The organism is Actinomadura latina NBRC 106108 (genome assembly GCF_001552195.1).
GTDB classification, from domain to species: Bacteria; Actinomycetota; Actinomycetes; order Streptosporangiales; family Streptosporangiaceae; genus Spirillospora; species Spirillospora latina.
This window is the reverse complement of the sequence record NZ_BCQS01000012.1, coordinates 335,178-380,047: the sequence shown is the minus strand read 5'-3', so window position 1 is coordinate 380,047 and position 44,870 is coordinate 335,178. Positions and strand designations below refer to the sequence as shown.

40 protein-coding genes and 1 pseudogene (1 of these 41 only partly in view) are annotated in these 44,870 nt (G+C 70.8%); 21 read left to right on the top strand and 20 right to left on the bottom strand.

All coding sequences use genetic code 11. The features are described 5' to 3' along the window. Nucleotides 1–147: 147 nt before the first annotated feature. The 8 genes and pseudogenes from AL2_RS19465 (at nucleotide 148) to AL2_RS39780 (ending at nucleotide 7,250) form a co-directional block, all read left to right on the top strand. The gene (locus AL2_RS19465; protein WP_067635322.1) at nucleotides 148–540 is read left to right on the top strand and encodes an ATP-binding protein; all 393 of its coding nucleotides are present in this window, start codon (nucleotides 148–150) and stop codon (nucleotides 538–540) included. Then, nucleotides 522–737 carry a hypothetical protein gene (locus AL2_RS19460; protein ID WP_067635321.1) on the top strand — a complete coding sequence of 72 codons (216 nt, stop codon included), beginning with the start codon at nucleotides 522–524 and terminating at the stop codon, nucleotides 735–737. Before AL2_RS19465 ends, AL2_RS19460 begins: the two co-directional genes overlap by 19 nt. A 66-nt stretch (nucleotides 738–803) precedes the next feature. Next, a complete protein-coding gene (locus tag AL2_RS19455; protein ID WP_067635319.1) occupies nucleotides 804–2,246 on the top strand; it encodes a hypothetical protein in 1,443 nt (480 codons plus the stop codon). Nucleotides 2,247–2,538: 292 nt separating this feature from the next. Beyond that, nucleotides 2,539–3,924 (top strand): cellulose binding domain-containing protein, encoded by a 1,386-nt coding sequence (locus tag AL2_RS19450; RefSeq protein WP_067635317.1) that lies wholly within the window; start codon nucleotides 2,539–2,541, stop codon nucleotides 3,922–3,924. 10 nt (nucleotides 3,925–3,934) lie between these two features. Beyond that, a complete protein-coding gene (locus tag AL2_RS19445; RefSeq protein ID WP_067635316.1) occupies nucleotides 3,935–5,716 on the top strand; it encodes a chitinase in 1,782 nt (593 codons plus the stop codon). A gap of 43 nt (nucleotides 5,717–5,759) precedes the next feature. Next, nucleotides 5,760–6,653, top strand: a complete 894-nt coding sequence (locus AL2_RS19440; RefSeq protein ID WP_067635315.1) for a lytic polysaccharide monooxygenase auxiliary activity family 9 protein — start codon at nucleotides 5,760–5,762, stop codon at nucleotides 6,651–6,653. A 260-nt stretch (nucleotides 6,654–6,913) separates the two neighbouring features. After that, nucleotides 6,914–7,003 (top strand): annotated as a pseudogene (locus AL2_RS39785) (hypothetical protein); the annotation flags it as partial. A 133-nt stretch (nucleotides 7,004–7,136) separates the two neighbouring features. After that, complete coding sequence (locus AL2_RS39780) at nucleotides 7,137–7,250, top strand: hypothetical protein (protein WP_369688514.1); 114 nt, start codon at nucleotides 7,137–7,139, stop codon at nucleotides 7,248–7,250. Nucleotides 7,251–7,317: 67 nt separating this feature from the next. Here the strand turns inward: AL2_RS39780 and AL2_RS19430 are convergent, their stop codons facing one another. From AL2_RS19430 to AL2_RS19380, 11 genes are all read right to left on the bottom strand, one after another. After that, nucleotides 7,318–8,046, bottom strand: a complete 729-nt coding sequence (locus tag AL2_RS19430; protein ID WP_067635312.1) for a hypothetical protein — start codon at nucleotides 8,044–8,046, stop codon at nucleotides 7,318–7,320. Nucleotides 8,047–8,060: 14 nt separating this feature from the next. Continuing rightward, nucleotides 8,061–9,332, bottom strand: a complete 1,272-nt coding sequence (locus tag AL2_RS19425) for an MCE family protein (RefSeq protein WP_067635310.1) — start codon at nucleotides 9,330–9,332, stop codon at nucleotides 8,061–8,063. Beyond that, nucleotides 9,329–10,342 carry an MlaD family protein gene (locus tag AL2_RS19420; RefSeq protein WP_067635308.1) on the bottom strand — a complete coding sequence of 338 codons (1,014 nt, stop codon included), beginning with the start codon at nucleotides 10,340–10,342 and terminating at the stop codon, nucleotides 9,329–9,331. The genes AL2_RS19425 and AL2_RS19420 overlap by 4 nt, the downstream gene beginning before the upstream one ends. Next, nucleotides 10,339–11,373, bottom strand: coding sequence for an MCE family protein (locus tag AL2_RS19415; RefSeq protein ID WP_067635306.1), 1,035 nt, complete (start codon nucleotides 11,371–11,373; stop codon nucleotides 10,339–10,341). The genes AL2_RS19420 and AL2_RS19415 overlap by 4 nt, the downstream gene beginning before the upstream one ends. After that, nucleotides 11,370–12,401 carry an MCE family protein gene (locus AL2_RS19410; RefSeq protein ID WP_067635304.1) on the bottom strand — a complete coding sequence of 344 codons (1,032 nt, stop codon included), beginning with the start codon at nucleotides 12,399–12,401 and terminating at the stop codon, nucleotides 11,370–11,372. The genes AL2_RS19415 and AL2_RS19410 overlap by 4 nt, the downstream gene beginning before the upstream one ends. Beyond that, entirely contained in the window at nucleotides 12,392–13,462 is a 1,071-nt protein-coding gene (locus AL2_RS19405; protein WP_067635302.1) for an MCE family protein, read from the bottom strand. The genes AL2_RS19410 and AL2_RS19405 overlap by 10 nt, the downstream gene beginning before the upstream one ends. 1 nt (nucleotide 13,463) lies before the next feature. Then, nucleotides 13,464–14,504 carry an MlaD family protein gene (locus tag AL2_RS19400; protein WP_067635297.1) on the bottom strand — a complete coding sequence of 347 codons (1,041 nt, stop codon included), beginning with the start codon at nucleotides 14,502–14,504 and terminating at the stop codon, nucleotides 13,464–13,466. Next, nucleotides 14,501–15,367 (bottom strand): ABC transporter permease, encoded by an 867-nt coding sequence (locus AL2_RS19395; protein WP_083946677.1) that lies wholly within the window; start codon nucleotides 15,365–15,367, stop codon nucleotides 14,501–14,503. The genes AL2_RS19400 and AL2_RS19395 overlap by 4 nt, the downstream gene beginning before the upstream one ends. After that, a complete protein-coding gene (locus tag AL2_RS19390) occupies nucleotides 15,367–16,152 on the bottom strand; it encodes an MlaE family ABC transporter permease (protein ID WP_089330653.1) in 786 nt (261 codons plus the stop codon). Before AL2_RS19390 ends, AL2_RS19395 begins: the two co-directional genes overlap by 1 nt. 220 nt (nucleotides 16,153–16,372) lie before the next feature. Next, complete coding sequence (locus tag AL2_RS19385) at nucleotides 16,373–17,023, bottom strand: nitroreductase family protein (RefSeq protein WP_067635296.1); 651 nt, start codon at nucleotides 17,021–17,023, stop codon at nucleotides 16,373–16,375. 20 nt (nucleotides 17,024–17,043) lie between these two features. Further along, nucleotides 17,044–17,571 (bottom strand): VOC family protein, encoded by a 528-nt coding sequence (locus tag AL2_RS19380; RefSeq protein WP_168444536.1) that lies wholly within the window; start codon nucleotides 17,569–17,571, stop codon nucleotides 17,044–17,046. Nucleotides 17,572–17,703: 132 nt separating this feature from the next. Here AL2_RS19380 and AL2_RS19375 point away from each other — a divergent pair, with 132 nt between their 5' ends. After that, on the top strand, nucleotides 17,704–18,975 hold the full coding sequence (locus AL2_RS19375; protein WP_067635294.1) for an acyltransferase family protein: 1,272 nt from the start codon (nucleotides 17,704–17,706) through the stop codon (nucleotides 18,973–18,975). After that, nucleotides 18,972–19,775, top strand: coding sequence for a DnaJ domain-containing protein (locus AL2_RS19370; protein WP_168444537.1), 804 nt, complete (start codon nucleotides 18,972–18,974; stop codon nucleotides 19,773–19,775). Before AL2_RS19375 ends, AL2_RS19370 begins: the two co-directional genes overlap by 4 nt. An 11-nt stretch (nucleotides 19,776–19,786) precedes the next feature. On the opposite strand, the gene AL2_RS19365 is transcribed toward AL2_RS19370, so the two are convergent. Further along, nucleotides 19,787–21,202, bottom strand: coding sequence for an MFS transporter (locus AL2_RS19365; protein WP_067635292.1), 1,416 nt, complete (start codon nucleotides 21,200–21,202; stop codon nucleotides 19,787–19,789). 235 nt (nucleotides 21,203–21,437) lie between these two features. Between AL2_RS19365 and AL2_RS19360 the strand changes: the two genes are divergently transcribed. After that, entirely contained in the window at nucleotides 21,438–23,408 is a 1,971-nt protein-coding gene (locus tag AL2_RS19360; protein WP_067635291.1) for a SpoIIE family protein phosphatase, read from the top strand. 129 nt (nucleotides 23,409–23,537) lie between these two features. On the opposite strand, the gene AL2_RS19355 is transcribed toward AL2_RS19360, so the two are convergent. From AL2_RS19355 to drmA, 5 genes are read right to left on the bottom strand one after another with little or no spacing between them, the layout of a single operon-like run. Then, nucleotides 23,538–25,085 carry a serine/threonine-protein kinase gene (locus AL2_RS19355; protein WP_067635290.1) on the bottom strand — a complete coding sequence of 516 codons (1,548 nt, stop codon included), beginning with the start codon at nucleotides 25,083–25,085 and terminating at the stop codon, nucleotides 23,538–23,540. Nucleotides 25,086–25,093: 8 nt separating this feature from the next. Next, nucleotides 25,094–27,109: an N-6 DNA methylase gene (locus tag AL2_RS19350; protein WP_245666729.1), complete on the bottom strand. Its 2,016-nt coding sequence runs from the start codon at nucleotides 27,107–27,109 to the stop codon at nucleotides 25,094–25,096. Continuing rightward, nucleotides 27,106–27,897 carry a DISARM system phospholipase D-like protein DrmC gene (gene drmC, locus AL2_RS19345; protein WP_245666728.1) on the bottom strand — a complete coding sequence of 264 codons (792 nt, stop codon included), beginning with the start codon at nucleotides 27,895–27,897 and terminating at the stop codon, nucleotides 27,106–27,108. Before drmC ends, AL2_RS19350 begins: the two co-directional genes overlap by 4 nt. Beyond that, nucleotides 27,894–29,792 (bottom strand): DUF1998 domain-containing protein, encoded by a 1,899-nt coding sequence (drmB, locus tag AL2_RS19340; RefSeq protein ID WP_067635289.1) that lies wholly within the window; start codon nucleotides 29,790–29,792, stop codon nucleotides 27,894–27,896. The genes drmC and drmB overlap by 4 nt, the downstream gene beginning before the upstream one ends. Then, nucleotides 29,789–33,619 carry a DISARM system helicase DrmA gene (gene drmA, locus AL2_RS19335; protein WP_067635288.1) on the bottom strand — a complete coding sequence of 1,277 codons (3,831 nt, stop codon included), beginning with the start codon at nucleotides 33,617–33,619 and terminating at the stop codon, nucleotides 29,789–29,791. Before drmA ends, drmB begins: the two co-directional genes overlap by 4 nt. A 477-nt stretch (nucleotides 33,620–34,096) precedes the next feature. On the opposite strand from drmA, the gene AL2_RS19330 reads away from it, so the two are divergent. Genes AL2_RS19330 through AL2_RS19315 form a run of 4 tightly spaced genes read left to right on the top strand, consistent with a single transcriptional unit; the run spans nucleotide 34,097 to nucleotide 37,171 of the window. After that, nucleotides 34,097–34,519, top strand: coding sequence for a hypothetical protein (locus AL2_RS19330; RefSeq protein ID WP_067635287.1), 423 nt, complete (start codon nucleotides 34,097–34,099; stop codon nucleotides 34,517–34,519). Beyond that, a complete protein-coding gene (locus tag AL2_RS19325) occupies nucleotides 34,512–35,702 on the top strand; it encodes a hypothetical protein (protein WP_067635286.1) in 1,191 nt (396 codons plus the stop codon). Before AL2_RS19330 ends, AL2_RS19325 begins: the two co-directional genes overlap by 8 nt. Beyond that, nucleotides 35,699–36,295 carry a hypothetical protein gene (locus tag AL2_RS19320; RefSeq protein WP_157438247.1) on the top strand — a complete coding sequence of 199 codons (597 nt, stop codon included), beginning with the start codon at nucleotides 35,699–35,701 and terminating at the stop codon, nucleotides 36,293–36,295. Before AL2_RS19325 ends, AL2_RS19320 begins: the two co-directional genes overlap by 4 nt. 3 nt (nucleotides 36,296–36,298) lie before the next feature. Next, nucleotides 36,299–37,171, top strand: coding sequence for a hypothetical protein (locus AL2_RS19315; protein ID WP_067635284.1), 873 nt, complete (start codon nucleotides 36,299–36,301; stop codon nucleotides 37,169–37,171). A gap of 1,198 nt (nucleotides 37,172–38,369) precedes the next feature. Here the strand turns inward: AL2_RS19315 and AL2_RS36500 are convergent. Together AL2_RS36500 and AL2_RS19305 are read right to left on the bottom strand one after the other, a co-directional pair. After that, nucleotides 38,370–38,564 (bottom strand): DUF397 domain-containing protein, encoded by a 195-nt coding sequence (locus tag AL2_RS36500; RefSeq protein WP_083946674.1) that lies wholly within the window; start codon nucleotides 38,562–38,564, stop codon nucleotides 38,370–38,372. Then, on the bottom strand, nucleotides 38,561–39,508 hold the full coding sequence (locus AL2_RS19305; protein WP_157438246.1) for a helix-turn-helix domain-containing protein: 948 nt from the start codon (nucleotides 39,506–39,508) through the stop codon (nucleotides 38,561–38,563). Before AL2_RS19305 ends, AL2_RS36500 begins: the two co-directional genes overlap by 4 nt. A 7-nt stretch (nucleotides 39,509–39,515) precedes the next feature. Between AL2_RS19305 and AL2_RS19300 the strand changes: the two genes are divergently transcribed. The 6 genes from AL2_RS19300 to AL2_RS19280 all read left to right on the top strand — a co-directional run bounded on the left by AL2_RS19300 (nucleotide 39,516) and on the right by AL2_RS19280 (nucleotide 44,482). Beyond that, nucleotides 39,516–39,905 carry an ATP-binding protein gene (locus tag AL2_RS19300; RefSeq protein ID WP_157438245.1) on the top strand — a complete coding sequence of 130 codons (390 nt, stop codon included), beginning with the start codon at nucleotides 39,516–39,518 and terminating at the stop codon, nucleotides 39,903–39,905. Between the two features lie 65 nt (nucleotides 39,906–39,970). Then, complete coding sequence (locus tag AL2_RS19295) at nucleotides 39,971–40,252, top strand: hypothetical protein (RefSeq protein WP_067635280.1); 282 nt, start codon at nucleotides 39,971–39,973, stop codon at nucleotides 40,250–40,252. Between the two features lie 363 nt (nucleotides 40,253–40,615). After that, a complete protein-coding gene (locus AL2_RS37550) occupies nucleotides 40,616–40,783 on the top strand; it encodes a hypothetical protein (protein WP_157438244.1) in 168 nt (55 codons plus the stop codon). Continuing rightward, nucleotides 40,780–41,859 carry a methyltransferase domain-containing protein gene (locus AL2_RS19290; protein ID WP_067635279.1) on the top strand — a complete coding sequence of 360 codons (1,080 nt, stop codon included), beginning with the start codon at nucleotides 40,780–40,782 and terminating at the stop codon, nucleotides 41,857–41,859. Before AL2_RS37550 ends, AL2_RS19290 begins: the two co-directional genes overlap by 4 nt. A gap of 244 nt (nucleotides 41,860–42,103) precedes the next feature. Further along, entirely contained in the window at nucleotides 42,104–43,417 is a 1,314-nt protein-coding gene (gene hisS / locus AL2_RS19285; protein WP_067635278.1) for a histidine--tRNA ligase, read from the top strand. A 288-nt stretch (nucleotides 43,418–43,705) separates the two neighbouring features. Further along, the gene (locus AL2_RS19280; protein WP_157438243.1) at nucleotides 43,706–44,482 is read left to right on the top strand and encodes an endonuclease domain-containing protein; all 777 of its coding nucleotides are present in this window, start codon (nucleotides 43,706–43,708) and stop codon (nucleotides 44,480–44,482) included. 70 nt (nucleotides 44,483–44,552) lie between these two features. Here the strand turns inward: AL2_RS19280 and AL2_RS19275 are convergent, their stop codons facing one another. Next, nucleotides 44,553–44,870, bottom strand: partial view of an Eco57I restriction-modification methylase domain-containing protein gene (locus AL2_RS19275; protein WP_067635274.1) — the 3' end only. 3,708 nt of this gene lie beyond the right edge of the window; 318 of the gene's 4,026 nt are visible here — the last part of the coding sequence; its start codon lies off the right edge, out of view; the stop codon is at nucleotides 44,553–44,555.

Here is a 44,870-nt window from a genome sequence, read left to right as displayed (position 1 = left end):
GAGTTCAACGACTTCACCGAACTTCGACAGCACGCCGGTCGAGTTCAGGACCATCCCAGAGTGTCACGAGTTTCCTACGGAACGTAGCCTTTTCGGTCCAGTCTGTGAACGCACGAGTTCGGGCGGTGTTTCAGGGAGGTCAGACACATGGCGACGGCAGCGCACGCACCCGAGGCTCCGACACTCGTCCTTGAGCCCGACGATCAGGCGCCTCGGCTGGCACGGCGGTTTCTCGCCGAGCGGTTCGCCGAGTGGGGGATCTCGGACGACTACGTGGGGCGGGTCGTGGTCAGCGAGCTCGTCACCAACGCCTACCTGCACGGGAAGGGGCAGATCGTCGTGCGAGTGTTTCGTGACGAGCGCGACGGCCTGGTGGTCGTGGAGGTGTGGGACGCCGGCGAAGAACGCCCGCGGGTCCGGCCGGAGGATCACGCGGCCACATCGGGGCGGGGGCTCCTGCTGATGGCGCAGATCGTCCACGGGTGGGGCGTCCGTCCGCTGAACGAGGGCGGCAAGGTCACGTGGGCGAAACTGCGCTGAACGAGCCGGTCGCCCTGCTGCTGCTTCAGCATCTCTTCCGGCCGGAGTGGACGATCACGCTCGACGGCGATGGCGTCTGGCATGCCGTTCGCCAGGTCTCGGTGTCCGCGTCCGACGTCGATGGGCTGCTGGACATGATCGGCGCCGCGGACGCCGCCGCTGTCGAGCGCGCCAGGTACGTGATGCGGGAGCGCTGACCGCTCACCACCTCGGCGGGATGAGGTCGCGATACGAACTGGCCGCTTGGTCGCAGGTAAGGGATCATGGTCGACATGGCCCGTTATCGGCGCGATGCCCAGCTTGAACCGTTTCCTCGTGATCTGCTGGACGAGGTCGTCCGCGCGATCCTCGATGCGGCGGACGAGGCGCCCATCAGCGAGCGCGGGTTCGAGTTCGGGGACGAGGTCATCGATGACGTGCGGCTGGTCGAGGGACGGCACCTCGCCGCGGGAGCGCGCTACCGGGTAGAGGAAGACGGGTTCGTGGCCGAGGCGCACGTCCCGGCCTGGAATCGGGCCGGGGAGTCGCGGATCGAGGTCACGACCGACGCCGGCGGTCATACGGTCAATGTGCAAGTGGATCTGCGCATGGCCGGGCGACGGCTCCATACCGTCCGCGTCACGGGCGACTACCAGGGGCCGAAGCCGTTTCGGGGACTGCGGCGCGCGAAATGGGTAGCCGAGTTCCGGGCCGAACAGTGGTGGTCCGCGCTCGGTTCGAAGGCGTCTCCCATCTCGCTGAGGGTCGTGCATCCGTTCGCATTCGCCGATCTGCGGATCTCGCGGGGCAAGGACAGGCGCGGGCGCTGGTCCGTCCGGACTGCCGCGCGCTTCGGTGGGCGTTCTCTCTTGCGTCCGGTGGCGGCGGTGGGGCTCGCCTACATGCGTGGCCGCATCCGTCGCACGCTGGACGAGGGCTTCACCAAGACCGTGGCCGCTTGGAATGCGGAAGTGCCCGGCATGGCGAAACGCGGTATGCAAGAGCGTCTCAGTTTCGAGCACCGGATAACCCTCAAAGCCGTGTCTCGCGAGTGGGTCGAAACGTATGTGGCGGCCCTTCATCGGGAGATTGAGGGGTTGCCTTTCCGCAGGCACCGGCTCGTCAAGGACACCGAGGGTGCTTTCAGTGTGCGGCTCCTCAGGGGTGAGCACATCAGGCCGGGTACGAGTTATCGCATCGCCTTCACGCCCGAGGACGAGGTCGAGCCGGTCGATGTGCACGTCGCCGCGTGGGAGTTCGACGGGCCGAACCGCATCGAGGTCAGCAGCCCGGACGACGTGCAGACGGGGTGGATCGAGATCGACAGCGCCCGGAAGGTCGGCACTGTCCGCGCCGGGTTCGCCGGCGAGTTCGAGGGCTTCACGTCCGTCACCGCCGCGGCCGAGGCGGATCTCGAGCGCTGGTGGAGTGCGGGCTCCCCGCTCACCGGAACCGCCGAGCACCCGGTGGGCGAAGCGGCCCTGACGGTCGAGCGGGTCGCGGACGACGGCGGGGAATGGACGGTGAACGTCGCCGCCACAGTCGAAGGCCATGCGTGGGCGCGTCACCTGGTAGCGCTCGCCGGGGTGCTGTCCGGCCCCGCCATGAGGCGATCGTTCCGCGAGAACGCGGACGCCTTCGCCGAGAAATGGAACGGCGCCGTTCCCGAGGCCGGACCCGCGGATCAGGCCGCCGAGTCCACGATCCGGGCCGTCATCGACCGCTAGTGCGGCGCCGGTCAACGTGGGTGGGGCCGGCGGTAGCGGGGCGCGCACCGGCTGACTGGCAACTCTTGCTGGAGAAGTCGCGTTTTCACGGCGTTTCATGCCGATTTTCGTCCCGGGCCCGTGCTGGTTCGGTGCCCAAGCTGCGGTGGTTGCCGGAGGCCCGCACACAGGGGGTTGCCCAGGTCACGGGCGCTGGTTATCTTGCTCGCAAATAGATAGGAAACTTTACTGTCAAATGCGGTCGATCGGGGTTCGGGGGAATCCGCCAGCTTCGAACCGAGGGAGTCAGCCCTTGCGCCCCCGCTCTGTTCTCAGCCTCCTCGCCGTCCTGCTCCTCGCCCTGCTCGTCCCGGCCACCGCGCATGCCGCCGCGGGCGCGTCCGCGGCGTTCACCAAGCCCTCCGACTGGGGCTCGGGCTGGGAGGGACGGTTCACCCTCACCAACGGGACCTCCACCGCGATCAACGGATGGCGGGTCGAGTTCGACCTCCCGGCCGGGACGTCCGTCGGGTCCTACTGGGACGCCCTGCTCACCAAGGACGGCCGGCACAACACGTTCGCCGACCGCGGCTACAACGCCGCCATCCCGGCGGGCGGCTCGGTCACGTTCGGCTTCCTCGGGAACGGTCCGGGAAGTCCGCAGAACTGCACGTTCAACGGTGAACCCTGCACCGGCGGCCCCACCGATCCGGGCGGGCTCGGCGCACCGGGCACCCCCACCGTCACCGGACGCACCGACACCTCGCTGACCCTGAAGTGGGAGCCCGCCGCCGGGACGCCGTCCGGATACCGCGTCTACGAGGGCTCGGCCGTCAAGGCGACCGTCACCGGCACCACGGCCACCATCGGCGGGCTCGCGAAGTGCGAGACGCACACCTACACGGTCAAGGCGTACGACGCCGACGGCGAGTCGGCCGCCAGCGACGCCGCCACCGCGACGACCAGCGGATGCGCGACCGGGCCGCTCCCCCGGCACTTCCTGACCGGCTACTGGCACGACTTCGTGAACCCGGCGCAGGAACTCAAGCTCTCCCAGGTGCCGGACGATTACGACCTCATCGCCGTCGCGTTCGGGGAGTCGACGACCCGTCCCGGCGAGGTCGCCTTCCGGGTCGACCCCGAACTGTCGACCGCGCTCGGCGGCTACACCGACGCCCAGTTCACGTCGGACATCGCGGCGCTCCAGGCCAGGGGCAAGAAGGTCATCCTGTCGGTCGGCGGTGAGAGGGGCGCCATCCGGGTCTCGGACGGAACCTCCGCGCAACTCTTCGCGGACTCCGTCTACGGGCTGATGACCGAGTACGGGTTCGACGGCGTCGACATGCAGTACTACAACTCGGGCGCGATGCTCGGCTGCGACCAGAAGGTGTACGGGCAGGGGACGGTCGACTTCATGACCGCGCTGGCCTGCATCCAACTGGAGGGCGGCCTGCGTCCCGACCAGGTGGCGCTGGGCCTGCCGGCCGGTCCGGGCGCGGCGGGCGGCGGCGTCGTGGCGCCGTCGGTGGTCGACAACGCGCTCGACTGCCTCGCGAAGGGCACCGGGTGCGGGACGTTTAAGCCGTCCCGCACGTATCCCGACATCCGCGGCGCGATGACGTGGTCCATCAACTGGGACGTCACCAACGGCGGCGGCTTCGCGAGCACCGTCGGCCCGCACCTCGACACGCTGCCGTAGGAGGACGGACATGAGGAAGATCTGGGTCCTGGCGGCGCTGGTCGCCGGGATGCTGGTCGGGGTCACCGCCCCGGCGCAGGCGGCGAACATCCTGGCCAACGCCGGTTTCGAGAGCGGTTCGCTGAGCCCGTGGGCCTGCGACGGCGGCTCGGTCGTGGCCGGCCCGGCGAGGACGGGGAGCCACGCGCTCGCGGGCGGTGTCACGGCGGGCAGCACCGGCCAGTGCACGCAGACCGTGACGGTGCAGCCGAACACCGCCTACACGCTCGAAGCCTGGGTGCGCGGCAACTACGTGTACCTCGGTGCGACCGGCGGATCGTCCACCTGGACGCCGTCCGCCACCGACTTCACCAAGCTGTCGGTCACGTTCACGACCGGCGCCGACCAGACGTCCGCGCAGATCTTCCTGCACGGCTGGTACGGCAACGGGACGTACTACGCGGACGACGTCGTCCTGGACGGCCCCGGCAGTCCCGGCGATCCCGGCGGCGACCCGGAGCCCGGAGTGCCCGGTACGCCCGCGGCACCCCGGCTCGGCGCCGTCACCGACACCTCGATCACCCTGAGCTGGGGCCAGCCATCGGGGACGGTCACCGGCTACCGCGTCTACGAGAACGACACCGTCAAGGCCACCGTGACCGGGACGAGCGCCACCGTTTCCAACCTCGCGAAGTGCAGCTCGCACACCTACACGGTCGCCGCCTACAACGACGCCGGCGAGTCGTCCAGGTCGTCGCCCGTCAGCGGACGGACGTCCGGCTGCGTCGACACCGGCCTCCCGAAGCACGCTCTCATCGGCTACCTGCACGCCAGCTTCGCCAACGGCTCCGGTTACGTGCGCATGGCGGACGTCCCCGACGCGTGGGACATCATCGACCTCGCGTTCGGCGAGCCGACGTCGCCCACGTCCGGTGACATCCGGTTCACCCGCTGCCCGGTCGCCGAATGCCCGAACGTGGAGAGCGACGACGAGTTCATCGCCGCGATCCGCGCGAAGCAGGCGCAGGGCAAGAAGGTGCTGATCTCGATCGGCGGTCAGAACGGGCAGGTGCAGCTCACGACGGCGGCCGCGCGGGACGCGTTCGTCCGCTCGGTCTCCGCGATCATCGACCGGTACGGGCTGGACGGCCTGGACGTCGACTTCGAGGGCCACTCCCTCTACCTCGACGCGGGTGACACCGACTTCCGCGACCCGACCACCCCGGTCATCGTGAACCTGATCTCGGCGCTGAAGTCGCTGAAGGCGAAGTACGGCGCGAAGTTCGTCCTGACGATGGCGCCGGAGACGTTCTTCGTGCAGGTCGGGCACCAGTTCTACGGCGGTTCGAGCGCCGGCGACAATCGGACCGGCGCCTACCTCCCCGTCATCGACGCGGTGCGGGACGACCTGACCGTCCTGCACGTCCAGGACTACAACTCCGGTCCCGTAATGGGCCTGGACGGCCAGTACCACACCATGGGCGGCGCCGATTTCCACATCGCGATGACCGACATGGTGAAGGCCGGGTTCCCGGTCGCGAACACCGGTCGCACGTTCCCCGGGCTGCGTCCCGACCAGATCGGCATCGGCGTGCCCGCGGCGGTCAGCGCGGGCAACGGGTACACGCCGCCCGCCCAGGTGCAGCAGGCGGTCACGTGCCTGGTGAAGGGCACCGGCTGCGGCGGTTACACGCTGCGCGGCGGGACGTCCCCGGACCTGCGCGGGCTCATGACGTGGTCGATCAACTGGGACCGCTACTACGGCTGGGAGTTCATGGACAGCCACGAGCCCTTCCTGAACGGCCTCCCCTAGCCGGCACGTCCCGGTACCCCCACCCCACCGGAGGAAGAGACACATGAGATCCATCCGCTCGAAGGCCGCCGCGGTGGCGGTGACCGTGCCGGCCGCGTCCGCGCTGGTTGTGCTCGGCACCGCGACCGCCGCCAGCGCGCACGGCACGATGTCCGACCCGCCGAGCCGCGTCTACACCTGCTTCGAGGAAGGCCCGGAGACCCCGCAGTCGGACGCCTGCAAGGCGGCGGTCGCGGCCAGCGGCACCCAGGCGTTCTACGACTGGAACGAGGTGTCGCTGCTCAACGCGGGCGGCCACAGCCGGGAGATCGTCCCGGACGGCCAGCTGTGCAGCGCCGGACGCGCCAAGTACCGGGGCCTGGACCTGCAGCGCGCCGACTGGCCCGCCACCCGCATGGAGCCCGGTCGGCAGACGATCATCTACCACGCGACCGCGCCGCACTCGAACAGCGACTTCGAGTTCTACATCACCCGCGAGGGCTGGGACCCGACGCAGCCGCTGCGCTGGTCCGACCTCGTCCCGCTGGCGTCGTTCACCCACCAGTACCCGACGACGTTCACCAAGTGGACGCTCGACATCCCGCCCCGGACGGGCCGCCACATCCTGTACTCGATCTGGCAGCGGGTCGTGGGCAGCGAGGAGGCGTTCTACACCTGCTCGGACATCGACTTCGGCGGCTCCGGCACCCCGACCCCGACACCCACGCCCACCCCGACCGACACCCCGACCCCGACGCCGACGCCCACCCCGACCGAGACTCCCACGCCGACCCCGACCCCGACCGAGCAGCCGAGCGGCACCTGGCAGGCCGGGACGGCCTACGCCACCGGCGACCGGGTCACCTACAACGGCACGACCTACACGTGCCGCCAGGCGCACACGGCGATCGCCGGCTGGGAACCCCCGAACACGCCCGCGCTCTGGCAACCGGCCTGATCGGGACACCATGAGGCGCAGCATGTCGGCGTACGGCGCGTTGGTGCTGCTCGCGGCGTGCGGGCTGCTGCTGGTCGTGCAGTGCGGGGCCACGGGCGGATCCTCGCCCGGTGGCCCCGCCCCCGCCGCGGCCCGCGGCGGAGCCGGGTTCAACGGCACCGACGTGATGTTCCTGCAGATTCCACGGCGCGGGCAGCGACAACTCCTGGGAGCCCAACCGGACGGGCCACCAGGGCAACCTCTACGCCGACGCCGACGACCCGTACTCGTTCCACTTCAGCGTGGAGAACGCCGTCCAGCCGTATCTCGACGCCGGGGTCCACCCGCGCAAGCTGACCATCGGCCTCGCCTACTACGGGCGCGGGTGGCAGAACGTGGCGGACGGCGGCAAGGGCGGCGAATGGCAGTCCGCGAACGGCGGTCGCGACGTCCTGCTACACCAGCGGCAACGGCCAGTGGTGGAGTTTCGACGACGCCTGGTCCATCCAGAAGAAGACCGCATGGCTGCGGAGCAAGAACCTGCTCGGCGCCATGATCTGGGAGATGTCCGGCGACCCGGGCGTCCCGACGAAGGCCCTCGACGACGGCCTGAACTGAGTTCCCTGATCCCGGGGCCGGCGCTGCTCCCCCGCTCGCGGCGCCGGCCCCGTCCCATCCCCGCGGATCAAGGGCTCTTCTCGGGGGCCGGGACGTCCTCCCCGGGCTTCTGCTGCTTGCCCTCCGGGTCGGTCATGCTCTCGTTCGCCGCGCCGACCGACGTCACGTCGGTGACCTTCCACGCGCCGCCCCGCCGGACGAGCCTCATGTCGAGGTACGACCCGCGCACCCGCCGGGTTCCGGCCGTGCTGTGCACCTCGGAGTCCATGACGACGACGGCCTTCGCCGTCCCGTCCTCGACCTTCTCCAGGTACACGGCCTGGACGTCCGCCGTCGCGTCCGCCTTCAGCTTGGTGATGACCCCCTCAAGCCCGCCGGTGAACGCCTCGTCGTAGGTCTTGGCGAAGTCGTCGGACGCCAGCGCGAGGACGCGGTGCCGGGCGTCCTGCAGCTTGGTGTGGTCGTAGCTGAGCAGCGCCCGCCCGAACTCGGCGGCACTGGCCCTGACCTCCTGCCGTTCCCGGTCGCGCTGCCCGGCCTGGCCGGCCTGGTGCCACTGGAGCCCCGCCGTGACCGCCGACCCGACGAGCGCCACCGCCACCGTGGCTCGGACGAGCCACGTCTTGACCGGCACCCCCCGCCAAGCCCGCCCCTCGGCCTCGTCGGCCTTCGGCTTGTCATCGGCCTTCGGCTCCGCCTCTGCCGTTGGGTCTTCCGGAGCAGTCGTGGCCGGGTCGTCGTCCGTGGGGGCTTCGGCCTTGGGGGCGTCCTTCGCGGGGGCGTCGGTCTTGCTCACTGGGTCTCCAAGGGCTATCGGGAACGGCGGCGCAGGGCGACGCGGAGGGAGTTGAGGACGGCGAGGACGACGATGAGGCCGCCGAGAACGGGTGGCAGGAGGGGCAGCCAGCGGGAGACCGGACGTTCCCCATCGGCCTTCACCGGACGCAGGTCGCCGTCCGGTGACGTGCCGGCGGGTGAGTCGGCGCCGGGCGGCGGCGTGGGCTTCACCTTTGTGGCGGCCTTCGCGGCCTGCTGGTTGCCGGAGACCTTGCAGAACGAGAGGTTCGGGGTCTCGGGCTTCGGCACCGGGGACGTGTACTCGGTCGCCGCCTTGGCGCCCGAGAGCGTGATGACCGGGGTGACGCGCAGGTACTTGCCGCTCGCGTCCGTCGCGGTGACGTCCGCGACGAGCGCCTGGAGGGTCGGGACGAGCCGCAGGACGTGGTTGATCTTCTTCAGGTTGGCCGGCGTCATCAGCGGGTCGGTGGGCGTCGCGGCGGCGGCGAGGAGGCAGTCGAGGCCGGGGCGCGCGTCCTGGAGGAGGCCGTGCAGGTTCTCCATGGCGCCGGGGCCGGAGGCCAGGACGCTGTCGAGGTCGCGGTTCGACTGCCGCAGCGACGCGGTGAGCAGCGCGAGGTCGTTGACGCCGGACCTGATGTCGCCGCGGTGGGCGGTGAGCGTCGCGGTGAGGCGGGTCAGTTCTCGGGACAGCGCGTCCAGGGTCCCCGCGTCGGCGGCGAGGGTGCCGGTCAGCCGGTGGGCGTCGGAGATCATGTCGTGCAGGTCGTCGCCGCGCCCTGCGAGGCCGGTGGCCAGCTCGTGGACGAGGGTCCGGGTGTCGCGCGGGTCGACGGCGTCGAGGGTGCGGCTGAGGCCGTCGAACAGCTGCTTGTAGTCGGTCGTCCCGGCGGTGCGGGCGAGCGGGATGTGGTCGCCGGCCTCCAGCGTCCGGGACGTGCTGGACGCCGCCGGCGTCAGGTCGATGTACGGCTCGCCGATCGCCGACTTGCGCAGCACGCGCGCCCCCACGTCGGCCGGGATGCGCGCGTCCCGGTCGAGGTTGAGGCTGACGGCGACGTGGTCGCCGCGCAGCCTCACCGTGCCGACCTCGCCGACGCGGACGCCCCGGTGGGTGACCTCCAGGTCGCCGTGCAGGCCGGGCGAGGACGCGAAGTCGGCGGTGACGGTGAAAGGCCGTTCGAGCGCCTCGATGTGGATGACGCTGCGGACCGCCCAGATCGCGAGGACGACGCCGAGCACGGCGAAGAACACGAGGTTGACGGCGACGCGGGAATACCTCATGGGCGCGGCCCCAGCAGTCCTTGGAGGTTCGCTCGCTTGCCGGTCGCGCCGGTCGCGGCGGTCGCGGCGGCGCCGGGATGCGGGAGGAAGCCCTTGATCCAGAGGAACAGGAGGGCCTGCCCGCTGGACGACACCGAGGGGCCGTTCAGGAAGTTCAGGACCGTCCCGGCGAGGGTCTTCAGCTCGTCCCGCCCGCGCAGCGCGGCGGCGAGGAGTTCGTCCGCGCGTTTCAGCAGGACGGCGAGCCGCTTGGCGTGGCGTTGCTGCACCTTGGCGTTGACCGAGGAGGCGAGCTTGAGCAGCGCCTGGATGGTGCGCTTGAGTTCGTCCCGGTCGTCCTGGAGCCGCCGGGTGGCGAGTTCCACGGTGCCGGGCAGCCGGTCGAGGTCCTCGGAGCCCTTGCTCAGCGAGCGTCCGAGCCGCCCGAGGGAGTCGAGGGCGCGGCCCAGGTCGGTGCTGGCGGCGGCGTACTGGTCGCCGACGTCCGCGGCGCGGGCGATCAGCGTGTTGAGCTGCCGCCCCTTGCCGCCGAGCGCGGTCGCGGACTCGGCGCCGATGGTGGCGACGTCCTGCCCGCCGAGGGCGGCGAGCAGCGGGCCGGCCTTCTCGCTGATCTGCTCGAGGTCGGGCTGCACGGACGTCCGTCCGATGGTGGCGCCGGACGCCAGGAACGGGCCGCTGTCGAGGCGGGCGCCGGCGGGCAGGTCGAGCCGCACGTAGTTCTCGCCGAGCAGCGACGACTTCGCGATCGTCGCCGTGGTCCCGGTGGGGACGCGTTCGCGGAGCGACATGGTGACGCGGGCGCGGTAGCCGTCCAGCCTGATGCCGGTGACGGTGCCGACGCGGATGTCGGCGACCTGGACGCTGTGCCCGACGACGAGGCTCTGCACGTCGTCGAACACGGCGTGCAGGGTCGTGTCGCCGCGCGGGGCGCCGACCGTCTGCAGCGAGCAGCCCCCGGCCGCCACGCCCAGGACGCAGACGAGGGCGAGGGTCACGAACGGTCTCATCCTCGTCCTCCCGGTGGTGGCTGGCAGTCGGCGAGCGCCGGGGCGTCCTTGACGCACGGGACGGTCCCCCAGCCCATCGCGGTGAACAGCGGCTGGAGCCAGGCCCGCACGGTGGTGTGGACGACGATGCGGATGGTGGCGACGTGGTTGCGGCGGTCCCACGCCTGGACGGCGACGTCCGCGAACCGGCCGAGGCTGTCGATGGCCTGGGTGAGCCCGGCGACGTTCCCCTTGAGGCTCAGCACGATGTTGGACAGGTCCGCGACCGTGGACGGCAACTGCTCCCGGTAGGCGGTGATCAGCACGTCGCTCTTGCGGATCGCCGCCGCGAGCCCGGCGACGAAGTCGCGCAGCTTCGTGCGCTCCTCGGCGAGGGTCCGGCTGGTCGTGGCGAAGGAGTCCAGCAGGCCGGACAGCTGCCGGTCGCGCCCGTTGAGGTCGGCGGCCAGGCTGTGCAGGCCCTTCGCCAGCGACGCGATCTTCCGGTCCTGCGCGGCGAGGTCGCCGGTCAGCTCGGACGTGTTGCGCAGGGCGTCGTTGACGCCCGTGCCGCGTCCGCGGACGGACTCGGCGGCGCGGTGGATCGCGGGCCCGAGCGCGCCCGCGTCGATCGAGTCGTTGAGCCGCGCGAACGCGGCGAGCGCGTCGTCGATCTCCACCGGCAGCTCGGTCCGCTCCGGCGGGACGACGGCGCCGGCCGCGGCCTTCGGCATCCCGGGCCTCCACACCGGGTGCAGGCTGACGAACCGTTCGCCGAGCGCGTCGGACGAGTCGATGGCCGCGTGCACCCCCGCCGGGACGGGAATGGACCGTTTGACCTCGATGTCCACCCGGACGCGGTTCCTCTCGTCCTTGATGGACGTGATCGTCCCCGCGTCGGCGCCCATCACCTTCACCCGCGACTGCTCGTAGAGCGACGGCGCCTTCGCGAAGTACACGGTCATCGGGTAGGTGGGCTCGGCGGCGATGCCGCAGCCGCCGAGCGTCGCGGTCAGCGCGAGCACGGTGACCGCCGCGGCCGGACGTCTCATCGGCGGGCCTCCTCCGGTGCGACGCGGGCGAGTTCGGCGAGGTCCTTCGGCGACAGCGGGCCGAGCCCGGTGGCGACGACCTCCAGCCACGGCCCCTTCCCGCCCGTCCCGGAGAGGCCGGAGAGCGTGGGCCCGGCCCAGGCGAGCAGGGAGTTGAAGTCGCCGGTCGCCGGCCGGAGGGTGCCGAGGGTGCCGCGCAGGTCGGCGACGAGCGTCAGCAGCTTCGCCTGCCGGTCGTCGATGAGCTGGGTGAGGCTCTCCACCGCCCGGTTGCCGCTGCCGAGGAACGCGGCCAGCTCGGTGCGGCGCGTGCGCAGCTCGTCCAGCATGGCCTGGACGTTGGTGAGCAGCCGGGACAGTTCCGCGTCCTTGGCGTGCGCGAGCTTGAGGACGCGGTCGCCGCCGTCGAGCAGCTTCCTGATCTGCGGGTCCGCCTCGTCGGCCGTCTCGGCGAGGCCCGCCAGGTTGGTGAGCGCGCGGCCGAGCCGGCCCCGGTCGTCCGCGCCGATGCCGTTCAGCTCGGACACGATCTTGTTGATGGCCCTGGTGTCGAGCTTGGACACCGTGCGGGTGGACGCGTCCAGCACGTCGTTGATCGTCGTCGGCACCTGGGTGCGGTCGAGCGGGATGCGGCGCCGGTCCGCGGGCAGGCCGGCCAGGTGCGGGGCGGCGACCGGGCCGGACAGCCGCAGGTAGCGCCCGCCCAGCACGTTCGCGACCTTGATCTCGGCGCGGGTGTCCGGGCCGAGGTCCACCCCGCCGTCGACCTTCCAGGTGACGACCACGTACCCGTGCCGGTGGTCGGGCCGGACGGAGGCGACGTCCCCGACCCGCACCCCGGCGACCCGCACCTCGTCGCCCGCCCGCAGCCCGCCGGTCGCGGCGAAGGTGCCGGTGACGGTGTAGCGGTCCTTGAGCAGCCCGCGCGTCCCGACCAGGTACACCGACAGGACCAGCGCGGCGAGGGTGCCCGCCGACACCAGCCCGACCGCGATCTTGTTGCGGTCGCGGAAGGATCTCATCCCCATCGCGTGCCCCCGACCATCAGGTTCTCCAGCTCTTTGGGCGTGTCGACGCCGCCGGCGCCCTCGCGGGGGCCGGGCAGCCGCGTCGGGTACGGGCAAGGCGGCGCGGCGAGCGTGATGCACGGCATCGCGGCCTCCACGAACTGCCCGTTGTCGACGGCGGCGAAAATGTGCTGGAGCTTCGGCGTCACCGACCGCAGGACGTCCAGGAGCGCGCCGCTGTTGCGGCCCACCCCGCCCGCGAACGCGGACAGCCTGTCGACGACCTGGCTCAGCTCGCGCTCGTTGCCCGCGAGGAGCGAGTCCGAGGTGCGGGCGAGGGCCGCGAGCTGGACGAGCGTGCCGTCGATCAGCCTCCGGTTGCCGGTGAACGCGTCGCTGAGGCTGACGAGGTCGTCCACGGCGGAGCCGATCTGCTTGTCGCGGCGGGCGATGATGCCGGTGACGGTCGCGTAGTCGGCCAGCATCTGCCGCAGCATCGTGCGCCGCTTCGCGATCGTGGCGGACAGCGTGTCGATGTCGGCGATCAGCCGGTCGAGGTTGCCGGCGTTGCCGTCGAGCGCCTGCGAGAGTGACACGAGCACGGTGTTGACCTGCCTGGGGTCCAGGCTGCGGACGAGCGGCCCGAGCTGGTCGAGCAGCGCGCTGCCGTCGACGGCCGAACGGGTCTTCGTGATGTGCGCGCCGTCCTTCATCTTCGCCGTGCTCCTGCCGGGCAGCAGGTAGACGACGCGGCGGCCCATGGCGTCGCGCCAGCGGATCGCGGCCTCGCTGTCGGCGGGGACGGTCACCGCGCGGCGGACGGTGAAGTCGACGCGGGCCCTGCCGTCCACGACCCTCACCTCGTCCACGCGGCCGACGGGCGCCCCGGCGATCTTCACCTGGTCGCCCTTCCGCAGGCCGCTGGCGTCGTCGAAGGTGGCCGACACGTGCCGGCCGCCCGAGGTGTCGACGCGGGCGATCTGCATCCCGATGACCGTCGTGAGGACGCCGGTGACGGTCACGAACGTGGCGAGCCGGACGACGAGGCCGATGCGGGCTTGCCGCGAAAGGGTGGACGCCATGTCACCGTCCTCCCTGCTGAGGAGCGCCCGGGGTGCCGCCGGGACCGCACAGCCCGATCAGCAGCCCGCACGGATCGGTCGGCAGGTAGCCCTGGGAGCGGAGGTAGTTCTTTCCGCCCGGCCCCTTCAGCGAGGTCAGCTCCCCGTAGAGGGGCAGCAGCCTGTTCCCGGTCCGGACGGCGTCGCCGACCAGCCCGAGCTGCGCGTAGATGATGAGCGCGGTGCGCTCGGAGGACCGGAACATCTCGCCGAGCTGACCGCCGCGCCTGTCGAACCCGTGCGCGACGAGCAGCGACACGTCCGACAGCCCGCCGGCGAACCCGGCCAGCCGGCCGCGGCCGCGCGCCGCCGTGCCGATGATCGCGTTGGTGTCCTGGGAGATCGCCACGATCTCGTCGCCCTTGTCGGACACGGCGCCGGACAGGTCGGCGGTGTCGCCGATGAACGTGCGGGCATTCGCGCGGTTCCGGTAGGCGACGTTCAGCAGGATGCCGGTCTGGTCGATGGTCTCGCGCAGCCGCGCGCCCTGCCCTTCGAGGCCGGTCGCGACCGTGTGCACGATCGTGCCGACCTCCTCGGCGTCCACGGCGCCGAGCCCGGCGTCGGCGCGGGCGAGCAGGTCGGACAGGTCGCGCGGGTCGGACGTGCGCGTGATCCGCGCGCCCGGCGCCAGGTAGGGGCCGGTCTCGCCGTGCGCGCCGGGGACGAGGTCAACGAACTTCGGGCCGAACGCCGACGCGGGCTCGACGGACGCGGTGACGGTGTCGGGGACCCGCGTCCCCGGGTCCAGGCGCAGGCTCACCCGCGCCCGGCCGCCGCCGGTCAGCTCCACGCCGGCCACCGAGCCGACCGTCACGCCGCGGATCTTCACGGGCGTGCCGGAGCCGAGGCCCTGCCCGGCGCGGCCGAACTCGGCGGTCAGCACCGTCCCGGGGTCGCGTCCCGGCCGGGCGGCCAGCACGTACAGCAGCCCCGCGACGGCGGCCAGCGTCACCGCGCTGATCAGCAGCCGGCGGGGCAGCGGGATCTCCTCGTCGATCATCCGGTGAGCCTCACGGTCGCGCCGTTGCCCCAGAACACGTAGGACAGCAGCAGGTTCAGGGCGACGATCACGATGATGGACAGCCGGATCGCGCGGCCCGCCGCGCGGCCCACCCCGGCCGGTCCGCCGGTCGCGTAGTAGCCGTAGTAGCAGTGGATGGTGATCACCGCGAAGGCGAACACCGCGACCTTGACCGCGCTGTAGACGAGGTCGATGGTCGGCAGGTAGAGCCGGAAGTAGTAGTCGTAGACGCCGGGCGCGAGGTCGAAGAAGCCGGTGCTGATCAGCCGGGTCGCGAAGAAGCTGGCGAACAGCGCGATCAGGTAGAGCGGCACGAGCGCGACCAGCGCCGCGACGACCCGGGTGCACACCAGGTAGGCGAACGACCCGATGCCCATGACCTCCAGGGCGTCGATCTCCTCGGAGATGCGCATCGCGCCGAGTTCGGCGGTGAACGCCGACCCGCACTGCGCGGCGAGCGCCACCGCGGCGATCACGGGGGTGATCTCGCGGACGTTCGCGAACGACCCGACCAGGCCCATGAACGACTGCGCGCCGATCGACTGGAGCCCGGTGTAGCCCTGCAGGCCGACCTCGGTGCCGACGAAGAACGCCATCGTGAAGATCACGAAGATCATGCCGCCGCCGACGACGCTTGCGCCGACGCCCACCACCACGTCCGACACGTGCCGGGCGACGGTCTTGGTGTACTTGCGGCGCAGGACCAGGTCGCGCACCGAGTACAGCAGGATCCGGTAGACGAACACCGGCCACTGGGCGAGGTCCCCGGACCGCCGCAGCGCCGCCGACCCGGCGCGGGCGGCGCGCGGCGCGATCCTCTCCATCACCGGCAGGCTCGCCATCAGATCCTCGGCGGGAACGCGACGAAGTACACCGTCGTGATCACGTAGTTGAGGGCGAACACCAGCATGAACGCGACGACGATCGCGCGATTGACGGCGCGTCCGACGCCGACCGGGCTCGCCGCGCAGCTCATCCCCATGTAGCAGGCGACCACGGCCGCGATCACGCCGAACAGCCAGGACTTCAGCAGCGTCACGACCAGGTCGGACGTCTGCAGCAGGGACACGGCGCCGTCGAAGTAGGCGCCCGGCGTTACGTCCTGCAGCAGCACGTTGAACACGAACCCGCCGGCCGCGCCCGCGACGATGACCAGCGAGGCGAGCAGCGTCGAGACGAGGCTCGCCGCCCACAGCCGGGGCGTGACGAGCCGGTGCACCGGGTTGACCGCCATCGCCTCCATCGCCGACAGCTCGTCCCGGATGCGGCGGGCGCCCATGTCGGCGGTCATCGCCGACCCGCCCGCGCCCGCGATGATCAGCGCGGCGGCGATCGGCGCGACCTCGCGGACCAGCCCGACGACGACCGCGCCGCCGGTCGCGGACTGGGCTCCGAGCTGCGCCGCGAGCTGCCCGACCTGGAGCGCGACCGTCGCGCCGAGCGGCAGCGACACGAGGATCACCGGGATGCTCGTCACCCGGGCGAGGAACCACGCCTGCTCGGCGAACTCCCACGCCCAGGTCCGGACGTCCCAGGTCCGGCGGACGGCCTCCAGCGCGATGACGAACAGCTCGCCGACCTCGCCGAGCAGGCCGTGCACGCGGCGCGGGAGTTGGATGGCGGACAAGGAGGCACCACTTCCGTTTCGGGAGACGGGCTCGTCGGGGCGAGGGGGCCGGCGGGCCCCGCGTGCGTCTGGCGCGAAGACGTGGCTCACGCGGGGCCCCCGGTGCAACGGCACACTAGAACACTTATTGGCGGGGTGGCAATAGGCTATTGGCGATCCGCCAATAAGCGGATACGGCAGAGCCCGCGCGCCGTGGCACGCGGGCTCTAGGGGAGTGCCGTCACCACCGGTCGAGGTGGAGTACCTCGTCCAGCGGGACGCGCGGGGCGGGGCGGAACGTCTCGCCGGTGTAGTAGGCGGTCGGGAGCAGCGCGCCCTGCCGGACGTCCTCGGGGAGGCCGAGCACCTCCGCGACCTCCCGCTCATACACCAGGTGCAGGGACGTCCAGGCGGTGCCGAGCCCGCGGGCGCGCGCGGCGAGCGCGTAGTTCCAGGCGGCGGGCAGGAGCGAACCCCAGAGGCCGGCCTGGTTGCCGCCCGGCAGCTTCCCGCCCTCCACCCGCAGGCACGGGATCACCAGGACCGGCACGTCGCCCATGCGCTCGCCCAGGTAGGCGGCGCTGTCGCCGACGCGGCGCTGGACCTCGGCGCGGTCCGGGTCGTCCTCGTAGAGGGCGGCGGCCGACTGCTTCGAGCCGGCGTAGGCGGCGAACGCGCGCCGGTAGTGCTCGCCGATCGCCGCCCGCTGCGCGGGGTCGGTCACGACGATCCACTGCCAGCCCTGCCGGTTGCTGCCGCTCGGCGCCTGCAGGGCGATCTCCAGGCATTCGCGGACGAGTTCGAGGGGCACGGGACGGTCGAGATCGAGGCGCTTGCGCACGGTGCGGGTCGTGGTCAGCAGCTCGTCCGGGCTCAGTGGCAGTGTCGTCATGCGCCCATCGTGCCCCGCGATCAGTCCACGTCGACCACCGGGTTGAGGAACACGTCCTTGGCCTCCGCCGGGGTGAGGTCGGTCCGTCCGGTGAGGTCGTTGCGGGAGTCGGTGAACCGGAACCGGTAGCCGCGCGGCGGCAGGTGCCCGATCTCCCACCAGTTGCCGTCGAGGTCCTTGAGGTAGAACGAGTAGACGCCGTGCTGGCGGACGGGCTTGTTCAGCTCCCTGACGCCGTACTCGCCGGCGACCTCCGCGATCCGGTGGTACGCCTCGTCGACCTCGTCGTCGCTGCCGACGTCGAGGCCGTTGTGGTAGAGGAGCGGCATGTCGGGACGGTCCGGCTTGGACTCCACGCACACGTACGTGTGGTCGCCGCCGAGCCGGATGTAGAGCGCCGCCATCATCGGCTGGACGACTTCGAGCCCTAAGACCTCCTCGTAGAAACGGCGGGTGGCCGCCACATCGGTGATCTTGAGTGTGCCGTGCGAAAGGAAGCGCGACCTGATCGCCGGTTCCTTGGTCGAGCGGTGCGTGATCGCGGGCATGAACCCTCCCATTCGGCGCCCTCAAGGCGACGCGGCGGCAACCATCCCTACCTATTTCACGGCAAATAGGCGCTTTAGGGAACCCTTGGGGTTTTGTGAGGTACCTGGGGATTGAGCGACTAGTCTGTCGGAATGGTTGCCGCTTCGGGGGTTTCCTCCGCTCCGTCCAGACTCGGGTGGCTCGACGCGCTGCGGGGCGGGGCGGCACTGGCGGTGGCGCTGCACCACGCGAGCTACGTGTACCTCCCCTCACTACGGGTCTGGCTGACCGACTGGTTCGATCCCGGCCTGTTCGGCGTGCTCGTCTTCTTCCTCGTCAGCGGCTACATCGTCCCCGCGTCGCTGGAGCGGCGCGGCAGCGTGCGCGGGTTCTGGATCGGCCGCTTCTTCCGCATCTACCCGCTGTTCGCCGTGACGTGCCTGCTCGCGATCCTGCCGTTCCTGCTGGGCGTGCTCGGGCTGCGCGCCGGGCTGGAGCAGTACTCCCCCGCGACCGCCGTCCTGGCGCACATGACGATGCTGCAGGACCTGCTGAACGTCCCCAACGCGATGAACGTGCTGTGGACGCTGTCCTACGAGATGGCCTTCTACCTGCTGATCGTCGCGCTGTTCGTGGCGGGCGGGCACCGCGGGTCCGCGCCGGCCGCCGTCGTCCTCACGGTCGTCGCGCTCGTCGCGGTCACCCTCACGGCGACCGGCCTGCTGACCGGCGACCACGCGCCCGCCGCCCTGCTCTCCCGGACGGCCGGGACCGGCCCGGTCGTCGCGGTGACCGTCGCCGCCCTGCTGGTGGCGATCGCGGCGGCGGTGTCCCGGCGCCCCGCGGCCCGGATCGCCGGCGGGCTCCTCGGCGGCCTCCTCGCCCTCGTGCTCGTCTCGGTGAACGGCCGCGTCAGCGCGTGGGAGAGCCTCATCATGCTCGCGACGATGTTCGCGGGCACCGCCGTCCACCGCGCCGAGCGGGGCCAGATCACCTGGCGGGCGGGCGCGGCGGCGGGCGGCGTCGTCCTCGCGGGCGCCCTCGCCGCCGGGATCTGGCACGCCGCCCCCTACGGCCCCAACGCCCAGCTGGTCTGGTGCGGCGCGGTCGTGTCGGCCGCCCTGACCTTCGCGGTCGCGTGGCGCCTGCGGCACCGCCGCTTCCCCGCCTGGGCCACCGGCCTCGGCACCATCAGCTTCTCCCTCTACCTCCTGCACCCGCTGCTGCTCATGGTCGCGGCGCAGTTCCTCGGCGCCTCCGGACGCGAGGACGCCGTGGGCCTGGCCCTCTTCCTGCTGGCCCTGATCGCCGCCAGCTGGGCATCGCAACGCTGGATAGAGGCCCCCTCCCAACGCCTCGGCCGCCGCCTCTCCCACTCGGCCACTCGTCAGGCCGCGCGGCGGCCCGAAGTTGTCGCGTCGTGAATTCGCCTGAGTGCGACTACTACGCCGTTCTCGGTGTGCGGCGGGACGCGTCCGCGGAGGAGATCAAGGCCGCCCGCCGCGCGCGGCTCCGCGACGCCCACCCGGACGCGAACCCCGGCGATCCCGCGGCCGCCGAGCGGTTCCGCCTCGTCCACCAGGCCGGCGAGGTGCTCGGTAATCCCCGGCTCCGCCGCGAGTACGACCGCGCGGCCCCGCCGCCGCCGGCCGCCGTCCGGACCTGCTACGAGGTGCTGGGGATCGCCCCCGACGCGTCCGGCGCGCAGATCTCCGAGCGGTACCGGCAGCTGGTGCGGGCGGCGGGCAGGCCCGTCCCTGGCAGGTTGAAGGCCGCCTACCGGCGGATCGGCGACCCGCGCCGCCGGGCCGGGTACGACCGCGGGCTCGGCTCCGTGACGAGGGGCCTGCTGGACGACATCGACGTCCACGTCTCCCCGGACGCGGCGTCGCAGGGCACGGTCTCCCACCCGTTCACCGTCCCCGATCGCGAGCTTTGTCCCCAATGCGACGGGGTCGGCCGCATCCTGCTTCCGTGCGGCCACTGCGAGGGGCGGGGACGCTGGCGCGGGTCGGCCATCCGGTGCGAGGCGTGCGACGGCCGCCGCACGGACGAGCGCGCCTGCTTCCAATGCAGGCTCTCCGGCTGGGTCGATGCCACCCGGACGGTGACGGGCCGCATTCCGGCGGCGGCCGGGGAGAACGCGCGTATCACCGTCCACGACGACCTGCTCGGCGTCATCACGCTCCGGCTCCGATTCGCGAGGCCCGGCGGGAGGTCGTGAGCGGCGGCGCGTCAGGTTTTCGCGTCCGCCTCGTCCTGGCGGCGCGGGCGGGGCAGGAACGCGACGAGGGCCGTCCCGGCGGCGGTGATGGCGGCGGCGACGAGGAACGCCGTGGCGTAGCCGTCCGCGAGGTCGGAGCTCGCGGCGGCGGCCGTGCCGAGGACGGTGAGGCCGATCGCCCCGCCGATCACGCGGGACGTGTTGACGACGCCCGCGACGGTGCCCGCCTCGGAGTCGTCCGCGCCGCTCGTGGACGCCTCCACCAGCGGCGTCATCAGGAGGCCGAAGCCGAGGGCCATGGTCGCGCCCGGTCCGAGGATGGAGCCGAGGAACGTTCCGCCGGCGTCCAGCACGGCGCTCTGCCAGGCGAACCCGGCGGCGGCCAGCAGACCCCCGGCGCCGGCGAGGATGCGCGCGTCCATGCGGGCCATGAGGGCGGGCGCGAGCCTTGAGCCGAGGATGATGCCGACGGTGTGCGGGAGGAACGACAGCCCGGTCCGGACGGCGCTGTAGTGCAGGACGTTCTGCATGTAGAGCGACAGGAAGTACCAGAGCGCGAAACCGGCCGTCATCAGGACGAGTGTGGCGATGTTGCCCACCGCCACGCTGCGCAGGCGGAACAGCCGCAACGGGACGAGCGGATGCCGCGTCCGGGCCTCGACGCCGACGAACAGGCCGAGCAGGGCGAGCCCGGCGGCGAGCGGGATCAGGGACGTCCAGCCGTGGTCCTGGGTCTGCCCGATGCCGAAGGCGAGCAGCCCCACGCCGGCGGTGACGAGGACGGCGCCGGGCACGTCGAGCCGGGCGCGCCCCTCCGGGTGGCGGTCGTCCCGCAGCCGGCGGGCGGCGACCACGGCGACGCCGACGCCGACCGGGACGTTGATCAGCAGGACCCAGCGCCAGCCGAGGTAGTCGGTCAGCAGCCCGCCGACGAGGCCGCCGGTCGCGCCGCCGGCGGTGCCGACGGCCGTCCACGTGGCGATCGCCTTCGTCCGCGCCGGCCCGGCCGGGAACGTCGCGGTCACCAGCGACAGCGTGACGGGCGCGAGGATCGCGGCGCCGAGCCCCTGCACGGCGCGGGCGCCGATCAGCATGGCGCCGTCCTGCGCGAACCCGCCCGCGAGGCTGGCGACGACGACCAGCCCGAGGCCCGTCAGGAAGACGCGCTTGCGCCCGTAGAGGTCGGCGGCGCGGCCGCCGAGGAGCAGGAACCCGGCGAACGTCAGCGAGTAGGCGTTGACGACCCATTGCAGGCCGGTGGTGCCGAGCCCGAGGCCCTCGCGCATGTGGGGCAGGGCGACGTTGACGACGGAGACGTCCAGGACGACGAGGAACTGGCCGATGGACGCGGCGAGCAGCGCGGCCCAGCCCGGCGTCCTCCCGGCCGGCCGCGCCGCGTCCTGGCCGGTGAGGTCGGTTGCGGTCATGTCAGCCATGCTGCCGTCCGCCCGGGTTCGCCCGCGTCGGGCAAGGGGACCAGACGACTACGTCCGATCGGCCTAGGCCCACCGGGGAATTTCCTCCCTCTCGGTTTCGGGCGGGCCGTGGACGGCATCACCCGAGCCACAGGTCGAATCGTCCCGATACGCCGCCGGTGCCGTGTATGGATCCGGACGAAACGGAAAGAACGGACGCACGGCGGCGATGGCATGGAGGTCATTCATGCACGGCCCTGGTGAGGACGACGAGGAGGGGCTCCGCCGGCTGGTCGGCGACGCCCGGACGGTACGGCAGGTGTTCGAGGCGGTCCCCGCCGCGGTCGTCGGCCTGGACGGCCCCAACCACACGGTGGTCGCGGCGAACGCCGCCTTCCGGGGGCTGCTGCGCCACGACGAGCTCATCGGGCGCGACGTCCGCGACCTCCTGCCCGGGGCCATCGGGCAGCAGCTCGTCGGCGCGCTGGACCGTCCCTTCGCCACCGGCGCGCCAGAACTGATCAACGAGTGGCGCATCCAGCTCTCCCACGGCGAGGACCTGATCCCCGAGGACATCTACGTCGACTGCGTCATCGTGCCCCGCCGGTCCCCGGACGGCACTGTGACGGGGCTCGTCGCGATCGTCCAGGACGTCACCGGGCGGGTGCGGGACCGGCAGGCCGCGCAGCGGCGCGCCGCCGAGGCGGAGGAGCGGTACGCGGAGGTCCGCGACGTCATCGACGTCCTGCAGCGGCAGCTGCTGCCGCCGAGCCTGCCGGTCCTGCCCGGCCTCGGCGTCGGCGGCAGCTACCTGCTCGCCGGGACCGAGGGCTCCGCCGGCGGCGACTGGTTCGACGCGGTCCCGCTGCCGGACGGCCGCGCCGCCCTCGTCATCGGGGACGTCGTCGGGCACGGCGTCGCCGCGTCGGCGGCGATGGGCCAGCTCCGCGCCGTCCTGCACGACCGCCTCGACCACGCCGGCGACATCGTCGAGGCGCTCACCGCCGTCGACCGGCTCGCCGGCCGGCTGCCCGCGGCACGCGCCGCGACGGTGTGCGTCGCCGCCGTCGACCCCGCCGACGGGCGGGTCACGTACTGCACGGCCGGGCATCCGCCGCCGCTGCTGATCCCGTCCGGCGGCCATGCCCGCTACCTGCCCGCGTCCGGCGGCGGCCCGCTCGGCACCGGGTCGGGCTTCCCCCTCGCCGCCGACCGGCTCGGCGTCGGCGACCACCTGCTCCTCTACAGCGACGGCATCATCGAGCGGCCCGGCCGGGACCTGCGGGCCAGCACCGTCGAACTCGCCGAGGTCACCACCGACATCGCCGCCGACCGCGCGCTCCGCGAGGACTGGCTCACCGCCGTCGACCGGCTGACCACGCAGACGCTCGAACTGCTCGTCCGGACGGCCGGGCACACCGACGACATCACCCTGCTGGCCGCGCAGCGGACCGCCCTGCCACCGCCACTCCTGCTGGATCTGCGGGCCGACCCGGCCGCGATCCCGGCCGCCCGCAAGGCCCTGGACGAGTGGCTGTACGACCTGGGCGCCCGCGCGGAGGACGTCGTCCTGCTGCGGCACGGCGTCGGGGAACTCGTCACCAACGCCGTCGAGCACGCCTACGGCACGTCCCCCGGCGGCGTGCGGGTGCGGGGGCACTCCACGAGCCGCGGCATGGTCGAGATCGAGGTCCGCGACCAAGGCCGCTGGCTCGAACACCGCCGCGAGACCGACCGCGGCCGCGGCCTCGCCATGGCCAGCGACTTCGTCGACGAGCTGACCATCGAAACGGGACCGTCGGGAACGACCGCGTCCGTCCGGCACCGCCTGTCCCGCCCCACCCGCCTGCTGACCTCCGCCCACGTCCCCCCGGCATCGCCCACCGCCCCGCCGGAATCCCCCGGCCTCCTGCTGATCCTGGACCAGCCCTCCCCCGGCGCCCCGCAGATCCGGGTGGACGGCCCCGTCGACTCCGCGACCGCCGCCCAGCTGCGCGAGGAACTCCAGCTCCGCACCCGCGGCGGCACCCAGCCCCTCACCGTCGACCTGACCGGCGTCACCCACCTCGCCAGCGCCGGCGTAGCCGTCCTCCACGAGGCCAACGCCCGCACCGCCGCCCCCGGCCACCCCCTGCTCCTCTACGCCCCGGCAGGCAGCCCCGCCCAGCACGTCCTCTCCACAGTCGCCCTCCCCCACACCACAACCGCTCCCAACTGACCCACCGCCGCAGAGCACCTCACCTGCCCACCAACGACCATCTCGCCCAGCAGGCGCAGTAGGTCCGCGGCGCCGCCCGGGATCACGAGCTCTCTTCGCTTCATTCCGGCTGCGGGCCTTGGTAGCCCGCTAGGACTTGATGCGGGCCAGGGCTTCGCGGACGGTGCGGAGCATTCGGTCGTCCGGGCCGCGCAGGCGGGCCAGGTCGTCCCCCAGGTCCTCCAGGACGCGGACGGCCGCTGCGGTGCGGCCGGCGCCGTGCATGAGGAGGGCCTGCTGGCGGCGCAGGTCGAGAACCCTGGCGTCGTCCTTGCCGAAGAGCCGGGCCTCGTCGCCGATGAGGTCCCTCAGCTGGGCCAACGCGCGGTCGATCTCGCCGCTGAGGGCGCGGCTGTTGGCCTCCTTGAGGCGGAGGCCGAGGGCGGTGTCCGAGCCGGCGCCGTCGCGGCGCGCCGCGCCCTCGGCGAGCGCGTGGAAAGCGGACGCCGCGGCGGCGTAGTCGCCGGCCTGGAAGAGGACGTCCGCGCGCTCGGTGCGGAGCGCGATCACCTCGGAGTGCTCACCGCCGAGGACGCTCTCCGCCCGTGCGGACGTCCGGTCGAGCGTGCGCGCCGCCTCGTCGAACCGGGACTCGCGCATGAGCCGTTCGGCGCTGCGCCTGGCGCGGGCCACGTCGCCGAGGCTGAACGAGTCCGCGGGCGGCGGGTTCGCGGGTGCCGGCGACGCGGTGGGCGCGGTGGGCGCGGTGGGCGCGGGATCGGTGTAGCTGGTGAGCGTCCGGCCGGCGATGTCCGCGTACATGCGGAGCGCGCTGCGCCCGGCCCGCACCGCCCCGGGCAGTTCGCGCAGGCCCGCCGTGTGCGGGTGCAGCACGTCGAACACCTCGTCGGCGGACGCGGGACGCGCCTCGGGGGCCTTCGCCAGCAGCCGCAGCACAAGGTTCTCGAGGTCGGGCGGGACGTCGGCGCGCAGCCGGCGGAGCGGAACCGCCTCCTCGTAGATGTGGGCGTGCATCAGCGAGACATGGTCGGGCCCCTGGAACGGGCCCCTGCCGCTGAGCATCTGGTACAGCACGCAGCCGAGTGCGTACAGGTCGCTGGACGGGCTGTACTGCCCGCGGAACTGCTCCGGCGCCATGTACGCGAGCGTGCCGAGCAGCTGGTCGGTGCTGGTGAGGCGGGACCGCTCGTCGGCGTCCAGGGCGACGGCCAGCCCGAAGTCGAGGACCTTGACCGCACCGTCCTTGTCGACCATCAGGTTGCTGGGCTTCAGGTCACGGTGGACGAACGACTTCGCGTGCGCGTAGTTGAGGACGGCGCAGACCTGCGCGGCGATCGCGGCGGCCCAGCCGACCGGGAGCGGGTCGTGCTCGGCGACGAGGTCGTCGACGTTGATGCCGTCGACCAGCTCCATGACCAGGTAGAGGCGCCCGTCGAACGGGCCGCCCGTGACCCTGTCCGCGTCGTACAGGACGGGCACGCCCGGATGGCCCATGCGTGCGGTGAGCTGCGATTCCCGGACGAACCGCCTGACCAGCTCCGGGTCGTCGCCGAACCGGACGAACTTGACCGCGACGCGGCGCCGGAGCCGGATGTCGGTGGCGCCCCAGACCTCGCCCATCCCGCCCTTGCCGATGTGGACGGGGTCCAGTTCATAGCGGCCGACGATGGTCGTCACGTCGCTATTCAACCGTCCGGCCGGAGCCCGCCGCCACCGAGACCCTCGATTCCGAGTGCCACCGCCGCGTCCCCGGCGTCCGCCAGCTCGCGCAGCGCCGCGGACAGCTTGACGAGCCTGCGGTGGGCGGCCCCGTGGGCTCGCTGCTCCTCGATCGGCAGGCGCGGGATGGGCGTCCGGCGGAGATCGGCACGGGACGACGTGGACGCGGCGCCGGCCAGCCCGGCCGCATGCAGGTAGCAGGCAAGGAAGTAGGGGTCGATTCGGGTCTCATCGGCACGGAACACCTGCACCTGCGGGCCGGCCGCGGCACCGCCGGTTTCGACCACTCGCGGGTGAACCTGCCGCCCGCTCTGCGCGACGGCCACATCCCCCGGACGGAGCAGCAGGAGGCCGGGAGCAGCCGCGGTACGGGCGGACGGGCCACGCCCAAGCATGATGTCCTTGCCGGTCAGAACGGGTATCTCACCGGTTCCGAGTTCCATCTTGAGAGGTGGATGCAGTAGATCAGCGGTCCCATTCTGGATCAGTTCGGCCAGCGTCGTCATCGTGTGCTTGGCGGCCTCGCCCAGCGGGGCCAGCCCGTCCACCAGCGCATTGACCTCGGCCAGCCGCTCGCGGAGGCGGCCGTGCGCCTCCTCGAATTCGGCCCGCACGTCCGCGCCGCCGCGCAGGAGCCGCGCCGGGGTGAGGTCGACCGCGTCGTCCAGCAGATCGATCACCGGGACGGCCCGCCCAGCCCCCGGGCCGTCCCCGCGGAGGAACCCGGCCCAGCACTCGACCACCGCATCATCGAGCTCGCCGGACGCGTCGAGGAAGAACACATGGCCGGGGACAGGTTCCGCACCGTCGGGACGGCGCAGCAGCCACAGGTGCGGCGCGGCGGGTGACCCCGCCGCCGCACCGGCGGGCAGCTCCAGCACGGCCCGCAGGGTGCCGGTGCGCAGCAGCCCGGCCCGGACCCGGCGGCCGGAGCGGCGGTGCGCGGCGGCCGGCGGCATCAGCACGGCCGCCTCGCCCCCCGGCCGCAGATGCCACAGGACGTGCTGCACCCAGGCCAGTTCGGGCTCGCCACGCGGCGGCAGCCCATGGATCCAACGGGGATCACCGGTCAGCTCTTCATATCCCCATGCCCGATCACCGAACGGCGGATCACACAGGGCGACGTCAGAACGCTCGCCAGAGAACCCGTCAGCCCCCAGCGAATCTCCGGTCACGACCCGGACCCCCTCGCCTCCACCACCGCCGCGGCCGTCGCCGTTCAGGCGAAGCCGCGTGCGCGTGATGTCGGCCCCGTACGGCTCGCGGTCCTGCCCTGCGAGCCGGGCCGCGCCACCGTTCTGCGCGGCGAGCAGCAGGTCGCCGAGGCCGCACGCCGGGTCGTACACCGCGCGTCCCTTCACCTGGACGAGCCGCGCCATGAGCCGCGCCGTCCGCTCCGGGGTGGGGACGATCCGCCGGGCATGGGCCTCGACGAGCCGCCGGACGAGGTACTCGAACGTCGCCGCCCCTCCGCGCTCCCGCAGTTCCCGCGCCGCCGCCACCAGGCTCGCGGGAGCCACCGCCGCGCGCTCCCCCAGGTAAACGTCGACCCCCAGGTCACCGACCACACCACCGAGGCCGAGGTCGTCCGTTGTGGCGCGCAGAAGCTGCCACAGCCGCTCCTCCGGCGTCAGCGTCAGCGGCTTCCCCTGACCCGCCAGCCAGGTCTCCACGTCCGCCAACGCGAACAGCGGACTGTTGGCCGTCCCGCCGACGGGCCGCGGAAAATCCTCATACCGCCGCCGCCAGTTGGAAACCGCGGCCCGTCCGAACCCGCTCAGCCGCGCGATGTCCGCCGCACTGACCAGCGCCCCGGCCACGCCCGCGACCACACCACCGCGGACCGCGGGCATCCCGCTCTGGATCGCGCTCACCCCGGCCCCACTGGCTGACGCCGCCCTCGCGTCCGCACCCACCTCGGTCTGCCCGGCGTCGGTCCCGCCCACCTCGTGGTTGGACGGCGGCGGCTTGTGCTCGGTCACAGGCGCTCCAGGATTCCGGCGGCCCGCAGCGCGTCGAAGTGCTCGGCGGCACGCTCGGGAGCCGTGCCGCCGCGGACGAGCAGCCCGGCCTCGATGTTGCTGTTCACCCCGGACTGGGTGAGGTTGGCGCTGGAGACGAGGAGCTCACGGCGATCGGCGACCGCGATCTTGGCGTGCATCCGCCCCTTGTCGTCGTCCCTTCGCGCGACGGGCCAGTGCCACAGCTCCACTCCGAGCCCGTGGAAGGCCGCGGCAGGCTCCTCTCCGGAGATCGCGCTGCCCGCCCCCTGCAGCGTCTCCACCACGACCCGCACGGCGACACCCAGCGCGAGTGCGCCACTGAGCGCGTCCCGCAACGGCTGATACGGCTTCGCGGAGTACGTCATCAGCAGCAACTCATGCCGTGCGCGTCCAACGACCTGGGACAGCACCCGAGCGGTCGCCCGGACCGGTACCGCATGGCTGGTCGGCCCGCTCCACACCGACTCCACCTGGACGGCCGCCTGCTCCTTCGCCGCCGCGACGCCGCGGAGGTACGCCGCGACGGCCCGCCCGGGAAGGTCTTCCTGCCGGGAGGCGGCGATGAGCGCGTCCGCCTCGTCCTCCGATCCGGGCACGCACGCCCGGACGGACGAGGCGGTCGGCCACCAGTCGAACTTCTCGGCCATGGCGCGGAGACCGTCCGGGCCGATCCGCATGGCGGCTTCGCGGGCGCCCCGCTCGAACCGGTCGAGGGGATTCAGGCCGAGGTCGGCGTCGTCGTCATCCTCATCGTCGAACCCGTTCACGGCAGCTCCGGGTAGAGGGCGAGGTCGGTGTCGCCGACGGGGACGACGAAGCGGCGGTCGAGGAACTTGTTGCCGCGTTCGCAGGTCGTCTCGGAGACGAACAGGCAGACGTGGCAGGCGGCGCCGTGCAGGAAGTCGGCGGGTGCTTGCGGGAGGCGTTCGGCGCACAGCGGGTCGGACGAGCAGTGCCGCGCGTCGGCGAGGGCGCGGCGGGTCAGCCGGACGAGCTGGTCGGGCTCGGCCAGGGAGACGAGCCCGCCGAGGGTGCCTTCGGCGTCGGGGACCGCCGTGTAGATGAGGATGCCGCTGCGGTGCGGATCGTCGTCGGTGCCGGAGTAGATGCGTTCGGACAGGCTCGCCGAGCTGTATCCGCATTCGAGGGAGATCGTGCGGATCAGCAGGTGGGAGAGGGGGTGCAGGGCGATGAAGCGGGCGCCCGGCCAGTGCGCCATCTCGTCGAAGTCCGACATGGTGGCGATGCGGTCGGAGTAGCGGTTGCGGCGGTGCCGTGCGTACGCCTCGCGGTGCAGGCGCATCGCCTCGGTTTTCTCGACGCGCTCCTCCCACGCCTGAAGGAGGTCTTCGGGGACCTTGAGGAAGATGCCCTCGCCGCGCACCTCGCTGGCCGGCACCCAGGCGGGCTTGGACCTGGATAGCTGGACGAGTTTGACGAGGTTCGGGTCTTCGGGGTCCGGGGCGTCCAGCCGCGTGAAGCCGATCAGGGCGCGAACCTCACGGAGCCTCTCGGCTTGGACGACGTCGGCGTAGATGCCGGTCAGTTCGTCCGGGACGGGCTGGAAGGCGCGACGGAGGGTGAAGTCGTCGTTCGGGTCGGGCAGCTTGGCGGCGGAGAACACCTCCCACTCCGCAGTGCGCAGGTCGGGGTTCTTGTCCGCCTTTTCATCGCGCGCTCCTTCGAGCTTGGCGCGATGCCTGGCGACCGCCTCGGAGATCTCCTCCTCGCTCCACTGGTCGAGTTCCTTGAAGGCCGGCGCGTTCTCGCGGGCCCACGCGTACATCGCCTCGGGGAGGTCCTTGATGGCGCCCCAGTTCTTCTCGACCTTGGCGTCCAGCGCGCTTGCGCCCGATTGCGGGACGGCCAAGGCCGCGAGGCCCTTGGCGAACCACTGGTTGGAGGCGCCGACGACAAGGAGCTTCGGACGCTTGTCGCAGCCCTGCGGGTCGAAGGTGGCCAGGTGCGGATGGCGGCCCCGGCAGCTGGGCAGGTTCTCCTCGCCCCGCTTGCCCTGCGCGTCGCGGATGTTGCGGTGCTCCCCGCAGTTCACGCATTTGATCTCGACGTTGGCGCCGAGGTTGCCGCCGCGGTCCTCCATCCGGAGCCGCGGGTGGCTGGCCTTGACGCACGTCTCGCCGCGGTGCACGAAGTGCGCGTACGGGAAGTCGTCGAGGTGCCCGTTGGTGCAGGTCAGCACGAATCGGGCCGCCACCGCCAGGGGCTTGCGCTTCTTGCATTTCTCGTGGAAGAAGCGGGCTTCGTGCGGCTTGCGCGGCTTGGTGTTCTCGAAGCGGAAGATGCCCGAGTCGAGGCCGCCCAGCTCGTTGCAGTGGGTGCAGCGCAGCCAGCCGGGGAAGGGCGCGACGGGCACGCCGATCCTGGACGCCGGACCCATCGGGTCCTTGTCGAGGCCCTCCATCCAGGGGGCCGGCATCAGTTTCTGGACGCTCTTGCCGATGCTCTGCTGGACGGCGGCGAGCAGGCGCGGCTCGGCGATCGGCATCGCCTCGGGCAGGCCCTGGTGGTTCCAGTCGTCCAGGCCCTTGACCAGGACGGAGAAGTTCGGCAGGTCGACCAGTGCCCCGACGCCGCTGGTGAACATGAGGTGGCTCGGGCGGACGCTGCCGACGCGGCGGCGGAAGATCGCGGGCTCGGTCATCGGGTCTCCCGTCCGGTCGCGGCGTCGAGGGTGGACTGTCCGAGTTCGTCGCCTTCGGGCTCGTCCTCGTCGGGTTCGGCGGGCGGGCCGAACGACCAGTCCGGTTCGTTGTAGAGGGGGTGGTAGATCGCCTCGCCGCCCGGGAACAGCAGGTTGATCTCGTTCTCGGTCTCCCGCATGGACATGCCGGCGGTCATCGTCTCCCACCGGCCGCTGCCCGCCTTGCGCAGCAGCCCCTTGATCGTCTGCTTGTTCCAGGTTCCGTCCTGGTAGCCGAGCCGGGCGCTGCCGCCGGACTTCTGGCTCTCCCACGCGTCCAGGACGACCTGGACCCGCTCGTTCATGTAGTCGCGTCCGCGCGTTCCGGCGACGGCTTCGGCGCGGTCCAGCATCCGGTCGATGATCTCCTGGACGCGGGGGTCGGACCGGTCGACGTCGAACGCGTCGGGGTTGCGGGAGAACTCGTCGGCGGCGTGCCGGACCGCGGCGACCAGCGTTCCGGCCGTGCCCCGGTCGAGGGAGCGGCGCGTGTAGGGCGTGACGGAGAGGGCTTCGACCTGCCGGTAGAAGGTGGAGTGGTAGTGCTCGAAGTCCTCGTAGTGGGCGAGGTCGCGGGGACGTGACCAGTTGTAGAGCGTGACGACCAGGCCGGGGCGTTCGGCGTCGCGCCCGACGCGGGAGGACGCCTGGATGTACTCGGCGGTGTTCTTGGGCTGCCCGACCATGACCATCAGGCCGAAGCGGGACACGTCCACGCCGACCTGCAGCATGGAGGTCGCGAGCACCACGTCCACCGGCTGGAGCCCGTCGCGGCCCCGGTCGTAGAACCGCTGCGCGAGCGGATGGGCGGGGACGACCTTGGCCTTGGAGTCCCGGCGCTCCTGTAGATGCCGCCGCATGTCGTTCACCGTCTCGGCGCGGCGCCGGCTGGTGTCGAGGTCGGGGTCGAAGCCGTGCTCCAGCAACTTGAGCACGTCGCTGATGTCACCGGACGAGATGCGGGACGTCAGCTCCTGGATGGTCAGCATGCCGCCACGCTGCACGATCCGGTCGGACAGCCCCTTGGCCCTGCCGTGCCGGCGGACGCGTGTCGTCACGTCGTCGTCCAGGTACCGGCGCATTCCGGCCAGCTCCCGGGTGGCGTTGAAGTAGCCGACCATCGTCATGTACGGGTCGGCGGGTTCGCCGTACTTGTCGAAGAGCGTCTGCCCGGCGAGCAGCAGGATCTCGGCGAGCCTGATCTCGGCCGACTTGATGCGGACGCCGTGCGCGCAGATGCCCAGGTATCTCCGCCCCGGCGTCTTCCGCGTGATCGGTTCCTGGCGGGAGAAGAAGGTGTCGGCGACGTCGATGACCTGCGGCGGGAACACGGCCAGCTCGCGGCCGAAGACGCCGCGGACCTGCTCGCGGGCCCGCTTGGTGGTGGCGGTCGACGCGACGATCTTCGGGCCGGTGCGGCTTCCCCGGTGCGGCCAGGACGACAGTTCCGCGACGGCCGCCTCGAACAGGCCGACGGTCGTGCCGAGCGCACCGGAGATGAGATGCAGCTCGTCCTGGATGATCAGGTCGGGCGGGCGGAGCCGCATGACGGGACGGGCGCTGACGGCCGGCAGCGGGCCCTTCTTGTTGTGCTTGCTCGCGCACCCGGTCTTGTCGTCGAGGTCGTCGTGGCGGAAGCCGTGCCGGTCGCAGTGACTCCGGGTGCGTCCGAACAGGATCCCGGCGTAGCCCCTCCAGGGGAGCTGGGCCAGCTTGTCGACGGTGGCGATGACCAGGCTCGGCGCGTACCGGTAGATCTCCTCGTCCACGGTCAGGATCGGCAGCCCCTCGCCCGCGGCCACCTTGCGCGAGAACGGGCAGGCGTCCCCTTCACCGCGCGGGCAGTAGAGCAGGATGCGGCGCCGGTCGTCGTCGATGTGCAGGTCGCGTTCGGCGCGCAGCCCTTCGCCGCACCAGGGGCAGGCGAGCGTCTGCAGGACGTTGGCGCGGTGGCCGCTTCCCTGGTCGCGGGCCTCGATGATCTGGTCCTTGGCGTCCTCGAACCAGTTGGGCGACACTCCTGCGCCGACCCACAGCCCGATGCGGAACCGCTCGTCCCCCCACGTGGCCGGATCGCGCCGCCGGATGACCTCGGCGGCGCACACGAGGGCGGCGGCCCGCTGGAACTGCTGGGCGGTGAGCAGCCGGAGCGTGTACCGCATGAGGACGGCGACGCCGGCCATTCCGTCGCGGGCGTCCTCGGCCGTGCCGAGCGTGCGCTGTAGCCGCCGGATCGCGAACGTGTAGGCGGTCAGGCCCAGGTACGCCTCGGTCTTGCCACCGCCGGTCGGGAAGAAGAGCAGGTCGACGAGGGCGGCGGCGTCGGCCGTGCGCTCGGGGTGGCCGGGGTCGGTCAGCGACGGCAGGTTGAGCAGGACGAACGCGAGCTGGAACGGGCGCCAGCTCGCGGCCTTCTCCCCCTGCGCGTCGATCTGCCGGAGTGCCTCGCCATAGCCGAGGCCCTCTTCGCGGTGCGGGACGAGCGCGGTGTGGCGGCGCTGCAGGGCCATCGCCTCGTTGGCGAAGTGGAAGGCGGCCAGGGCTTCCTTGTGCCCGGGACTGGTCTCGTCGGACAGCAGCCTGATTCCGGCCTCGATGCGGTTGGCCGCTCTTCGCGCGTCGTGGACGGCCCTGCGCGCGGCATCCTTGAGCCCGTCCGGCAGCCCCGGGATCTCGGCTTCCCGCGCGTCCAGCCAGGTGTTGTAGCCGTCGACCAGGGGTTGGAGGCCCTGCTTGAGCTGCGCGGGTACGGCCTTGGCGAGGACGTCCATGGACAGCGTGACGTGCTCCAGCGGGGTGCCGGGCCCGGTCGGCGCGATGGTCGCGGGCACGTTGTGGACCGGCAGCCAGGTGGTGGTGAGCCGGTGCGCGGTCCGCTGCCCTTCCGCGACGTCGGGGTGGACGGCGACGTTGCGTCCGGCGGCGTACCGGCGCTCGTTGCGGTACAGCAGCCGCAGGTGCAGCTCTTCCGCGTCGTCCCCGACGGCCTGGAGGTCGTCGGCCGGGTCGTCCACGGGCAGGAAGACGGCCTTCGCGCCGTCGAGAGCCGTCACGGTCAGCTCGGGCTGGAACAGCCACGCCGTGTCCTTGTTGCCGGTCGGCTCCGTCTGCTGGTTGACGAGGGCGACCTCCACGACGCGCCTGCCGTCCCGCGGCCGGACGTTCACGCTGAGCAGCACGCCGGGCGCGTCCTCGTGCGCCCCGGTCAGCGGGATCTTGTAGGACTCCTCCGCGTCGAGCCGCACCTCCTTCTCGTGCGTGACCGGCTCCCGCGCCCAGACCCGGACCTTCTTGCCGTCCTCGCCTTCCTGCTCGTGCTGGTCGTAGCGCCCCCAGGTCGCCGTGACCGCGACCGCGTCCACATCGTCGCCGACGCAGAAGGACAGCCCCATGGACGACGCCCAGATCTTGCCGAGCGTCTGCGGGGTGACGACCTCCGGAAGCCCTCCCTCGGCCGCGTCCCCGTCCACGCCGGTCTCGGTGTCGGGCACCTGGTCGGCGTTCTCGATCGTGGACGCCGGCGAGGGCCGCGGCCCCAGCATCCCGACGAGGTACCGCTCGCGCGGGCCCATCGCCTTGGGCTTGAACTCCTCCGTCGGCCCGTCCCACGGCCCGAGCAGGTCTCGCCGGACGAGCTCCTCCAGCCCGTCCCGCACCTCGAACGACGTGCCACGCGTGAACGCCTGCGGCACGTCCAGCGGCGGCTTCATCTCTGCGGGCTTCCCTTTCACCAGCGAGAGCTGCACGTCCCCCGGCTGCGGGAACAGCCCGCCGTCGTCCTCGGTCACGCCGCGCCTCCGACCTCTCGATTCCGTGTACACGCTACACAAGCACAGCCCGCCGACACTCTGGCGGCGCCCGGCCTCTCAAAGCCTCCGCGCGACCGGTGTCGGCCACCCCGGGACTGTCTGCGAACGAAACGCCGAACAGCCGATTCACTGAGAATTCCCGGCCGTGATCTGCGTCTCTATGCAGCAACTGACGCACCTGCAGGACCACACATTTATGGACAGAAACTCCGAAAGTAGACAGGTCCATGCCCGCCCGTTTCGGCAGGCACGGCAACCGCGACGCGAAACATGTTCGGGTTACGGCCGCGCGGACACATCCGGAAAGCCGACCATTTGTGACCGAAATGGAAGTTAATGTTCCCTGGCCGCGACCTACCTGTGTGCGATAGCCCTGGAAGATCCGCGATTACCATCCCATAATGAGACCTGAATAAGGGACACGGGCGACCGCAGCAGACCGGGAAGGGCAGCGACATGGATCCCGCGCTGGCAGGGCTCGCCGGCGCGGTCGCGGCGGCCCTCGTGGACGCCATGACGACCGATTTCTGGGGCACCGCGAGGACCCGGCTCGCACGGATCGTCGGCCGCGGCGCGCAGGCCGCCGAGTCGGACCTGACCCGGGAACTCGAGGAGTCGGCGGGCAGGGTCAGCCGGAGACTCCCACCGGACCAGGCGGCCATGTCGGCCGAGCAGGCGAGATGGACGGCTCTGCTGACGGCTTTCCTCGCCGAGCACATGGAGGCTTCGGCTGAACTCCAGGACTTCGTCAGGCACATCCGGGAGGCATTACCGGACGCGGACACCGTCCACGTCGTGCAGAACATCACCACCGGGCGGAACGCATTCATCGCGGGCCGGGACCAGCACATATCCCTGACCTTGGACGACGATGGGTGAGGAGCTGGAACGTCCGGCTCCCACCCAGCAGGTGTGGGCGAGACGCGACGCGTTCGTCGCGGCCAGAGACATCTATGTCACCGCGGTGCTGGGGAGCACGCCGCAGTCATCCCCCGCCGCGGGAAGTGGCCTCAAGCGCGAACGGCCGCTCTTCGTCCAGTACACGAATCCGGAAATCCTGGCGTGCTACGGCATCGACGTCGGCGAAAGGCATGCGGCGCTCACGCTGACCCAGGCACTGGACGCCACACGGCTGGCCCTGCTGCTGACCGAGCGGCACCTCCTCATCCCCGCGTCCTACATCTTCGAGATCCCCTGGTACCCGATCTTCCTCGGGTGCGTGGAGCCGCTGGTGCGGGCGGGCGCCCTCCGCTACGTCGCCCCGGTCCCCGACCTCGCCGACTACCGGGAGATGAAAGTCCACGAGTACCGCCGGGACCGGAACAACCCCTACCGTCACGCCGGGTTACAGGGCATCTGCGCCGATCCCGATTTCCGCTGGGCTCCCCGGCACGGCGGCGGAACGGCCGCCGGAATCGGCGAGTTGTGGCGCGCGGCTCTGCAGCCCGGCGGTGCACTGCACCATGTCGCGCGCGGGACCGCACGCAGATGGCACCGGCCGCGGGGACGGGCCGAACGGCTGCTCGCACGAACCCCTGAACGGCTTGAAGGCCAGGCGTTCATCGCGCGGTTCGTGGAACGCACGCTGCCCGTGCCTCTCTCACCCGCCGAAAGCACCTCGCTCGCCTTCTTCCTTTCCCGCGCCTACCTGCGCAGCTACCTCCTCGACCTGGACGCCGCCATCCTCACCGACCTCCCCGCAGGCGACCTGACCTGCGGGCTCAGCCGCAGCTCAGCGGACATGGACGGCAGACTCCGCTCGGCGCGGCGGCTCGACACGGTGCTGCACTGGCTCGGCATCGCGGATTTCGTCCACCGCATCGCCGAGTGGGACGAACTGCTGCGGCTGCGCTCCCTGCCCGCGTTCGGACTCGTCATCGACCGGGCCTACGACGAAACCTCGCTCGACGCGCTGCGGATCGCCGTCCTGGCGGTACGCGGATCACGCGAATTCCGGCTCGCCCGCACCTACGCCGAGGCGAAGTCGAACGTGCAGGCCGTGGCCGGCACCATGGCCGATTTCACGCTCAATGGCAGAACAACATGGAGAGACGATCGATGAACATATCCATATACTGCTCCGGCTCCATTATGAAGGGCGCGGCGGACGAGAAGAAGCTCTGCTGGTCCGACATCGAGCGGCGGGAGGTCGCCAAAGGCGCGTCCCCGCGCGAGGTCGTCTTCCTGAACCCGGACGACCCCATCACCGACCCGTCCAACACACTCGGGCAGTTCGGCCGCGACATGTACCAGGTGATGGTCGCGACGGCGGTCGTCGTGGACGCCCGGGAACGGCGCGGCATCGGCATCGGGGTGGAGATGTCCGCCGCGGCCCTCCTCGGCACCCCGATCATCGTCGTCGCCCCCCGCAACTCCAAGTACCGGGCGGACGAGCTGGAATACCGCGGTGTCCTCGTCCGCGACTACGTCCACCCGCACGTGGCCGCGCTGGCGTCCGCGGTCGTCGACGATTTCGTGACCGCCGGGGAGCTGCTCCCCGAGCTGGCACCGCAGAAGGTCCGCGATGTTGACCACATGCCCCAGTGGCTCGATGAGGCAATCACGGAGTACCGCGACAACGTCCTGCCCGGTGACCCGCCCATGCTGGCCGCCCTGGAGCGCCTGCACGAGCCGTCGCTCGCCAGAGGACGCTGACCGTTGATCACCGAGCTGGAACGGAGCAGCGCGGAACTCGTCGGGGACGACCCACGGCTCTATCTCGTCCACAACGAGGCCCTTGAGGACTTGCTCTTCGATCGCAACCTCATGGGCGCCGGGTTTCGCGCGGCCTGCCTCCGTTCCAGCCGGTGGTTCATCGCCCATCTGGCCGACGAGTACCTGTCCGAGGAGACCGCCGAACTGGTGATCCTCAGCAAGGGCCTCGCCTACCAACTCGCGGAAGCCGTCTCGGCGGAGACGGGCCACAATCTGCCCACCAACCTGATCGCCACGTCCCGGACGGCGGTCGCCCACGACACGGCGCGGATCGACGTCCCGTACTGCTGCTTCGAGGCGCCGGCCGAGACCCTGCTCATCGGTGACACCGTCGCGTCCGGCGAGACGATCATCACCGCGCTGCGCCGCTTCCTGGACGTCCACCCGCTCCGGCGCGTCTTCGTCATCTCCTATGCGGGGACGCTCGTGGGCGCCACCAGAATCGCCGAGTTCTGCACGAGCCAGGGCATTGAGGCGACGTTCCTGTACGGCCTCGCTGCGTTCGGCCTGGGAGACAACGGCTTCGACCTGTCGTTCCTCCACCCCGACACGATCACGCGGGCCCGCTATGCCGAGCGGGCCCGCGAGCAGTTCGCCGGACGGCCGGTGTCGGCGGTCGGCTGGGATTTCGGCTCCCAGGCCATGGCCCCGCGCAAGTACCGGCATCTGAGCTGGGTGGAGTCGGAGATCTGGGACCTCACCGGCGAGGACTGCTTCAAAGTCGCCGAAGCACCCGGCGACTGGTCAGAACTGGCCCACGAGCGTGCCGCCTACGAGCACGCCCTTGGCCGTCTGCCCGTGCGTACGGACCCATGAGCGCCAAGCCCCGCCCGCAAGGCAGGCGCGGGGTTGCGGCTCCCCGCCCTCACAATCCATTGACCCTTCTCAGTCTCTCTGACTGATGCTGCTGGATGCGGCGTAGGAGCTGCCTCTTCGCCTTGCGCCGTTCACGGCTGTTGCTCACGGGGGCCTTCGCCAGTTCACGCGCCAGGAACCGCTTCCACTCCACTTCCGCGACCTCTTTCCGAGATTCGCGGTCGCTCGCCCCGCCGCCGGCTCCGCTGACCGTCATGGCCCGCTTGCGCCGGCCGTCGACCCAGTACTCACTCGACCCCATACCAACCTCACCAGGGCGAACGTCACTTGCGAGGCACTATAAGCACTGTGAACTCAATCTTCAAGAGGTTTGCCGACCGCTTGTGAGGCCACCTTGATCAGCGGTCCGGTTGCGCCCGCCCTTCTTCGCCTTCTGTCGTGAAGACCAGCGGTGACCTCGGCCGCGTACCGCTCATGGTTCAGCTCAAGCAGCCGATCGACGCCGCCTCATCGATCATCTCGTGGAGCTGGCGCAGCTCCACGATGTCCGTTTCCATGCACGTTGGGTCGTGCACCATGTTGTAGGTCTTGGTGAACCCGGCCGAGCATTGAGACGAACGCGCGGACGACGTCGCGTTCCGCCGCCTCGCGCCAGTCGGCCGCAGTCGAACACGGCCGTGGTGGTGACGCCGCCGCGCGGGGCCCACATGAGGGCCTACCAGCGTCCGTCGCAGGCACCGAGGCCGGACCGGCGCCGGGGTCAGGAGGGCGGCGTCCGGGAGTTCGAGAGGCAGAGACCGAATGGGGCGGCGCGGGGTCGCTTGGGGCGAGCGTGAGGCGGCGTCCTTGGCAGCGGGCCGTGGTGCGAGTGGCCACGGACCAAGCATGGAGTCGCTGACGGCGGCACAGAGGCAGCGACGGCGCAGAACCCGATGGAGCCAGCCACGCGACAGGGTTGCGTCGATCAGCGAGATCCCCCGGCCCCGACACCTTCGTTGAAGGTGCGGAGAACCGGATGGAAGAGGCCGTCCTCGAAGATGTCGCCGCGCCGGTTCTCACCCGGTCCGTGCCGCGTCATCCGACCACCCTGCTGCCGCACCTCGCTCACACGCCTCTGGCGCCTCACGCACGCGCGGGCGGAGGAGGAACGGTGCGACGGCCTCGGACGAGCGTCAGGACATCGGGCGGGACGGGACGGTCAGCGGGCGGAGTGCTGCTTGACCTGCTCGACCAGACCGGCGAACTGCGCAACGGACAAGGTGAGGTGCCCCCCATCCGGGTCCTTGCTGTCCCGCACCCCGATCCCGGCCCCTGGCGAAAGACGTCCCAGCTCAACGCAGTGTTCGTCGTTGACACCGCTGCTGTGGGTGCTCTTGCGCCACTGAACGTTCATGTGTACTGCTCCAAGTACCGCTCGACGAGGGCGCGCGAGGCATCTTCCGGGAGGGCCTTCGCGCCGATGCGATCAAACGTAGCCCACAGATCCCTTATCTCGTTGGGCGCCTCGATGAGCCGTCCGCCGTACTGGGCACCCGCATAGGCGACGTCCCTGCTCTCCATGCTGATGATCTGGAATGGACCATCGAAGCCTTCGTGTGCACCGGCCGAAGGCGGGACGAAACGGATGATGACGTTGGGAAGGTCCATCATCTGCCGGAGGTGGATGAGCTGTGCCTTCATGACCGGCGGGCCACCGACGCAAGCACGAAGCGCCTCCTCATCGAGGATCACGTAGAAGAACGGCGGGTTATCTCGATCAAGGAGAACCTGCTGACGGGCGAGGAGCCTGGCCACGGTGTCGTCGGGATCCTGGGGCCTTCCAGCCGTGGCGAGGGCGCGCATGTAGTCCTCGGTCTGAAAGGGCCTGGGGAGCGTCTTGCCGTGGTAGAGCCTGAGCGCGTCGGCCTGTTCCTCGTAACGGAGGAACTGCCGTCCCCAATCGGGGTCATGGGCATTTCGGGCAAACCAGAGCAGCAGTTGCAGAAGCCTACCGGTGCCATATTTCTCGTCAAGCTTCGCAAGCTGGTCCTCCTGCGGACGCTGCCTGCCTGCCTCAATGTTCGAAACAGTCGACCGCGTGACACCAATGATTTTTCCGCACTGAGTCAGCGAAAGCCCTGCCTTCTCGCGTAGAAACCGCAGGTAGAAGGCCAGAAGGTGCCAGAGGGAGATCTTGGGTTCTAGGGGATCACGGACGATGGGCATCGGCATCTCCTGTTTGGCTTTGTTTTCGTAACAGGAAAACCTTAGAACGTTCCGGTGATCCTTGTCCCAGGAAATCGGAATCTCGGGCAAGGACAGGACGATGGCGATGACGGCGACCGCAGAGCCGATCATGTCCCTTATGGGCACACCTTCCGCGGTGGGGCTGGCGCGTACCTTCACGGACGCACAGATCCGCAAATGGGACTACTCGCGCATTCTCGACAGCGCGCTTCTCATCGTCTCGGAACTCGTCACGAACGCGGCCCGCCAGACGCCGGACGAGGAGATCCGTCTCCAGCTCAGCCGGGACGCCTTCGGAATCATCATCGCCGTCTGGGACGCCGACCACGAGTTGCCCAAGGCCAAGCCGATGACCGAGCTCACCCTCGAAGACCTCGACCTGTCCGAGGAGGCGTTCGACGACAACGGCGGCTGGGGCTTGCACATCGTCCAGGCCATGTCCGCCAAGTGCGGCGTCACCGCCGACCCGGCCGGCGGCAAGTGGGTCTGGTCGCGGATGCACCCGTAGCGGCAATCCAGGCACGACCCTCGACGGGAGGTAGCACGAGGATGGCCATTGATCGTCTGACGGCCATGAGCGGACGGCGCTCGGCACTGACCGCTCTCGACAAGGCCGTGCACAAGCACGGCGGGATGTCGTGCGGCATCGTCCCGCGCAGCGGCACACCCGTGCTGTACGTGATCAACACGGAGTCGCCGAGCAAATTCACCGAGATCGGCGCCGACTTCATCGGTGGTACCTGGATGTTCACCTGGGCGCCCACCGGCACAACGATCGGCGCGGCCAACTCCCCCACGCAGATCGCCGAGACGATCGCCCATGCCCTCGGGGCTCACCTCGGGATTCGTCCATGATGGGCGGCGAGTTCACAGAGTTGGCACAGCTCATCCTCCTCTTCGGGACGGTGTGCCTGCTCTTCGGAGCCATGGCGGGTTACGTCCTGGGACCGGGCCTGGTGTACCGAACCCGGCGACTGCTCCGGAGGCTGCGCCGATGAGCCCCCCGATCACGACCGCCGAGGTGGCCCCGCCTTGGAGAACACCAGGGCCGCCTACCAGGAGCCTCTCCGGCTCCGTCGCCTCGGCGAACGATCGTGGCTACCGCAGTAGCCGAGCCCGAGCCGGCGGAGCTGAACGACGACGCCGCCTCGCCAACTAGACCCCTCCGGGCGGACGGAGTTCCGAGCGCGGCACATGGCCGTCCGTCCGGAGGTTCCAGTGCGGTTCACCAGCCGCAACGACACACTCAAGGAGAACACGATGGGCAAGCACGACAAGGACAACAGCGACGGGAAGACCAGCACCGACGGGAACAAGCCGCAGGGCGGGTCCCGTGGGAGCGGTGACAAGACCAACGGCAACCCCACCGACGGGAAGCGTAAGTGACCGACTGGCACGAGATCATCGGCGCGGTGCCCCGGCGTTCGTTCACACCCGATGTGGTGTGGGCGGACCTGGGGCCCGGCCCCTGGGCACGCATTGACCGCGCGACCGACCCCGCCCAGTGGGACGAGGTCGTGGCGCTCGACCAGCCCTTGGTGACGCAATTCGAGGACGGCCGAACCGAGGGTGAAGGACTGGCCAGTTCGTCGCTGTCCATGCCGACGATGGTGGTCGAGTTCTTGGAACAGCTCGACCCCTTCGACAACCATCGCGTCCTGGACATCGGCACGGGGGCGGGATGGACGGCCGCACTGCTGTCCGCCCGCGTCGGTGCTCCCAACGTCACCACAGTGGAGGTCGACGCAGGGCTCTCGGCTAAGGCCGCCGCACGACTCAAGTCGGCCGGCTACGGACCTCGCACCATCGTCGGTGACGGCGCAGACGGATGGCCCGAGGGCGCTCCCTACGACCGAATACACGCAACATGCGCGGTACCGCGTGTGCCCAATGCCTGGGTGGAGCAGACGCGCCCCGGCGGCGTGATCGTGACCCCGCTCTCAGCGGGGTACGGCTGCGGCGCCGTCCTACGCCTCGACGTGCTCGACGACGGCACGGCCGTGGGCAGATTCAGCGGATCGGCCGACTACATGGTGATGCGCGCACAACGCCCTGCCTACGGCTCGGCCCGATCATGGGCACAAGCCGTCCAGAGGAACGTCCGAGTGAGCCGCACCCGACTGGACCCCCGCTCGCTGCCCTACGGCCCGGTGAGCATCGACTTAACCATCGCGGCACTCGTACCGGGCGTGATCTCGAAGTTCTACACCGAAGCCGACGAGGCGACGCTCTGGATCCTGGACCGTGAGTCCCACGAGGGCGCGTGGGCCTCGGTCGACTACGAGCCCGGCCAACCCGACTACGAGGTTCAACAGGCAGGCGACCGCTCCCTATGGGACGAGACCGAAGCCGCCTACCTGCAATGGCTCAAGTGGGGCCGCCCGGACATCACCCGCTTCGGAATCACCGTCACACCCGACGAGCAAACAATCTGGCTCGACACCCCGGCCAACCCGATCTGAGCCGCAACACCCCGCCCCCTGCCCCGGTCACCCCAGGCCGGGGCAGGTTCTCCTGGGCCTCTACTGATCGGGGTCCCCGACGCGGCAAGGGTGGACGCGCTGATGCACGGTTGCAAGGCCTGGACGCGGTGCCGTCTATACGATCGGAGTGCGTTGGTTCCCCGGCTCGCACGACGTCCGGATGTGGACCTGTTCCCATGAATTGCCTTATCTCATCACCCGGTCACGTTGGTCAGGAATTCCCATGGCGTCCCAGCAGTTCGAGCCCCCTTCGGGCACCCGCGACTTCCTCGCCGGTGCGCTGCGCACCCGCGAGCACGTCTTCGCGGCGATCCGCGGGGTGTTCGAGCGGTACGGCTTCGAGCCGGTGCAGACGCCGGCGTTCGAGCGGTTGGAGACTCTGACCGGCAAATACGGCGACGAAGGCGACAAGCTAATCTTCAAGATCCTGCGGCGCGGGGAACATGAGGCCACCGGCGAAGCCGATCTCGCGCTCCGCTACGACATGACCGTCCCGTTGGCCCGGGTCGTCGCAAGCTACGGCTCACAACTTCCGACACCGTACAAGCGGTATGCGATGGGGCCGGTGTGGCGGGCCGACCGTCCGGGCAAGGGACGGTTCCGCGAGTTCGCGCAGTGCGACGTGGACGTGGTCGGGTCGGCGTCCCCACTGGCCGACGCCGAAGTAGTGTGCGCGCTCACCGACGCACTCGACGCTGTCGGCGTGCGTGGCTATCGGGTGCTGGTGAACTCGCGGCAGGCGCTGTCGGGTCTGCTGGAGGTTTATGGCGTTCCCGCCGACCTCGGCGGCGGGGTCCTGATCACCCTCGACAAGCTCTCTCCGGAGAAGGTCGCGGCCGAACTGGTGGACACCCGATCGCTGGCACCCGACATCGCCGATGCGCTCGTGGGTGACCTGACGGCCGCCGATGCCGTGGAGCGGATGCAGACAACGCTTAAGGACAGCGAGGCTGGACGTGCGGGTCTGGAGGAGATCGGCCGCCTACTGCAATTGGCGTCCCCGAAGGTGGGCGAGGACCGGATCGCGTTCACCCCGAGCCTGGTCCGGGGGCTTGACTACTACACCGGGGTGATCTTCGAGGTGGTCGCCGAAGGCATGCCAGGCTCGATCGCCAGCGGCGGGCGCTACGACAGGTTGATCTCCGCGCTCGGGGGCCCGGACGTCCCGGCCTGCGGCGGCTCGCTCGGTGTCGAGCGGATCATCGGCCTGCTGGGAGACGACGAGGGCGACGCGCACCGGATCGACGTCGCGGTCACGGTGATCGCTGAGGACACCGCGCCCGAGGTCATGGGTTTCGCCGCACGATTGCGGGACGCCGGCATGCGGGCCGAGGTGTATCTGGCCGCCAGCCGCAAACTCGCCAAGCAGCTGAAGTGGGCCGCAGACCGTAAAGCGCGGTTCGCACTGATCTACGGGGCATCCGACGAGGAGGCGGGGGTGATCACGGTGCGGGACATGGATTCCGGAGAGCAGGCCCAAGTCCCGACCGACCAGCTTGCCGCGTATCTCACTGGGAGATGCGCGCCGCCGAGGTAACTCCACGATCCCCGTCGACTTGCGGCGTGTTGCCCTTATGGAGGGGCCGATAGGGGCAACACGCCGCAACTCAACGATCCGGGATCAACGATCTGGCTACGAGTTGGATGCCTTTTGCGTACGGGCTTAATTGTGGATCATCGACGGGCGTAGGACTTCAAGGTGAGATCCCCCCGAGAGGTGCCCGATAGTCTAAGAAAACGGCCATTCCGGATTGCGGAAGCTCAGAGCGCCGGGCTGACCGCCAAGGAACTCCGTTCCTTGCAATATAGGCGCATATTCTACGATGTGTACGTCCAGTCTGATCTGCCCGATAACCTCGGGCTTCGCTGCGACGCGGCGAGGTTACTCCTTCCATCCGCCGCGGTCTTCTGCGGCGTGACGGCCGCACGGCTCTATGGCGTCCCGGTGCCTGACCGGGACATGCGCATCCACGCCGCCGTCCCGTCCGCCAGCTCAACGGTCCCCCGAATCAAGGAACTGCGGGTCCACAGCTACACCATTCCGCCAGCGCATCTGCGCCTGCGGGACGGCCGGCAGGTAGTCAGCCCGGAGCGCCTCTTCCTCGAACTCGCAGCGGCAGTGCCGCGCATGGACCTGATCATCGCTGGTGACCACATGCTGCGGCACGGGCTCACCACGCGATCACGGCTCAACAACTTCCTCAACGAGGACTGCTACAGGCGTCGCGGGGTCAGACGGTCCAGGTTCGCGATGCCGCACCTGGACGAGAAGAGCGACTCGCCACCAGAGACGAGGCTGCGGATCCTCATCGTGGACGCGGGCCTCCCTCGTCCCGTCGTCAACCAGGACGTCGTCACCGAGCGAGGCGTCTGGCTCGCTCGGCCAGACCTCTCGTACCCGGCGCTCAAGATCGCGATTCAGTACGAGGGCGCTCACCACCAGCAGGACTACAAGCAGTACAGCTACGACATCGAACGCGACGGGCGTCTGATCGAGCATGGCTGGATCGTCATTCGCGTCAACAAGGACGGCCTGTTCCGCAGCCCGAGGACCGTCCTCAACCGCATCCGAAAGGCCATCGCCGACCGCTCCCCCGCCTGACCCCCATCGACTTGCGGCGTGTTGCCCTTATAGGCGTCCCCATAAGGGCAACACGCCGCAGATCAACGAGTCAGAAGAGCCCGTCCTGCTCACTGGCTTTTGGGCGCTTCTTCCCCTTCTTGTCGTGCAGGCCGGCCGCGACCTCGGCCGCATACCGCTCATGGTTCAACTCAAGCAGCCGATCCACGAACTCCCGCCACATGACATGGCCAACGGTGTACCGCGTATCGCGTCCGATGTTGTGGTGCCCGTGGTCGAGCTGCGCGATCAGATCGTCCCACCCATACGCCCGACACACGGCTTTATCGATCGCTTTGTGTATCCCACGCAACTGTGCGATATCCGTATCGCTGCACTCCGGGTCGTGGACGAGGTTGTATGTCTTAGT

Excerpts from the sequence above, each read along its gene's own strand:
- AL2_RS19465 (WP_067635322.1), top strand. The coding sequence starts at position 148 with ATGGCGACGGCAGCGCACGCACCCGAGGCTCCGACACTCGTCCTTGAG.
- AL2_RS19455 (WP_067635319.1), top strand. The coding sequence starts at position 804 with ATGGTCGACATGGCCCGTTATCGGCGCGATGCCCAGCTTGAACCGTTT.
- AL2_RS19445 (WP_067635316.1), top strand. The coding sequence starts at position 3,935 with ATGAGGAAGATCTGGGTCCTGGCGGCGCTGGTCGCCGGGATGCTGGTC.
- AL2_RS19440 (WP_067635315.1), top strand. The coding sequence starts at position 5,760 with ATGAGATCCATCCGCTCGAAGGCCGCCGCGGTGGCGGTGACCGTGCCG.
- AL2_RS19425 (WP_067635310.1), bottom strand. The coding sequence starts at position 9,332 with ATGAGGTATTCCCGCGTCGCCGTCAACCTCGTGTTCTTCGCCGTGCTC.
- AL2_RS19420 (WP_067635308.1), bottom strand. The coding sequence starts at position 10,342 with ATGAGACCGTTCGTGACCCTCGCCCTCGTCTGCGTCCTGGGCGTGGCG.
- AL2_RS19415 (WP_067635306.1), bottom strand. The coding sequence starts at position 11,373 with ATGAGACGTCCGGCCGCGGCGGTCACCGTGCTCGCGCTGACCGCGACG.
- AL2_RS19410 (WP_067635304.1), bottom strand. The coding sequence starts at position 12,401 with ATGGGGATGAGATCCTTCCGCGACCGCAACAAGATCGCGGTCGGGCTG.
- AL2_RS19405 (WP_067635302.1), bottom strand. The coding sequence starts at position 13,462 with ATGGCGTCCACCCTTTCGCGGCAAGCCCGCATCGGCCTCGTCGTCCGG.
- AL2_RS19400 (WP_067635297.1), bottom strand. The coding sequence starts at position 14,504 with ATGATCGACGAGGAGATCCCGCTGCCCCGCCGGCTGCTGATCAGCGCG.
- AL2_RS19395 (WP_083946677.1), bottom strand. The coding sequence starts at position 15,367 with ATGGCGAGCCTGCCGGTGATGGAGAGGATCGCGCCGCGCGCCGCCCGC.
- AL2_RS19385 (WP_067635296.1), bottom strand. The coding sequence starts at position 17,023 with ATGACGACACTGCCACTGAGCCCGGACGAGCTGCTGACCACGACCCGC.
- AL2_RS19380 (WP_168444536.1), bottom strand. The coding sequence starts at position 17,571 with ATGCCCGCGATCACGCACCGCTCGACCAAGGAACCGGCGATCAGGTCG.
- AL2_RS19375 (WP_067635294.1), top strand. The coding sequence starts at position 17,704 with ATGGTTGCCGCTTCGGGGGTTTCCTCCGCTCCGTCCAGACTCGGGTGG.
- AL2_RS19365 (WP_067635292.1), bottom strand. The coding sequence starts at position 21,202 with ATGACCGCAACCGACCTCACCGGCCAGGACGCGGCGCGGCCGGCCGGG.
- AL2_RS19360 (WP_067635291.1), top strand. The coding sequence starts at position 21,438 with ATGCACGGCCCTGGTGAGGACGACGAGGAGGGGCTCCGCCGGCTGGTC.
- drmB (WP_067635289.1), bottom strand. The coding sequence starts at position 29,792 with ATGACCGAGCCCGCGATCTTCCGCCGCCGCGTCGGCAGCGTCCGCCCG.
- AL2_RS19330 (WP_067635287.1), top strand. The coding sequence starts at position 34,097 with ATGGATCCCGCGCTGGCAGGGCTCGCCGGCGCGGTCGCGGCGGCCCTC.
- AL2_RS19325 (WP_067635286.1), top strand. The coding sequence starts at position 34,512 with ATGGGTGAGGAGCTGGAACGTCCGGCTCCCACCCAGCAGGTGTGGGCG.
- AL2_RS19320 (WP_157438247.1), top strand. The coding sequence starts at position 35,699 with ATGAACATATCCATATACTGCTCCGGCTCCATTATGAAGGGCGCGGCG.
- AL2_RS36500 (WP_083946674.1), bottom strand. The coding sequence starts at position 38,564 with ATGAACGTTCAGTGGCGCAAGAGCACCCACAGCAGCGGTGTCAACGAC.
- AL2_RS19305 (WP_157438246.1), bottom strand. The coding sequence starts at position 39,508 with ATGATCGGCTCTGCGGTCGCCGTCATCGCCATCGTCCTGTCCTTGCCC.
- AL2_RS19300 (WP_157438245.1), top strand. The coding sequence starts at position 39,516 with ATGGGCACACCTTCCGCGGTGGGGCTGGCGCGTACCTTCACGGACGCA.
- AL2_RS19295 (WP_067635280.1), top strand. The coding sequence starts at position 39,971 with ATGAGCGGACGGCGCTCGGCACTGACCGCTCTCGACAAGGCCGTGCAC.
- hisS (WP_067635278.1), top strand. The coding sequence starts at position 42,104 with ATGGCGTCCCAGCAGTTCGAGCCCCCTTCGGGCACCCGCGACTTCCTC.